The 57,671-nt window shown below is 57.7% G+C and carries 17 protein-coding genes (1 of these 17 cut by a window edge); 14 read left to right on the top strand and 3 right to left on the bottom strand.

All coding sequences use genetic code 11. From position 1 onward, the window contains the following. The 12 genes from BM035_RS01770 to wecA all read left to right on the top strand — a co-directional run. A protein-coding gene (locus BM035_RS01770) for a glycosyltransferase family 4 protein (protein ID WP_254775341.1) crosses the window boundary here: on the top strand, positions 1-722 show its 3' portion. The gene continues 415 nt to the left of window position 1, outside the view; 722 of the gene's 1,137 nt are visible here — the last part of the coding sequence; its start codon lies beyond the left edge, outside the window; the stop codon is at positions 720-722. Positions 723-786: 64 nt separating this feature from the next. Further along, the gene (tviB, locus tag BM035_RS01765; RefSeq protein ID WP_092030001.1) at positions 787-2,052 is read left to right on the top strand and encodes a Vi polysaccharide biosynthesis UDP-N-acetylglucosamine C-6 dehydrogenase TviB; all 1,266 of its coding nucleotides are present in this window, start codon (positions 787-789) and stop codon (positions 2,050-2,052) included. A 40-nt stretch (positions 2,053-2,092) separates the two neighbouring features. Next, positions 2,093-3,259, top strand: a complete 1,167-nt coding sequence (locus BM035_RS01760; RefSeq protein WP_092029999.1) for a nucleotide sugar dehydrogenase — start codon at positions 2,093-2,095, stop codon at positions 3,257-3,259. 119 nt (positions 3,260-3,378) lie between these two features. Next, positions 3,379-3,594, top strand: coding sequence for a hypothetical protein (locus tag BM035_RS01755; protein ID WP_092029997.1), 216 nt, complete (start codon positions 3,379-3,381; stop codon positions 3,592-3,594). Positions 3,595-3,662: 68 nt separating this feature from the next. After that, entirely contained in the window at positions 3,663-4,538 is an 876-nt protein-coding gene (locus BM035_RS01750; RefSeq protein WP_139216007.1) for a hypothetical protein, read from the top strand. A 69-nt stretch (positions 4,539-4,607) separates the two neighbouring features. Beyond that, positions 4,608-5,357 carry a YdcF family protein gene (locus BM035_RS01745; protein WP_254775339.1) on the top strand — a complete coding sequence of 250 codons (750 nt, stop codon included), beginning with the start codon at positions 4,608-4,610 and terminating at the stop codon, positions 5,355-5,357. A gap of 243 nt (positions 5,358-5,600) precedes the next feature. Next, complete coding sequence (locus BM035_RS01735) at positions 5,601-6,137, top strand: acetyltransferase (RefSeq protein WP_217646295.1); 537 nt, start codon at positions 5,601-5,603, stop codon at positions 6,135-6,137. Between the two features lie 209 nt (positions 6,138-6,346). Then, positions 6,347-7,942, top strand: a complete 1,596-nt coding sequence (locus BM035_RS01730) for an alpha-D-glucose phosphate-specific phosphoglucomutase (RefSeq protein WP_092029992.1) — start codon at positions 6,347-6,349, stop codon at positions 7,940-7,942. Positions 7,943-7,957: 15 nt separating this feature from the next. Next, complete coding sequence (gene glmS / locus BM035_RS01725) at positions 7,958-9,799, top strand: glutamine--fructose-6-phosphate transaminase (isomerizing) (protein ID WP_092029990.1); 1,842 nt, start codon at positions 7,958-7,960, stop codon at positions 9,797-9,799. Positions 9,800-10,065: 266 nt separating this feature from the next. Continuing rightward, positions 10,066-11,835 carry an asparagine synthase-related protein gene (locus BM035_RS01720; protein ID WP_092029989.1) on the top strand — a complete coding sequence of 590 codons (1,770 nt, stop codon included), beginning with the start codon at positions 10,066-10,068 and terminating at the stop codon, positions 11,833-11,835. Continuing rightward, positions 11,828-12,853: an SDR family oxidoreductase gene (locus tag BM035_RS01715; RefSeq protein ID WP_092029987.1), complete on the top strand. Its 1,026-nt coding sequence runs from the start codon at positions 11,828-11,830 to the stop codon at positions 12,851-12,853. Before BM035_RS01720 ends, BM035_RS01715 begins: the two co-directional genes overlap by 8 nt. Positions 12,854-13,008: 155 nt before the next feature. Beyond that, entirely contained in the window at positions 13,009-14,055 is a 1,047-nt protein-coding gene (gene wecA / locus BM035_RS01710) for a UDP-N-acetylglucosamine--undecaprenyl-phosphate N-acetylglucosaminephosphotransferase (protein ID WP_092029985.1), read from the top strand. Positions 14,056-14,273: 218 nt separating this feature from the next. On the opposite strand, the gene BM035_RS01705 is transcribed toward wecA, so the two are convergent. Both BM035_RS01705 and BM035_RS22755 read right to left on the bottom strand, forming a co-directional pair. Continuing rightward, entirely contained in the window at positions 14,274-15,089 is an 816-nt protein-coding gene (locus BM035_RS01705; protein ID WP_092029983.1) for a SapC family protein, read from the bottom strand. Further along, positions 15,082-15,537 carry a response regulator transcription factor gene (locus BM035_RS22755; protein WP_092030108.1) on the bottom strand — a complete coding sequence of 152 codons (456 nt, stop codon included), beginning with the start codon at positions 15,535-15,537 and terminating at the stop codon, positions 15,082-15,084. Before BM035_RS22755 ends, BM035_RS01705 begins: the two co-directional genes overlap by 8 nt. Positions 15,538-15,643: 106 nt before the next feature. On the opposite strand from BM035_RS22755, the gene BM035_RS01695 reads away from it, so the two are divergent. Further along, positions 15,644-16,714: an HlyD family type I secretion periplasmic adaptor subunit gene (locus BM035_RS01695; protein ID WP_217646293.1), complete on the top strand. Its 1,071-nt coding sequence runs from the start codon at positions 15,644-15,646 to the stop codon at positions 16,712-16,714. 18 nt (positions 16,715-16,732) lie between these two features. On the opposite strand, the gene BM035_RS01690 is transcribed toward BM035_RS01695, so the two are convergent. Then, on the bottom strand, positions 16,733-17,446 hold the full coding sequence (locus tag BM035_RS01690; RefSeq protein ID WP_092029980.1) for a response regulator transcription factor: 714 nt from the start codon (positions 17,444-17,446) through the stop codon (positions 16,733-16,735). A gap of 203 nt (positions 17,447-17,649) precedes the next feature. Between BM035_RS01690 and BM035_RS01685 the strand changes: the two genes are divergently transcribed. Continuing rightward, positions 17,650-57,671 (top strand): LEPR-XLL domain-containing protein (locus BM035_RS01685; RefSeq protein ID WP_139216006.1); only part of this gene is annotated, 40,022 nt, incomplete at its 3' end.

Below are 57,671 nucleotides of genomic sequence, written 5' to 3'. Positions count from 1 at the left end.
GGGTGTTCTTCCAGAACCGTGAGGACCATAACCTGTTTATGAGTCACGGGTTGCTGCGAAATACGCCAACCCACGTGCTACCCGGTTCCGGCATGGATCTCGCCCGTTTTGTCTTCAGCCCCTTGCCGCAGCCGGTTCCCTTTACCTTTGTGATGGTAGCCCGCCTGCTGGGGGATAAAGGTGTTCAGGAGTATGCCCGGGCGGCTGAACTGGTCCGTGAGAAGTACCCGCGAGCGCGCTGCCTTTTGGTGGGGCCTCTGGGGGTTTCCAACCGCACAGCGATTACCCGGGAAGAACTGGATGCCTGGGTGAAGGCCGGGTATATCGATTACCGGGGCGAGACCGACGATGTTCGCCCGTTGCTGCGCCAGGCACATGTACTGGTGTTGCCCTCATACCGGGAGGGAATGCCCCGCACGGTGCTGGAAGCGGCGGCCATGGGCCGGCCGGCCATTGTCTCGGATGTGCCGGGTTGCCGGCATGCCATTCGCGCCGGTAAGACCGGCTGGCTGTGCCAGGTTCGGGATGCGGATTCCCTGGCTGAACAGATGATTCTGGCCATTGAGCGGTCGTTTGAGCAGCTTCAGGAGGCTGGATTGGCGGCGCGGCGGCTGATGGAAGCGGAGTTTGATGAGGCGATTGTGGTGCGGGCTTATTTGCAGTGTCTCAGTGGCAGCCTGGATGTAGGCGAAGTCTCGCCGAGTAAGAACGGGGTCAGATGAAGGTTTTCATCTGACTCCTTCTACAGTTTTTTTCGTTTTTTCTTGTTTAAACATGGAGTTTTGAATGCAGGAAACCATTGCGGTTATTGGCCTTGGTTATGTGGGTTTGCCTTTGGCGGCTGCCTTTGGCTCGAAGCGCCCGGTGATCGGGTTTGATATTGATTCCGACCGGGTTCAGCAGCTGCAGAGCGGCCACGACAAAACCCGGGAAGTGTCCGGTGAGGAATTGGCAGAGGCGGTGTATCTTTCATTCACGGATCGAGTGGAAGATCTGCAGCAGTGCAGCATTTTCATTGTTACCGTGCCGACACCGATTGACCAATACAACGCTCCAGATCTCACACCACTGGTTCGCGCCAGTGAAACCCTGGGTAAGGTGCTCAAGCCCGAGGATCTGGTGATTTATGAGTCTACCGTCTACCCCGGTGCCACGGAGGAAGTCTGTGTGCCGGTGCTGGAGCGGGTGTCCGGGCTGGTCTACAACAAGGACTTCTTTGCCGGCTACAGCCCTGAGCGGATCAACCCGGGGGATAAGGAACACCGGGTTACGACCATCAAAAAGGTCACCTCCGGTTCCACCCCGGAGATTGCCGATAAAGTGGACCTGTTGTACGCGGGCATTATTACCGCCGGCACCTACATGGCCAGTTCCATCCAGGTGGCGGAAGCCGCCAAGGTGATCGAGAACACCCAGCGGGATGTGAATATCGCGCTGATGAATGAACTGGCGATGATCTTCCACCGTCTTGGCATTGATACCCACGAGGTGCTGGCGGCGGCGGGCACCAAGTGGAACTTCCTGCCGTTCAAGCCCGGCCTGGTGGGTGGCCACTGCATTGGAGTCGACCCCTACTACCTGACCCACAAGGCCCAGGCCATTGGCTACCATCCGGAGATCATTCTGGCCGGGCGGCGCATCAACGACAACATGGGGGCCTACGCCGCATCTGCCCTGATCAAGGCCATGATCCGGGCCGGGCTGACCATCGCCGGTTCCCGGGTGCTGGTGATGGGCCTGACCTTTAAAGAAAACTGCCCGGACCTGCGCAACACCCGGGTGGTGGATCTGATTGCCGAGCTGGAAGAGTTCGGCTGCCGGATTGATGTCACCGACTCCTGGGCGGAACCGGACGAGGCCCGGAAGGAATACGGTATTACCCTGGTAAGTGACCCTGAGCCAGGGCAATACGCTGCTGTGGTGCTGGCCGTCGCCCACAATGAGTATGCCTGCCTCTCCGGTGCCCAATACCGGGCACTGTTACAGGAAAACGGTCTGGTTTTTGACCTTAAAGGTGTTCTGCCCGCCGAGCATTCCGATTTGCGACTGTAAACCTTCTCTTTCTCCCCCCGCTGAAACACGGAAACCTGCTATGAAAATCGCTGTCGCCGGAACCGGCTATGTCGGTCTGTCCAATGCCGTGCTATTGGCACAAAACCACGATGTGTTTGCCCTGGATATTGATGTGGGCAAGGTCGCGATGATCAACCGCGGCGAATCGCCCATTGAGGACGATGAGATCCAGGGCTTTCTCCGGGGTGATGAGTTGTCACTGCGAGCGACAACGGATACGAGACTGGCCTATGAAGGGGCGGATTTCGTGGTGATTGCCACACCCACGGACTATGACCCACAGAGCAACTACTTCAATACCGCTTCGGTTGAAGCGGTCATCCGTGATGTGATGGCAGTGAATTCCCGGGCCACCATGGTGATCAAATCCACGGTACCCGTGGGTTATACCGCGCAGCTGCGCGACACCTTCCAGACCGACAGGATTGTGTTCTCGCCGGAATTCCTGCGTGAGGGCAGGGCGCTGTATGACAATCTGTATCCCTCCCGGATTGTGGTCGGCAGCCAGTGCATCCAGGGCCAGCATTTTGCGGAGCTGCTGCGGGAAGGCTGTCGGAATCCGGATGTGCCGGTATTGCTGACGGATTCCACGGAAGCCGAAGCCATCAAGCTGTTTGCCAATACCTACCTGGCCATGCGCGTGGCGTTTTTCAACGAGCTGGATACCTACGCCTCCTCCCATAACCTGAACACCCGCCAGATTATTGAGGGGGTATGCCTGGATGGGCGCATTGGTGCTCACTACAACAACCCCTCTTTCGGCTATGGTGGCTACTGCCTGCCCAAGGACACCAAGCAACTGCTGGCAAATTACTCCGAAGTGCCCAACAACCTGATCAAGGCAATTGTGGATGCCAACCGCACCCGCAAGGATTTCATCGCCGATGAAATCATTCGCCGCAAGCCGGCTGTGGTGGGCGTGTATCGGCTGATCATGAAAGCCGGCTCGGATAATTTCCGGGCCTCGGCCGTGCAGGGCGTGATGAAGCGCATCAAGGCAAAGGGCATTACTGTGGTGGTCTTTGAGCCGGTTCTTACTGCAAACGAGTTTTTCAAATCCGAAGTGATCCGCGACTTTCAGCAGTTTGTGGAGGTGAGCGATGTGATTATCTCCAATCGGCTGGTGCCGGAGCTGGAGCCATACAAGGATAAGGTTTATACGCGGGATTTGTTTGGGAGTGATTGAATAGCTGATAAGGCTGGTAACCTTGGGTGGTTGCTGGGTCGGTACCCTTAGGTTGGCACGGATGTGGGATCAGGGTTAGACTGGTAAAAAATACTGTTGCGGACAAATGAGGTGTTTTCGTGTTTCTGAAAAAATGGCTGATCCATGCGCTCCGCAAACACTCCGGTGAAAACGGGATCAAACACGCTCCGTTCTATGTTGCAGGTGATGGAATCGCCTATACCAAAGCGGATGAAGTGCTGAGGTCCACTGCTGTCCGGAATCAGCTTGCCGATGTCCGTAAGCTGAGGGAGCTTTCCGCCAAGGATTACCGGGGCAAGTCAGCCCAGGCATAGTCCGGCAGGCCCATATGTCTGTATTCTGCTACCTGCAACCTACATATAGGATCTGATCGGAAACAAGGATGTTTCAAGCTCTCATCGCTTTTCTTACTGTAATGTCGGGTTATGTTTTTGTGTCGACCTGGCATTGGACAAGGTATTTGCTTCTCAGACAACCGCCTCAGCGGATTTACTTTCGAGCTGCCTTTTGGGGTGTCTGGCTGTTTGTGCTTGCCTTTGCCCTTGTACTGCATTTCCGTTCATCGGTTCTCCCTCAAGAAAGCGTCTTGGCAATTTGGCCAGAGATGACATCGTCATTGCCTTGGAGCAGTGGAATCATTTCAGAGATGCTCATCGCCTCTATGATTCTTTGCCTGTCGCTGGGCTTGTTGGGCGGTTACATTTTGAATTGGGCGGAACTTATCAGGCGTTGGCCCGCTGACTGGCAATCGTCGCTGGCGGCGACCCTTGAAGGTGGCAGTTCGATACCGATCGCTCTTTATAGCCTCACCTCGCGCAGACCGTTAAAACATGCCATTGAATATCTGAACGCGGATCTCGAACGCATCCTTCTGAATGCCCTACGCGAGGAAAAACCGATTTGTCTGACGATGACCGATCGGAAGGTTTATGTGGGGTATCTGTCCGGTGCAATTGATCCGTCGGATACGAATGACATGGTCAGAATTTTGCCTTATATGAGCGGTTTCAGGAGCAAGGAGTCGCTTGAGTTGGTGATCACTGATTACTATGACCAGCTCTATGAAAAACACCAGCGCTCTGATTCGACTGGCAAAGGTGAGGAGCCTGAAGATAACCAGCCTTTGGCGACCCAGTCAGACTTCGAGGTTGCGTTGCCGACTCGGGACATTCGTTCCTGCCGTTTATTTGATACACGGCTTTACCTGAAATATCAGCGCGAGCGTTGTACGGCATTTGCCGGTTTTCACGATAGCTAGTATTCGATCAGGGTAGCATCAGTTTCCCTTACCTTTCTTGAGTTTTGTCCTACAGGCATTACCAAAGCTTTGTTCTTCATTTCTAAAGTCGCGGCGGCTTTGATCGCCCCGCTGGGCACCGCCCTGTTCTTCGGCGGCCTGGCGCTTTTTCTGGTTGCCTTTCGTTGCCGCCGGCTGGCGGTTGTGTCCGGCGGGTTTGCCATTGTCTGGCTCTTGGTCTGGGCCCTGCCGGCTGCGAGCCTTCTTCTGCGAAACGCTCTTGAAAGCCCGTACCCGTCGTTGGTCATGGCCGAGGTGCCCCAGGCATCAGCCGCCGTGGTGCTAGGTGGTGGCATTGCCCCTGCCGGGCACGATGATCTGTACCCGGACATGGGTGCCAGTGCCGACCGGGTGTGGCATGCGGCCCGGCTCTACCACGCCGGCAAGGTGCCGTTGCTGATACTGGCCGGTGGCAGTGACGCCCGGTTCAGCCGGATGTCCGAGGCTGAGGCGATGCAGCGCTTTCTTTTGGATATGGGGGTGCCGGCGTCCGCGATGTTGCTCGAGGAAAACAGCCGCACGACCCGGCAGAACGCGCAATTTGCCAGCGACTTATTGGGCAAGCGGGGCATCGGGGAGGTGATTCTGGTGACCTCCGCGCTGCATATGCCCCGTGCCGTTGCCCTGTTCCGGGCCCGGGGCCTGAAGGTGATTCCCGTGGCCGCCGACCATTCGGTAGCTAACCGGCCGGTCTGGCGGCTTTGGCTGCCTTCGGCCGCGGCGTTGGACGACAGCGGCCAGGCGTTGAAGGAATTTCTGGGGCGGTGGCTCGGGCGTTGAGGAGAATTGATTGAGGGTTGGGCATTAATTCTGCTATTCTCATAGGTGAACTTTAATCAGAGAGGTGCCTATGGCTACTGTATCTTTTGATAAAGGCTTTGTAGTCAGGGATAAAGAATCGATCGACCGGATTCACTACGATCTTAAGCACCCCCGCATCGTCAGAATTAAAAAGCGCGACTATAAAGCTGAGAGTAAACGGGGTATCAGGCTATTAAAACAACGATTGTCCAGCTTGGAGACTTGCTGAGAGAGTTCGGAGAAGATGAAACTCTGAAACTCCTCAGCAGCTTTCGTTGCTGTCGTAATCCTGATGTTGAAGACTTCCTCACCCAGCCCTCAAAAGCTATCCGCTTTGAAAAAACTGCGAACGCCAGAACTTATCTGGTGATTGACGATGCAACGGCGAAAATCCTCGGCTACTTTTCAGTGTCTTTTAAGGAACTCTTGCTGGAAGACACTGTACTCAGTAAGAGTCGGATCAAACAATTAGACGGTATAAGCAAGAATGCTGAGCGGATACGAGCATTTTTGATTGGCCAAATAGGCAAAAACACCGGTCTCGAAAAGAATCCGGTGAACCTCCTCAAACTGCTTGATGAAGTATATTCCGTAGTTTCAGCTGCTAAAGCCCTTGTCGGTGGACGTATCATTATCCTCGAGTGCGAGGACTCTCCGAAGCTTATTGAGCTGTATGAAAGGCAGGGTTTTACACTGATTGATTTGGCCGACGATGCCGAATCAACTCTCCGGACTATGTACACTCATATTTCTGAGTAATGAATGAACGGTTGGAAGAGTCGCAGGGCCTGTAGCGACGCTTTCGATACTCTGAATTTCTAAAATCCCACGTAAGCCCCCTGCTATGGTCGCTATAAGTGACCACTCAAAACGCGATTCAGGTTCCTGGCCCCGACAACATTCTTGCTTTGCGCCACTGCCCATACCTGCTTTTCCGCATTATCCGCTATCACAGGTGTCTTTACACGATGATCAATATCTCCGAACTGCTGTCTGCCTATCACCGGCTCAAGCCGGACCCGCAGGTACCAGCCCAGCGTGTTTGCTTTGGCACCTCGGGGCACCGTGGGTCATCACTGGCCCGGTCGTTTAATGAGGATCACTTGCTGGTGATTACCCAGGCGGTGGCAGACTGGCGCCGCGAGCAGGGCATTACCGGGCCCATGTTCGTGGGTCGGGATACCCATGTGCTGTCATCACCGGCACTGGACACGGTGGTGGAGGTGCTGGTGGCCAACGGGGTTGAGGTTCGCCTGGAAGCCTGCGGTGGCTATACGCCGACGCCGCTGGTGTCGTTTGCCATTCTCGACCATAACCAGGGCGCGCCTTATCTGGATTCCGGCCAGGCGGGACTGGCGGACGGGCTGATTATCACGCCTTCCCACAATCCGCCGGAGGACGGTGGCATCAAGTACAACGGCCCGGATGGCGGCCCGGCAGGCACCGGTGTGACAGCCTGGATTGAAACCCGGGCCAATGAACTGCTGGCGGGCGGCCATGGCAGTGTGCAGCGGATGTCTCTGCCGTTGGCGAAGAAACAGGCCACGCCCTGGGATTTTGTGACGCCTTACGTTGAGGCGCTGGAGCAGGTTGTCGACCTGGCCGCGATTCGCACCGCGAATCTTAAACTGGCGGTTGACCCCATGGGCGGCGCGGCGCTCAGGGTATGGGATGCCATTGCCGAGCGGCATGATCTGGGGATTGATGTTGTGAACCGGAACCTGGGCGGGGATTTCTCGTTTATGCCGCCGGACCACGATGGCAAAATCCGCATGGACTGCTCCAGCCCCCATGCCATGGGCAATATTCTGGCCATGACCACAAGCTACGATCTGGCCTTCGGTAATGACCCGGACGCCGACCGCCACGGCATTGCCGATACCCAGGGGCTGATGAACCCGAACCGGTTCCTGGCGGTGTGTGTGAATTATCTGCTCTCGCACCGGCCATCCTGGCCCCGTTCATTAAAGGTAGGCAAGACCCTGGTCTCCTCCGGCCTGATTGACCGGATGGCCGGAGATCATGGCCATGAGGTGTATGAGGTGCCTGTGGGCTTCAAGTGGTTTGTAGAGGGGCTGGCCAGTGGCGAGCTGGCGTTTGCCGGTGAGGAAAGCGCCGGGGCCAGTTTTCTGACGTTTAACGGTGAGCCCTGGAGTACCGACAAGGACGGCATTGTGATGTGCCTGCTGGCGGCGGAAATTCTGGCGGTGACTGGCAAAACGCCTTCGGCCTATTACCAGGCCTTGATGGCCCGTGACCGCCCCTCCCATTATCGCCGCATTGATGTGCCTGCTACAGACCGCCACAAGACCCGCCTGGCCGCCCTGGGGCCGGGCGACATTGATACCGACTACCTGGCGGGTGATCCGATTGAGGCGGTGCTTACCCATGCTCCGGGCAATGGCGCGCCTATCGGAGGGATCAAAGTGTCCACCCGCAACGGCTGGTTTGCCGCGCGCCCCAGTGGCACCGAAGCGTTATTCAAGATTTACGCGGAAAGTTTTGTGGATGAGCTGCACCTGGAAAGCCTGCTGGGTGAAGCCCGGTTGCTCCTGAACACCTGATAGCTGGACATAGTTATGTGCGGAATTGTTGGCGCGGTAAGCGCTTCGAACGTGGTGCCGTTTCTGATTGGTGGCCTGAAAACACTGGAATACCGGGGTTACGATTCCGCCGGGCTGGCCCTGGTCAATGACGAACTGGTGCGCCTGCGGGCGGTGGGCCGGGTATCCCGGCTGGAAGAACGGGTGGCGGAGCAGGGCGTCTCGGGGTCTTTGGGTATCGCCCACACCCGCTGGGCCACCCATGGCGGCCCGGAGGAGCGCAATGCCCACCCCCATGTTTCCGGCGGCCTGGCAGTTGTGCACAACGGCATTATCGAGAACCATGAAGCGTTGCGCGAGCAGCTGCGGGCTCTGGGCTATGCCTTCACCTCGGATACCGACACCGAAACCGTAGCCCACCTGATTCAGGCCTGCCTGGATGGGGAGATCGGCGAAGGCTATGGTGATCTGTTTGCGGCTGTGCGCTATACGGTCACCCGGCTGGAGGGGGCCTACGCACTGGCGGTGGTACGGGTGTGTGAGCCAGGGAGTATGGTGCTGGCGCGGGAGGGCTCGCCGCTGATGATTGGCATGGCTGAGGATGGGTTTTACGCCGCCTCGGATGCCTCTGCACTGGTAACGGTGACCCGCAAGATCATGTATCTGGAGAACGGCGACGTGGCGCGGGTGACCCTGGACGGGGTTGAGATGACCGATGAGCAGGGGCGAAGTATAACCCGGCGGGTGGTTCAGTCGGGTGTGGATGCCGGAGCCGTGGTGCTGGGCGGCTTTGACCACTTCATGAAGAAGGAGATCTTCGAGCAGCCCCGCGCCCTGGGCAATACCCTGGAGATGTTAGGAAACGATAAAGCCTTCGATGCCCGGTGTTTCGGCGTGGGGGCGGTCCGGTTGATTGCGGCGGTGGATTCGGTATTGATCCTGGCCTGCGGCACCTCTTCTTATGCCGGGTTGACGGCCCGTTACTGGCTGGAGGCCATTGCCGGCATCCCCTGCACCGTGGAAGTTGCCAGTGAATACCGATACCGCCAATCGGTAGCCAGGGCCAGTCAGCTGGTTGTGGTGATCTCCCAGTCCGGAGAAACCGCCGATACACTAGCGGCTCTGGAGCACGCGAAAGCCATCGGACATCACCGTACCCTGGCGATCTGTAACGTGCCGGAATCGTCCCTCACCCGCGCGACGGCCCTGAACTTTATTACCCGGGCCGGCCCGGAAATAGGGGTGGCATCCACCAAGGCTTTCACTACGCAGCTGGCGGCCTTGTTTCTTCTTACGTTGTTGCTGGCACGGCACCGTGGTTCGCTGACAGGGGATAACGAGCGGCGGTATCTCAAGGAGCTGCGGCATCTGCCGGTGGCGGTGGAAAAAGTGCTGGCCCTGGAACCACAGATCAAGACCATGGCGCAGCAGTTTGCCGACAAGCATCACGCGCTGTTCCTGGGCCGTGGCCATCACTACCCGATTGCCCTGGAAGGCGCCCTTAAACTGAAGGAGATATCCTACATTCACGCTGAAGCCTATCCTGCCGGTGAGCTCAAGCATGGCCCGCTGGCGTTGGTGGATGCCAATATGCCGGTGGTGGTTGTGGCGCCCAATGATGACCTCCTGGAAAAGCTGAAGGCGAATATGCAGGAGGTGCGTGCCCGGGGCGGAATGCTGTATGTGTTTGCCGACGCAGACAGTCAGGTACAGGATGAGCCGGGTGTATCCGTATTGCGGATGCCGGAGCACTATGGGGTTTTGTCGCCGGTCCTGCATGTAGTTGCACTGCAGTTGCTGGCCTATCACGTGGCGTTGATGAAAGGTACCGATGTCGATAAACCCCGCAATTTAGCCAAAAGCGTGACCGTAGAGTGACCGGGCGCAGCGGTTGCGCTTGATTCGTTTGCGGTGAGTTTTTAATCGATATCTCAACCACGCCGGCCTATGGACGCGGTGTGGTTTTATTTTGTCTACACTGTACTTGATATGCGTATACTATGCGTTGTATCGTATTCGAAATATGTTCGTTTTCTCTGTGCTTCCTGAATCCGCGTGGTATCAAACCCGTGCGGTAGCGTGCCCGTTTACCGGAAATCGGCATCAGGCATCCACTCAATCCTTACCCTCAATCTGCGTACCCAATGAATCTGAACGTCCGCAACCTTGATTACTCGGTTGCTGTATTCGGCCAGGTAGACAACTTGTCTGATGTGAAGGACAAGTTGTATCCGGCCCGTGAGCATCATCCGGGCGCCAAAAAAAGCAGTGTTGGCGAGACCCTGAGCCTGGCATGTTCCGCGTGGGGTATTGATCGCACGCTGGATTTTCTCCGTGGGCCCTTTGTGTTGGTGATCCGCGACAGGCTGCGGGGCACCGTCACCCTGGCCCGGGACCGGTTCGGTGAGCAGCCGTTTTACTACGGTTTCGTGGATGGTGAGCTGGCTTGCGGTACTCACCCTGCTGATTTGTTTGTGGACAGCCAGCATACGCCGGAACTGGATATGGATGTGTTGCCGGCGTTTCTGGAATTCGGTCAGGTTCCGGCAGGCGAATGTCTTCTATCCCGAGTTCACAAGCTGCCGCCCGGTGGTCTTGTTGACTATTCAGCGTTTGATCTATCACAGGGTCGGCATCCTGAGCCCAGGCTGTGGTGGTCGGCGTATCTGGATGTGGAATCCGCCCGGGCCAGGGAGCCCTATGGCGATCTGGCCAGTGCGGTATACCGCTGTACTGACAGGGTGTCGTTGTCAGTTGATGCTTATCTGCGCGGGACAGGCCCTTGTGGCGTCCTGCTGGATGACGGTGTGCCAGGCTCGCTGATTGCCGCGTACATGCAGCGGGATTCCCTGCTTCCGGTGCCGAGTTTCTCCCTGGAACTGGAATCCGGCTCCCGGTCAACCCTACCCGGTCTGGGCCGGGTGACGGCGGATCATCTCGGTACCCGGCACACCACGTTCAGCTTTTCTGATACAGCCGTGTGCGACTGGATTGCCGGTGGGCTGGCCGATGACGGGATTGTGGCGCCGGAGCCGTGCGGGCGGCCGGAACTGCTGCCGGCCCGTTTGTTACGACAGTATGCCGCCCGGGAAGTGCCCCGTTTACTGGCGGGCGAGGGAGCTGCGGCGCTGTTTGGTGGCCGCCCGGATCATGTCCGGCTGCCCCGGATTTGGCAGAGGATTTCCGGAATGTCTCTCTCTGCACGTCGGCTGATAAGCCAGACGCTGGCCCTGTGGCCCTCTCGGGGGCCGGCAGGTTTAGCCGCCAGCTCGTTCCGGGAGTTCTGTGAGGCGCGCAGAGCGGTCAATCCTGCCATAAGGCCCTTCCTGTCTCCGGATATCGACTCCTTGCCCCGATCACAACTTCCCCGTGGATTGAGTGAATTAACCGATCAGGAATGGTTGCTGTTGTCGGACCTGATCGGGAATTTGCCCGGGGAGCTGGACAGCCTTTCGGTGATGAAAACGGAGCAATCCGCGCCTTTGGTGCGTTACCCCTTCCTGGATCCGCGGATTCTATACCTTGCCTGGCGTATCCCGGTGTCTGTGCGAATGCGCGATGGTGAGCCGGCCTGGCCGCTGAAAGAGGCGCTGTTCTGGGAGGTGCCCCGTGCTGCGGTGGAGGGGTGTGGCGGAGCGGCGAGAGTGGATATTGGCCGCCTGCTGCTGGGTCCGCTTCGGGACTGGGCAGAGGAGCTTCTCAGCCCGGGTAGTCTGGCCGATGTGCCCGCGTTGGAACCTGGTGCCGTTCGCCGTTTATGGAAAAACCACCTTCGCCGAAACGGCAATTATTCACAGGCACTGTGGCCGATGCTGCAGTTGGTCGCCTGGCAACGAAACCTGAAACAGTTACAAAGGGCACGCTTTTCGGCTGGCTGCCTGACGATTGGCGATGAGGTAAGGATGTATGAGTAAAGCGTTCAACAAATGCCAGACGCAGTTGCGGGAGTCGCCAAAAGCCTGGCTGGTGACCGGCGTTGCAGGGTTTATCGGCTCCAACCTTCTGGAGTGGTTGCTGGAGAATAAGCAGCGGGTAGTGGGGCTGGACAACTACGCCACCGGGCATCCGGAGAATCTGGCGGAAGTCCGGGATGCGGTCGGCGCGTCCAACTGGAAGAACTTTTTGTTTATTGAAGGGGACATCCGGGATCTGCAGACCTGCCGGGACGCGGTGCGGGGCGTGGATTACGTGTTGCATCAGGCGGCGTTGGGTTCGGTACCCCGTTCCCTGGATGATCCGTTGACCAGTCATGACGCCAATATCAACGGCTTTCTGAACATGTTGGTAGCGGCCCGGGATGAGGGGGTCGAAAGTTTCACTTACGCAGCGTCCAGCTCTACCTACGGGGATCATCCCGCGTTGCCGAAAGTGGAAGATCGTATCGGCGAGCCGCTGTCGCCCTACGCGGTGACCAAGCTGGTCAATGAGCTGTATGCCAGCGTGTTCGCGCGCAACTACGGGTTCAGGGCGATAGGGTTGCGTTACTTCAATGTATTTGGTCCGCGCCAGGACCCCGACGGCCCTTATGCGGCTGTTATTCCCCGATGGGTGGACGCCATGCTCGCGGACAAGCGCTTGACCATCAATGGCGATGGCGAAACCAGCCGGGATTTCTGCTACGTGGCCAATGCCGTGCAGGCCAATATCCTGGCGGCCATGGCCAGCGAGGAAGCCAGGGATCAGGTTTATAACGTGGCGGTGGGGGACCGGACCAGCCTGAATGAATTGTTTGATTCCCTGGCGTGCGAAATGGCCGCCCTAAAGCGCGACTACAGCCGTTCACCGCTTTACGGCGATTTCCGGCCGGGGGATGTTCGTCATTCCCAGGCCGATATCAGCAAGATCCGGGAATACCTTGGCTTCCAGCCTACCCACGATATACGAGCCGGTCTCGCTGCTGCATTGCCCTGGTATCTCAGCCACACGAGCTGAGCGCCTGCCACGTTGTTCCTCGTTTTCCGGTGCTCTCCCTTTTAGCGCCGCCTTTTGACCAACAGACCATCAAACCAACCTTTCTCGGGTGAACCGGAAGCTGCCTATGCAGGCAGTTTCCGGCTTGCCATGGACAGCTTGCGCCTGGAGATTTTATGTTTTCTGCCCTCGAACTCGGCTTTCTTGCCGCAACGCTCGCCTGCGGCTCACTGCTGGCCCTTAAGCCATTGGCACCTGTTGTGGGGCTTATTGACCGGCCCGGCGAACGGAAGCATCACAATGGACTGGTTCCATTGATCGGCGGGGTCAGCGCCTTTCTGGGACTGATTCTGGCGTGGTTCCTGTTGATGCCACTCACGGACGGCTACGGAGTGTTCTGGCTGTGTTCTCTGGCCCTGGTGATGGTGGGGGCCGCAGATGACGCCCTGGATATTCCGGCGAGGATACGGCTTGTCGTTCAAGTTGTGCTGGGCGGTTTACTGGTGATGTATTCCGGCGTTTATATCACCCACCTGGGTGATCTGGTGGGTCACGGTGTGGTTGAGCTGGGATGGCTTGGGCCCCTTGTTACTATCGCCGCCATTATCGGAGCCACCAATGCCTACAACATGGTGGACGGCATCGATGGCCTGGCCGGCAGCCTTTCCCTGGTTACCCTGGCAGCCCTGGTGTTGCTTTACATGCCTGCCGGATTGGAGATGGAAGTAGCTTTGGCCGCCGGTCTGGCCCTGGCACTGGTGCCTTATATGATGGCGAACCTGAAAATACGCCCCTGGCGCAGAAAGGTGTTTATGGGTGATGCCGGTTCGATGTTTATCGGGTTTGCTGTGGTTTGGCTGCTGGCGAAAGGTGTTAATCCGGAGGCGGGTGCGATGCGACCAGTGACGGCATTATGGCTGGTGGCTGTGCCGCTGATGGATATGGTGGCGATCATGCTTCGACGGCTATCCCGTGGCCAGTCTGTCATGATCGCGGACCGGGAGCATCTGCATCATATTTTTATGAGAGCCGGGTTTACCGATCGCGAGACGCTTGGGCTCATAACCGGCAGTGCAGCGTTGTTGGCAGGGGTCGGCCTCCTGGGTGAATATTTTCAGGTACCTGAGGTGGCGATGCTAGCCTTGTTCTTGGCGCTGTTCCTGCTATATGAGCGTGTCTTGAGGAATGGCTGGCGTATTCGAATGCGCTACCGCAGGCATTAGACTCTGTAACCATTCAGCCGGCACACAAAGGTATACTAAAAATGTTTACAAATGATCAGGGGTGAGTAATAATGATTTTGCCTTTAAGTTGAAATCCCGTTCGTTTACACGCAGCGGTCGGGATCACTCACTTACCCTTGGCAACCCCTTGAAAGCCCTCCCCAACCCGCCAAACCCTTCTCCGGGGAGGGTCCTTTTTGGAGTTGATTGGTGTTACCTTATTTCAGGTCACGCATCTCCTTACTGATCAGTGCTATTAGTTCATTTTCGGCGCTCGTTCCGCCTTGCATTGCATCGCTGTACCGCGCGTCGGTATTGCTTTCGTGGTTGTGGCGTAACTGGGTCAGTCGGGTCAGGTTCGGAAGTCGTCGCTGGGAATAAAGTTGCGCATAGATCAGTGTGATCGCGTTGGCCCGACGCAGACGCAGATAGTCCCGGTCAGGTAGCTCTCTGAATCGTTTCTCATCGACGCGCAGCAGATCCGGTCCTGTTCCTGGCAAGCTGAGTTGCGCAGAAAAACTCTCCCAGGGTGCCAGCAGTCCATGTCGGTCCAGCTCACGGATGGCCGCAGATAGTTTTCGTCGCCCTTCCTGAACCTTGACCAGGAATGCGCGTGTTTTGGTGAGTAGGGGTGAGAGGTTTCCGGAGGCATCGAAGAAGGGCTGTCCTTCATAGTTATCAAGGACCAGGCCTGAGTTCTCCCTTATGGCAAGCATTGCTTGTTGGTCAGCAGTAATGTCGAAGGGGTAACCTCTCAATATCGCCGGAATATAGCCTGATTGCCACTGGCCATCCGATGTGACACAGGCGTTACCGGTGTGTGGATTGCCGATCATGCCGAGTGCCTGCCAGCTGTTCTCAGTAAACTGGAAAGCGAAGGGTAGGTGATCTGCGAAGGTAATGATTTCAGCATCTGTGAGTTTGACGAGGTACTCATCATTGGCGAAGTGGAACCCTTGTGGTGCTCTCCAGGTTTTTCCGCCATGACGCGCCTGGGTAATGACCTCAGCGCCAGGTTCGAGAGTATTACGCATCAGTCCGGCCCCCTGCTATCATCTGCGCGTCTTGGCGGGCTCTCCGGTAGCTTTTTTGGGTATGCATCGAGGCCTGTGAAAGGCGAAAACTCAGTTGCCTGACGATCAGGCGGACTTCATGAATGTTTAAGGGATTGGCGACAACTACATCCGCCCCCCAGCGCCAGGCTCTGAGCCTTTCAGCTAGCCGGTTGCTCCGCATTGCCATGATGATAGCAACCGATTGCGCATAGCGGTCCCGTATATGTCGGGTACAGATATGGGCTCCTTCCCCTGGCAGAGCGCAGTCGATGAGGGCAAGGTGCCACTCTCTCGTGTCCAGCAACTCAGCCATTTGCTTTGGTGTGTCCACCTGGCAGATTCTGAATGTTTGCGCCACCAGATGTTTTGCAAGTGCCTCACTCCGGCCTCCGAGTTCGCCAACGATAATCACTCCGGTTTTTTTCATTTTTTCTACCCCTGAACGATTGGCATGGCTTGCCTTTCTTACTGAGAAGCCTGCAAAAAGAGTACTAAAAAACAAATATATACTCAATTGTAGTGTTGCTTGTTTCTTGGCTTATGTAGAAGAGATTCTTACGCTTACGACCCTTGCTACTGAGTTTGGCACGGGACCCCTGGCAGTTGGCGACGTAGAGCGCACCGACGCAGAGTTGAGTGCGGCCCGCCAATTCGCGAGTGATTACGCAAAAGATCTTGCTGTTGGTGAGGGCGGTGCACTTTCCGGTGTGAGTGTCGATGGTGACACCTTGACGTTCTATGGCCAGGCCGGTGAAACACCGGAGGTATCGGCCGGTGGTGATCAGGCAGCCGCTATTGTGAATAGCGGCCTGGTTACCGTTGTGGATGTTGTTTTCCCGAGTGATGCAGACGGATTCCTCGAAGAGGAAATCGCGGTGGTACGGCCTATGGTGCGCGATAATCTGTCACCCAGGACACGCCTGTTGGAGCTTCAGCGGCAAGTTGAAAGTGCCCGTGGCGACCGGGACCAGGCAATCTCTGCCATCGATCAGGCGTCATCCGGCATTGAGGAGCTACAGACTGAAATTGAAAATGCCCGTGCGGCCTACGAACTGCGGGCCATGGAAGAGCTCAATACTGTGGTGGCCGAGCAAAGTGAACTGCTTGAATCGCTTCCCCGACTGCGAGAGCGGGTGAGCCGTACCGTGATTCGTGCCCCCATGGAAGGTATTGTCAGCCGCTTGAACTTCCGGACTCCAGGGGGGTATGTGAATACTGGCGATACCATCCTTGAGTTGGTTCCTACCGGGGAGGATCTGATGGTTCAGGCCCGGATCATGCCCAAGGATATATCCCGCATTCGCATGGACGATGCCGTTCGTATCCGCCTGTCTGCTTACGATTCGGCCAAATACGGTTCTGTGGATGGCCGCGTTATTCGCATTAGCCCGGATGCGGTGGTGGGTGAAAAGAGAGAAGGTCAGAGCTACTATCTGGTTGACGTGGCTATCGAGGGCGAACTGATACTGGAAGAAACAGGTAAAGCGGTGACCTTTATTCCTGGCATGACGGCAACGGTCGATGTGCTTTCCGGAAAACGGACCGTGCTGGAGTATTTCTGGGAGCCTATCGCCAAGGTTCAGGAACTGGCTTTACGGGACTGAGATAATGGCGCAATCGGGCTATGCAATCACCTGGATGTCTGACAGCGCATAGCCCATGTTCCTGAACGTCTTGATCGACAGTTCATTCCCCGATTTGGATTTGACTTTAGCCCTGAGGCGACTGACGACCACGTCCAGTCGGCGGGTGTCCTCCGGGGCACCACCCGGAGCCATTATGTCGATTAACGTTTGTCTGTTTACGACGCGTCCGCAGTTCTCAGCCAGCGCCGAGATCACCCGGGATTCAGAACCTGTCAGGTTGATGCGTTGCCCGTTGGGGCTTGCCAGTACCCCACTACCCGGGTAAAAGGCCCAGGCTCCGGTATCGTCAATTGTCGAATTGCTCAGCCTCAGGCGTTGATAGATTTGCCATGCCACCGCTTCCAGCTCCTCTAAATCTACCGGCCTTTCAAGGCACGCATCCGCTCCAACATTCATAGCGCGAATCCGCGATTTTGGCCCCCCGTCTCTCAAGAGCACGATGACGCCTGCCTGATAACCATATATTCGGCGTACTTGCGTAACAATTCCCTCACCGCTACCACCAAGGTACTCCGAGTCAAGGACGACGACATGGTAGGCGGGAGCTTTCAGCTCTTGCATCATCACATCTGAGGTCGTGACCGTTGTCGACTGAAACCCACGGAAACGAAAAAAATCTACCAGATTGGTCATCTCTCCGCCCGGAGCTTCTGCCACCAGCACGCGAAGAATTTGTTGGGGTTTGAACATGAGCCTTACCGATCTCCCTGAACTGCATTTCCGTTGAGGCGCATGACGCCTTCAGTCTTTTGTAAGGTTACAACCGACAGGACCGTCCTGTCTGTAAGTTTTTGCAACAAAATTAGTATTGATACTCAAATTGTTGATGTCTTTAATTGTAGGTTGAGGATTTCTCTGAAACCCGTGTGCCTGCTGACTGAGACAAAGCCACCATGTTCAAGCGTAAAAAGATCGCCCAAGCGGTAAAAAACTCCTTCAAACTTGAAGCCCTGGAACAACGTATTCTGCTGTCTGCCGACCCGGTGTTCGGTGCGGTGCAGGCCATGCTTCAGAGGGATGACAGCCAGGATATTCTGGTTGATACGCGCGATGTTTATGTTTTGGACGAGGTTTCCGAGAATCAGCGAAACCTGGATGTGCAGGTTGAAGTGTACGATCGTCATACGCCGGCGGACAGTGAGTTGGTGGTGGCGCCCGGTGCATTCGATCTTGGTCATCTGGAATCATTTTCGGAAATTCTGGGTGACGGCTCCATCGTTGTGGGGGGAGACGACACGCTGGCAGGCAGTGGCGTTGCTCCGTTCAATGTGGTGGTCCAGGGCAAGCACAGCCCCGGCTATTCGCCGGGCGTTCAGGATATTGATGGCGATCTGGGTTACCAGAATGATGCGCTGGTTACCATTGAATTGGGCGGCACCAGTGCAGGCACGGGCGACAGTTTTCATGACCAGATCAACGTCAGTGGTGGGGTGAGCTTTGGCGGTACGCTCGAAATTGATCTCTGGCAGGACTTTACGCCTGAAGCCGGAGATGAATTTGTTATTTATACCTTTGGCAGTGCTTCCGGTCAGTTCGATAACGCAACTGGTCTATTCGGTTCAGCTGGCGATCTGTATTTCGATCTGGAACAGACCGACACAGAACTGAAACTTGTGGCCCGGGAATTCCTGCCTGGCATCAGCGCCGGCTTTTCTGTAATTGATGATGCTGTCGATACCGGCACCATCGCCGATGATATCGGCGCCTTCCTGAATATCGATTATTTCAATTCGCTCGGCTCGCCCGGTGATTTGTCATTCTCCGGTGAGTTTGACGCCGGGCTGATGGCCTTGTCCGGCGATTTCCTGCTGCAGTATTCAGAAACCGACCAGAGCCTCATTGTCGGTCTGGATGGCGATATCCGTGTCGGAAATAACCTGAGCATAAGCGGCGAATTCGGTTTGCAGCGTGATGAAACCGGTGATCAATTGCTGCTTGTTTCCAGGGACGCCACGGCGGTTATGTCGGCCGGTGCCTACGGCGTTGGGCTTACAGGTTCCAGCTTTGGTCTGGTCGCGGGTCCGGATGGTCTGGCACTGGAAGCTTCTGGCGGTTTGTTCGCCAATCTTGGCGATCAGTTGATGATGGCCGCTGAAGGTGCTGCGCTTTACTTCAATGATACCGGTGCGAACTGGGCAGGCACGACCGTCGAAGCTGGTGGCGTCGGTTATACCTTTAATTCTCTGGCGGCGACGGATCGCCAGGGTGTGTCCGTAACTGGCGCGGCCCTTCAGGTCAGCGATTTTATCCGCGCCGAGGGCAGCTTCTCGATCACCAGTGGGGAAGAGAGCCTGACGCTGGCCGACGGCCAGGCCGTATCGGCCGATGTTCTGGCCTTTGGCGGTCGGGGTCTCTCAGGTTTTGCCGGCCTTGACGGTGACAGTGCAGCCAGCACGGGTTTCTCTCTCACGAATCTCGATCTGGGGCTGGCGCTGCTGACTGACCAGGCCGCGACCGGTTACAGCTGGCTGGCACTTCAGGGGCTCGCGGGGGGTATCGGATTAGAGGGTGTTCCCGCTGATATCGTCATCACAGCCGAACAGCTGAAACTGGAGATCAACGAGGCCTTCGGCGGCGCTCCGATCATCGACTTCAAGGCGACACCTCTGGCCGTGGCCACGGGAGACGATGCGGACATTGTGTTGGCGTTTGATGCGGCAGCGGGCCCGCTGCTGCGGGCTTTCGGTGATCTGAATCTGGCGCTGGCAGGTTTCTTCTCGGTGTCCGGCAGTTTTGCCTTTGAGCGGTCCAGCGCCGAGGTCCGGTTGTCGGACGGCAGCGACCGCGCGGTGAATCTGATGACCCTGGGCGCTGAGAATGTCTCGGCATTTGCCGGCGTCAATGGCCAGACTCCGGAAGCCCTTGGTCTGTCGCTGGAGGATCTGGAGTTTGGCCTGGCGCTGATGAGCGACAAGGCCAACGCGGCCCAGAAGTGGCTGGCATTGGAGGGTAATGTTGCCAGCGTGGGTCTGGTTGGCATTGATGGCCTCACCCTGAGTGCGGAGGCGCTGGATCTGGCCGTCAACCGCAACGTTAGCAGCCAGGGTGAGCCTGTGGCCCAGGAAGACGAACAGGTTGCCACGGAACTGTTGTTGGAGACATCTTCCGTTACCGGTTCGGTGACGCTGGATTTTCTGGGCGAAGCGGCTCTGGTTGGTTTGCTGAAAGGCCGCTCCGACAGCAGTGCCCGACACAAACTGACCCAGGCAGCAGAGGAATTACTGAAGGCCGCGGCAACCGCTCATGGCGGCTACTCAGCCAACGATGTCGATGGGCAGGTGGTGGTCCTCGGTAATGAGACCGACGGTTTCAGTCTGACGTTTGGCGGCGCTCTGGCGGGGATCGACTTCAGTGATCTCGGGGTAACTGCGTCCGAAGGGCCTGCGCCATCGCTGACCGTGGTTCAGGTCGGCGAAACCGTTGCCCGGCCGGACCTGGTGGCAAATCTCGACGAGAATCTGGTGGTGGATTTCAGTGCCAGGGCACTGTCGGTCGCTACCGGCACCGGTAGCACTCTTGATCTAGATATGGACGGGGCGCGGGGCAGCCTGCTGGAAGTGTCCGGTAATATCAGTCTCGGCCTTGGCGATGCGGTGAGTCTGAGCGGTAACTTCGGCTTTTCCAGCAGCCTGGTTGGGACAGACCAGCAAGTGTTGAATGCCATTGCCACGGATGCCAGTGCAACGCTCGAAGTCGGTGATTTTGGCCTGGGCGCCACCGGCGCCAGTCTTGGCCTTGTTGTTGCCAGTGAGGGAATAGCGCTGGAGGCCAGGGGCGGCGTGTTTGCTGATCTGGGTGAATTTGCCGGATTAAGCGCCGCTGAAGCTTCGTTTTTCTACAACAACACCGGCCAGGATTGGACCGGTGAGTCGCTGTCGGTGGGTGAGCTGGGTTACACCTTTGGCCAGCTGGCTGCCACCGATCTCAGTGGTGTGGCTCTGACCGGGGCGGTGCTGGAGGTAGGCGACTTTGCCCGCTTCGGCGGCGATCTGGCGGTGCGGGATACGCTGGAGACGGTGACCGTTCTGGACGAGGCGGGCAACCGCAGCGAGCTTGAGGTGTCGGTGCTGAGCATCGGTGGTCAGAACCTGTCGGCCTTTGCCGGGCTGAATGCCGACAGTGAGGACCGGACCGGTCTGGCACTGACCGATGTGGCCTTCGGAGCGGCCTTTATGGCCAGCCGGGCGGCGGAGTCGTCCGAGTCGTTTGTGGCGGTTCAGGCCAGTGCCGGTATGGCGGGCCTGGTGGGTGTGGATGACCTGACGCTGTCCGGTTCGTCCCTGAGTGTTGAGATCAACCGGGCTTCCGGGGACGGCCGTCTGGTGGATTTCGCTGCCCGCAACCTGGCGGTGAACACCAGCGCCGGCACCGAGCCGTCGAGTGTGAACCTGGCCCTGGATGCCACCGAAGGGGAGTTGCTGCGGGCCCGGGGTGAGCTTGCGCTGGATGCGTTTGGCTTTTTGCAGACCTCGGGTGCCTTTGCCATTGAGAAGAAGCTTGGCGATCTGACCCTGGCCGATAATCCGGCGACGGACACCGATGAATCGGCCGATGTGGTTGCGGTGGATCAGCTGCTGATCGGCGCCTCGGGACTGAATGCCTTTGCTGGTATCAATGGCGGTAAGGCCAATGCCATAGGCCTGGCGCTGGAGGATGTGAACTTGGCGCTGGCGCTGCAGACTGAGCGGTCGGGTGCTGCACGCAGCTGGACAACACTGGAGGCCAGTGTCGGAAGCGCTGGTTTCGTCGGGGTAGAGGGATTGGCTCTTGGGGTTGATTCCTTAGCGGTCGGTATCAACCGTTCGGCAGCCGACGGCAGCACCGCGGACTTCAGCGATGGTGCCACCGAACTGGCTGTCCTCACCGGTCCGGCCAGCAGTCAGGCGCTGAGTCTGGACGGCAGCCGGGGTGAGGTGCTGGAAGTGGCCGGCAACCTGAGCCTGGACGTGTTCGGGTTTGTGCAGGTGGCCGGTGGCTTTGCCCTGACCAAACAGAGTGCGCCGCTGGATCTGACCCTGGCCGGCGGTGACGAGGTTCAGGCTGAGGTGCTGCTGCTAGGGGCCTCGGATGTGCGGGCGTTTGCCGGTATCGACGGCGGCAGTGATGAGGCCGTGGGCCTGGAACTGGCCGGTGTTGATCTGGCACTGGGGCTGTTCAGTGACACCCTGGATGCGACGCGCAGCTGGACCAGCCTGCAGGCCAGCGCGGCCAGTGCCGGACTGATCGGCATTGACGGTCTGACGCTGGGCGGCGACAGCCTGAGTGTCGAGATCAACCGGGCCGGCAAGACCGGTGATGCGGTGATTGATTACGGGCTGATTGATCCCGCCGACGCGGACAGCGGCCGGGCCACGGCGCTGACCGTGGCCACCGGCCCGTCCGATTCGGTGGAGCTGACCATGGACGGCGCCGAGGGCGAGCTACTGCGGGCCAGCGGCAATCTGGCCCTGGACGCCTTCGGTTTCTTCCAGGTGCGCGGTGGCTTTGCCATTGAGCAGAAGAACGCCAGTTTCTACCTGAACGACGGAGTGATTGTCGAAGAGGGCAGTGGCGAGACGGCGCAGGCGCCCACTGAGATCGACGCCCGGGTACTAACCATTGGCGGCAGTGGTCTGGAGGCGTTTGCCGGTGTGAACGGTGGCACCGCCGAGGCCATGGGCTTTGCCCTGGAAGCAGTGGATTTTGGTCTGGCCCTGATCAATGAACAGGTGGCGCCCGGGGCGACGGCGCGCCAGTTCACCACGTTGGCCGCGGACGCCGGCCGGGTGGGTTTTGTGGGTCTGGACGGCCTGTCGGTCAGTGCCGAACAGTTGCGGGTGGAGATCAACCGGGGCGTGGCCGGTGAAGCCGGCGCGGCGGATGTGGTGATCGACCACAGTTTCCGGCAACTGGAGGTGCTGGCCGGGGCTGGCACCACGGTGACCCTGGACAGTGACGGTGCCCTGGGTCAGCTGACCCGGGCCTCGGGCGATCTGAGCCTGAACCTGTTTGATTTTGTGACGCTGGACGGCATTCTGGCGTTTGAGCAATCCACCCGGACGGTGACCCTGGCCGAGCGCGACGGCGCTGCCGAACAGGTGGCGGTGGATGCGTTGCTGGTGGGCGGCAGCGAGCTGGAAGCCTTTTTGGGCATTAACGGCTCGGATCCGGCCTCACGGATCGGGCTGGGCCTGAGCGAGACCGATTTCGGTCTGGCCCTGCTGGCCGACCGGGAAACCGGCCAGCGCAAGTGGACCAGCCTGCAGGCCAGTGCGGCGCAGCTGGGCTTTGAAGGCATTGACGGACTGACCGCCGAGGCGACCGAGCTGAGTGTCTCGATCAACCAGGCCAATGATGACAACGCGGTGGTGGATTACGCCGCAGGCGCCACAGAACTTGCGGTCCCCATCGAAAGTGCCGGCGGCAGTATCGCCTTTGCAATGGAGGGTTCCGAAGGTGAGACCCTGAAGGCCGCGGGCAATCTGGCGCTGGACGTGTTCGGTTTCTTCAGCGTTACCGGCGGCTTCGCCATTGAGCAGCGGGCTCAGGAAGTAGGTCTGATTGATAGCCAAGGCAATCGCTCGGCCATTGATCAGGCGCAACTGATTACCATCGGCGGCAGCGACGTGGATGCCTTTGCTGGTATTAATGGCGGTAGCCCGGACCAGGTTGGCCTGTCACTGGGTAACCTCGACTTCGGTCTGGCGCTGATCAGCGACCCGGACGATGCCGCCCGCAGCTTTACCACCCTGCAGGCCACGGCCGGCAGCGCCGGCCTGGCTGGCATTGACGCGTTGACGGTAAAGGCCGAGCAGGTGCTGGTGAACATCAACCAGGGCATCCAGCTGGACGCCATTCCCGAGATTGTCACCAAAGTGAATACCCGCCTGGGACTGAGCGTTCCGGTTGAGACTGCGGGTACCTTAACGGTCAGCCGAGGCACGACCAGTGCAGAGGTGGCCTTCACGGGTGACAGCACTAACGCCGATATCCTTTCGGATCTGACAGCTGCCCTCGAATCCCTGTCCGGCATCGGCGCGGGCAACGTAGTGGTCAGTGGCAACCGCTACGACGGCTACGAGATCGAGTTCGTCGGCGATCTGGCCGGCACGCGGATTGATGACCTCACGGCGGGCTTCACGGCAGCGCCGGCCACCGCGACGGTGACCGAAGCCGGGGTCGCCAACCCGGGGGTCAACGAGATCAAGGAGCTGGTGCTCCAGGCCCTGCGGGACGAGCCGGCGCCGGTGACGGTGCGGGTGGACAAACTGGACGCCGGTAACCCGGGCGTCAATGAGCTGCAGCGTCTGATTCTGCTGGGCGACACCACCGCCCGGGCGTCCAGCTTCAGCGCCACGGTCACTACCCTGGCCGACGGCATTGGTGTGGCCCAGAACGAAACCTACGGGGTGGTGTTCAAGAAGGCCTTCGGCGAGCAGCGCTTCCGGCTGTTCTTTACCAGCAACCCGACTCTGCCGGCGACGCCGTTCTACTTCAACTGGGCGAAGGATCCGGCAAAAACGATCCAGGATCTGACCAGTGAGTTTTTGCGCTTGCTGAATACCGCCGATGCCGGTCTGGATTTTACCGTGACCGCGGACGATGTGCAGGTGCGCCAAGATAGCGCTTTCACCGGCATCGGCAACCGTTACCTGATTGAGTTTACCGGCCAGCTGGCTGGGGTGAGCCTGGGCAACATCGGCATGAGCTCCGAGAAGGGCAGCTTCAGCTTCGGTCGTCAGCAGGTCGCGGGCGAGAGCAGCCCGGAAGTGCAGCAGCTGGAGCTGGTAACCAGTGGTTCGGGCAGTTACACCCTGAGCCTGGAGCACAACGGCAAGACTTACACCACCACGGGGCTGGAATACATTGCCAACGCGGCGACGCTGCGTTACGCCCTGAACACCGCCTTGGGCCGGGATGGCGAGGTTTCGGTGACCAGCAGCGCCAAGGGTAACTTCGTGATCACCTTCGAGGGCGATTTGGCCGGCGAAGATCTGGCGCCCTTGAAGGTTACCGCCACCGACAGCAGTGCGGTGCCGGGCGGTCGGTTTGCGCTGGTATTCGATGGTCAACAGACCAGTTTAATTGAGTACACCACCGATGGTGCCACCCTGGCCAGCCGGGTGCAGGGTGCCCTGGCCGAGGCGGGGTTGACCGATATTGCGGTGAGTTACAACGCGGCGCAGTCCACCAGTGGCCAGGTGGGGCTGGACCTGCGGTTCACGGGCGATCTGGCCAGCAGCGACCAGCCGCCGCTGTCGGTGGTGGCGACTGACCTGGAGAATGCCAGCGCCGAGGTGCGCACGGTGGTGGACGGGGAAGGCCCCGTGGCGCCGGTGCAGCGGGTGTTGGTAGACCGCGAGTTTGAGACAGACGGTGAGTTCCGTCTCAGTGTCCGCATCGACGGAACGACTTACACCACTGGGCTCCTGGCTTTTGGTCTGGATATCGAAGAGTTTGCCAATGCTCTGTCAACGGCAACCTCCGCCGATAATCTCATCCTGGGCGACCGGGGCACCGTCTCGGTTAATGGTGAGATTGACCGTTACGAAGTGGCGTTCGGCGCAGGTTTCAATGGTGCCGAAGTCAGCACGTTGCAGGTGCGGTCGCTGGATGTCGACCAGGATCTGCCTGAGGGCGATTTCGAGCTCTCGGTCGTTAATGCAGACGGCGAACGCCAATTCAGTGCGCCAATTGCCTACAGCGACGATACCGGCACGCTGCGTACGAACATCCAGAACGCGCTGGATGGCCTGTTCGGCGCAGGCAATGTAGTTGTGACCCTGGCGGAGGACAGCGACAGCCGCAGCAGCGAATTTGAACTGAGCTTCACCGGCGATCTGGCCACCACCGATGTGGCCAACATCACCAGCCACTTCGGCAATCTGGACCTGGCGGTGGTCAAGCCGTTCAACCAGGTGCAAGGCGAAGCCCGGGTGGGTGAAGTCCAGCAGGTAAAGATCGACGCCGAGACTGCGGTAGTGCGTTATACCCTGGCCCTCAACCATGGTGGCCAGAGTGTCACCACCGGTGAGCTGGCCACCAACATGAGTCGGAGCGAGGTCCAGTCGGTGCTGGAGGCGGCCATGGCGGAGCTGGGCACCGAGGTGGGTGAGGCCGTCTCGGCGGAGGTGGACCTGTGGAGTGGCCAGCTTCTGCAAATCCGCTTTGGCGGTGCACTGCTGGGCCAGGATGTGGCGCCGGCAGTGGCCACTGTGGTGGCGCCGGATGCGACGGTGGATCTGTCGGTGCTGCAGGCCGGCTTCACCAACGTCCAGGAGGCGGTGCTGGAGCGTACGCTGGTGGTGGATTACAGCGTGATCGATGAGGCCACCGGCGAGCGGGCGACGCAGCTGGATGTGCGCAACGGCGCGGTTGAAAGCGATGTCTTTACCCTGGACATGGACGGCAGTCGCGGCGAAGTGATGGAAGCGGTCGGCGATCTGACCATCGACGTGGCGGGCTTTGTGGGGCTGACGGGTCGCTTCGGGTTCAGCAGCGAAACCCGGGGCACGGAGCAGTACCTGGTAGCAGCCGGTGCCGAGATCACCGCGCGCCTGGCGGCGGGTGAGGCGGCTTATGTGGAACTGAAGGATGCGGACTTCGGGTTCCTGAGCAACAGCACGGGTGAGCTGGCGTTCGAGCTGAGCAACGGCACCTTCGATGCGGCGATCGAAGGCCTGACGGGTGTGAGTGCCGGTGAAGTGATTGTTCAGTACACCAATGCCACGACGACGATAGACGCTGGTACCAGCGTTGAAATCATGGATTTGAGTTACACCTTCGGCGAGCGCATCGAGGCCAATACGATCGCTTTCGGCGTCAAAGACTTCAGTGCGAGTGTCGGCGGATTTGTGACCCTGGATGGAGATCTCGGGTTCAAAAAAGTTGCCAGTGATATTGTCGCGGTAGGCAACAACGTTAGTGCTGGCCTGGGCGTAGAAGAGGTCATCGAGCTGAGCCTGACTGGTGCGTCCTTCGGTCTGATGGCCGGTGCCGGGAAAACCGCCTTCGAACTGAGCAAAGGCAGCTTCTCTGCCAGCATCGCAGGTTTTGAAGCGATTTCCGCCCGTGAGGTTATCGTCCAGTATACCAATTCGAAAACCACGGTAGATTCCGGAACCGAGTTGTCAGTGGGGGATATCCAGTATCGGTTCGATCAGGCCATCAGTGCGAGTACCGTGGCTTTTGGCGTCAAGGGTTTCAAGACCAGCCTTGCTGATTTCGTAACCCTTGAGGGTGATCTGGCTTTCAAGCAGCAGGGAAAGGATGAGAACCGGGAGATCATCGCGGTCGGCAACAATATGGGTGCGTCCCTGAGTGCCGGATCTGCCGCCGGCCTGAGTCTTGCCAACGCCGACTTCGGGCTGAAGTCCAGTGCCGCCGGCGGTGTGGTATTTGAGCTGGCCAATGGCGAATTCAACGCCAATATCGTCAACCTTGCCAATTTGTCTGCCGGTAGCGTGTTTGTCCGTTACAGCAACAGCACCGGTACCGTCCTCGCGGGTGAGACTCTCTCGGTCGGTTCCATCGCCTACACCTTTGAACAGTCGGTATCCGCCAACAGTAAAGCGTTCGCGCTCGAAGACTTCAGTGCCAATGTCGCTGATTTTGTCCGAATCAGCGGTGATATCGGCTTTGCCCTCGATACAGGTGCCGGCGCCGGGGACGAGCGTCGTCTGGTCGCCGTAGGTAACGATTTTGCCGCCTCCCTGGAGGCGGGATCAGCCGGTTATGTCCGACTGTCGAAAGCGGATTTCGGGTTGGTCGCCGAAGGTGGCGAGATGGCGTTCGAGCTCGATAATGGCCGCTTTGATGTCAGCCTCGCCGGTCTGGCTGGCGTGTCCGCCGATAGCATTTCTGTACGCTATTCGACGGATGAGGCAACTGCTATTGCCAAGGGAACGACAATCAACGTTGGGGCCGTCTCCTATACCTTTGACCGCGCATTGAACGCCGATACGGCCGCGTTCGCGGCTCAGGGTCTGAAAGCCAGTCTGGCGGACCTTGTGACCCTCGAGGCGGATGTTTTCTTCCAGCGAGTTGAGAATACGGATCTGGTGGTGCGGGACGGCAATGATGCGGAAACGGTGAGTGCCTCTGGCCTCAGTTTCGGCGCGGCAAACGCCAGTTTCTTTGTGGGTGTTGAAGCGGAGAAACCGGCCGACCGTACCGGCTTTACATTAGAGAATGTCGGCTTCGCTTTTGCGGCTCTCAGCAGTGGCAACCGTTCCTGGACCTCGCTGGAAGCCTCCGCCGATGCCATCGGCTTAACCGGAATCGATAACGACGTATTCCGGATCGACGCTTTCCGGGATGTTGACGTCGCCATCAACCTGGCCGCTGATGATGGCAGTGTCATCGATTACACCGCCAGCCGGCAGGAGCTGGGCACAGTGGTTGGTGAGGAAGCCATATACGCTCTTGATCTGGACGGCAGACAGGGCGAAACCATCGCTGCTTACCTCGATGTGGATCTGGCGATTACCAGCTTCTTCCGGGTTTCGGGCACTGTTGGCGTTGAGTCATTGACTCGCAACGCTATTTTGTCCACCGGCGATACCGTTGGCGTAGAAGGCCTTGTGCTCAGTGCCGCAGGTCTGGATGCCTACGCGGGCATTGCAGGTGCCGCCGAGCTCGTTCTGGATGATGTGGGTTTTGCTCTCGCGCTGCTTGATGAAACCGGCGGTAGCCGGAGCTGGACAAGCCTTCAGGGAACCGCCGGCAACGTGAATTTTGATGGTCTCGGGGATCTGGTGCAGATCAGTGGGTCCGATCTGGATGTGGCCATCAATCTCGCTGCTGAAGATGGCTCGACTGTGGATTTCGCGGCCTCGGCCGGTGCTGGCTATCAATTCGGTTCTGACCGTACCCGTTTGCTGGATATGACCGGGGGCGAAGCCATTCGGGCTTCCGGCTTTATCAGTCTGACTGCGTTTGATTTCCTGCATGCCGAAGCGACTCTGGTGTTTGAACAGCAGCAGACTGAACTGGCCCTGAATACCGGCGAGCGTGTTGATGTCGACCTGCTGACCATTGGCGCCCTGGATGTGACCGCCTTTGTGGGTGTGAATCCCGGAACCGCCGGGGCTATCGGGTTCGGTATCGAGAATGTCGACTTCCTGATGTTGACTATGGCTGAGTTGGCGCCGGTGGACGGCAGTGCGGCACGGCAGTGGTCAACCATCACCGGTTCTGCGGCGAGTGCCGGCTTCAAGGGTGCCGACCTGCTGTCAATTACCGGTACCAATATCGACCTGTCCCTCAACCGGGCGGCGACTGATGATTCGTTGATTGATTTCAGCGCGACGCCTCTGGACATCGGCAGCTTCCGGGTGGAACTGCCGAAGATGGACTTGCCGACTGCAGCGATCTCCGGCTCGTTTAATCTTAAAGCGTTGAACTTTATCGACGTATCAGTCGATCTGGCCATCACCCAGAACTTTATCACGGTGGATCTGGACGATGGGTCCCAGGCGGATGTCGCGATGCTGACGTTTGCCGAGACTGATCTGGATTTCTTCGCCGGAGCCAATGGTGTGGGCTTTGGTCTTCAGGAGGCCGCGTTTGGTTTCGCCATTTCCGTTGATCTGCTGAATCCGACCCGTTACTGGATTTCTGCAAAGGCCAATACCAGTCAGGTCGGTTTCACTGGCCTGGACATTCTGACGGTGGAAGCCAGGGACATGGACCTGGTCCTGAACACGGCCTCGGCTGATGGCCGTTCCATCGACTTTTCACAGCGCTCGGTAGAACTGGATGACGGATTTGGCGTGCGCCTGGCTCCGGGGCCGGGCTCAGGGTCTGCCAGCGGAATTGTGCTCGACATGGCTGGTGAACAATTGGGCGTTTCGGGCGATTTGTCCCTGAATCTGCTCGGTGTCGTGCAGGTAGATGGTTTCTTTGCCTTCTCCCAGTCGGTTCAGTCGGCGGTGTTGACCGATGGCCAGACCACCCAGGTTGATGCGTTGACGTTTACTGCTGTAGACGCCAACGGCTTTGTCGGTGTTGACCTTGGCGGCAGCAGTCGGTTCGGGTTCGAAATAAGCGACCTGGATTTTGGTCTCGGCATTCTTACCGACCGTCAGAACCCCAATCGTCAGTGGACCATGATGCAGACCGATATTGGTCGGCTTGGTTTTGTTGGCCTGCCCGGTATCGGTCTCTCAGCCACAGATATTGATCTTTCTTACCTGAAAAACCCCTTGGATGGGATCGGGATCGATCTGGCCGAGACGCCGATTTCCTTCGGCGACCTCGATCTGGCGTTCACTCTTGATGATATCGGGCCTGAGGTTGGTAGTCTGCTGGGCTTCAATGGCGGGTTCGAAGTGGATCTGTTCGGCCTGGTGAAGTTCACGGATGAGCTCGACATTGTTCTTGAATTTGAAACCCTGGTACTGAGTGACGGCAGTCTTGAGGACGTTGTCTATTTCACCCTGGGTGCCGCCAATCAGGATATCTTTGCCGGTTTTGGAGACCGTAACGACGGGGGAGTCGGGCTTGCCATAGACGATCTGGACCTTGCTGCCGCAGTGGTTCTGGGGCTGGGCGGTGATGCCTGGGTATCCGCCAAGGCGAGCACTCAGTTTGCGGGACTGGTGGGACTGCCGTTTATGGACTTGAAGGTCGACCAGGCCAATCTCGCCATAAATACAGCCAGCGATGGTCGGGTAATTGATTACAGTGCCAAGGCACTGCCAATCCCTCTCGGGGTTGGCGGCAATGTCGGAGGTATCGGAGGAAGTACCGGTGGCGACAGCGAACTGGTTCTGGATCTGGACGGCAGCCGGGGAGAGATTTTTGCGGTGGATCTGGCGGGCGCAACGCTGGCCATAGAGAATTTTGTTCATCTGAGTGGCGATATTTCCTTCAGTCTGGGCCGGGAGGAAGGCGTTATCCTCGGAACCGATGCCCTTGATGATGGCCAGAGTTTCGACACTATCAATATGGCAGGCACTGACATCAATGCTTTTGTGGGTATCGGTGACCCGTATTTCGGGATTGGTGACCCGGACGGTGCTATCGGTATCTATGCCGGTGGCGTGGACTTTGCGTTCAGTCAGTACAAGAACGACGAATACAGCCTCAATGCACTGGGACTTCAGATCGACCAGGCCGGCGTGGTGGGTCTGGATCCTGTGCTTACGGCACGGCTCGAGAATGTACAGGTGGCGCTGAACAGCGCCTCGCGGGCACCGAAAACAGACGCTCTGGCCTGGATCGATTTCCAGAGAACCTATGGAGAACAGGGACGCGAAATGCCTACCCTGGGCGGCTCGGTGTTCCTTGATCACGACCGTCGTATTCAGATTGCCGCCAGTGTTGAGAACGCCCAGATTTCGGTTGCAGAGTTCCTGCATCTCGAAGGCTCGCTGGCGTTCAGCAAGGGCGAGACCCGCCAACTGGTCAAAGTGGAAACCGGCATTCTTGGCGAGGTCGGACTGGATACCCTTTATCATGATGTCGAAATCATGACGCTCGGGGCATCCAATCTCAGCGGTTATGCCGGGATCGGGGATCCGGGCTCGGATGATTTTATTGGTCTTGCGGTCGAAGATGTTGATTTGGGTTTGTCGTTGATGACGGCCACCGGCTTCGCTGGTGTAAAGATTGATCGCATCGAACGGGCTTTGCCCAAGTATATTTCTGGCAAAGCCAGTGTGGGCTCTGCCGGTCTTGTGGGCATGGAAGAGGTGCTGGATGCCCGCCTTGAAGGTATTGAGGTCAACATCAATACCGGTCTGATAAAGGGGCTTGAAAAAGCGGCTCTGATCCTGCCAATGCCCCATATTGATCTGATGCAGGGTGGGGTTGATCCGGAAAACTTTTTTGATGAGCTCAATCTGCCTTCCCCGGATCTGGAGTTTCTGCCAGATCTGCCGCCCGGACTTCCTCTTGGCAGTGTCGGTGACATCTTTAATGCCGTGGGCGAGATCAAGGATATCCTGGACGGTGATCTCAGTTCACTGATTGAGGGGCTGGCATTGCCAGCACCGGGAGAACCGGTGTTCGGTGATCAGGGCCTGCGGGTTGAAACGGGCAATCCAGACAGCCCCGTGTTTCTGGATTTCGACTCCGAAATCATTCAGGCGAAGGTTGAGTATTTCCAGGGTGACCTGGCGGGTATTCTACAGGTTGCCGGTTCTATCGCGTTTACCAAGCGTGGCGGTGAAGTCGTTACTTTGTCCAATGACACTACAAGAGAGGTCACGTCTCTGGCCATTGGTATGTCGAATGTCTATGGGTTCGCAGGGATTGGCGGATACTGGCAAACCAACAGCGAAGGGCGAATCGACGGATCAAGTCGCGACGAAAGCGCCATTGGTCTGGCGGTGGAAGACCTGGACATCGGGGCGGTCTTCATGCTGGACACCAATTTAAGCAATCCGGCGGCCTATTTCGCTGCCCAGGCCAATCTTGAAATGGCGGGGCTTGTGGGGATCGACGGCGTCACGGCCGAAGTCAATGATCTGATGCTGGATCTCAATCAGGCCCTGAGCGGTGATATGGCTGTGGTGGACTTCAGCCAGTCGAGCTACGAACTACCCGACGGCAGTGTGGCTGCCGGTTACCGGATTGAAACCGGGGATGACGCCTCACCGATTGTCCTTGAATTCGACGAGCGCCTGATCCGATTGCAGGGCGAGGCTGCGTTTGACCTCTTCGGTATGGCGACCCTGGATGGTGTGGTTGAGGTCAAACTGACGGACGAAGAGTTCACACTGTTTATTGATGCAGCCGCGTCTGTGGGCGGATTCCTCGAGGGCAAGGGCCGGGCCTTGCTGGTGGCCGACAACAGCGGTCTCGCCGCCAGCTTTGGCTTGTCGGAAATCAATCTCGACCTTGGTGCGGTTGAGCTCAACGTCGATAGTCTACAGTTCGTCATGAACACCACCGGCAAGGTGGTCAGGTACGATGTACCGGTGGAGTTTCAGGAGAGCCGGGGGCTTCCGGCCGTGCTCGAGATCAGCAACATTCCTCCGCAGAAAGAGACGCCTGCGGACTTCTACCTTGGCCTGTCCGGTTCCGGTGATCTCTCCCTGCTTGGCGCTCTGAACCTCGATGGCAACTTTTCTATCCTTCTGAGTGACACGAATGGCGAGGTTCTGACCGAGCTGACGCTCGATATGAAGCTCGATTTGCCGGTCTTCGAAGAACTCCGTGCAACCGGTACTCTCGGGCTGGTGGCGGGTAGTGATGCCGGCATCTACGGAGCGCTGTCGCTCGGCGGCTCCGGTGAGGATTCGGTGCTGATCCAGGCCGGTGGCGTCTTTACCCTTGCCGGTGCCTTCAACCTGCGCCTGAATACCACCGGATCAGAGCGGACGGTGACCGTGATTGATAAAAACGGCACCGGGTTTACCCAGGAAGCGGTCTCTGCCGAGTCATTGTTCATTCAGGGTAACGCGTCGCTGGACCTGGCCGGCGTGTTGTCCATGTCCGGCGGTGCTCGCCTGCAGATCGACAGGGATGGGGTTGAAGCTGCCCTGGATATGAATATTGATCTGGGCGTTCTCGGCGACATTGAGTTTGTCGGGGCCGCACGGTTCACCGTGGAAAACGGAACGCCGGCTTTCGCGCTGTACTCCAAAGCCGGCTTTGACTTTGGCCTTGCCGTTCTGCAGGCAGAGACCACGGTTGAGATTCAGATAAACACCGGGTCACAGGCGTATATTGCTACGGATAGCGCTGGTAACGAGCTGGCAACCATCGCAGGTGATTCTTTCCGCTTTGGCCTGGATGGCAAGCTGTTCATGCTGCCGTTCCAGGGTGAATTTGACGGTGAAATATCCTTTGAAGACAACGTCTTCGAACTTCGGGTAGACAAAGCCTCGTTCGATTTCTTTGGCGTGATTGGCGTCGATGTCAGCGGTTACATCAACAGCAAAGGCGAATTTCTGATTCAGGGCGGGGTCAGCTTCGGCGTGAGCCTTGGTCCCCTGCAAATCGAGGGCGGTCTGGAGCTTACGCTGGCCCACAATGGCTTTGGCGGCCGCCTCTACGGGTCCGTAGGGCTGGAAATCGACCTCGGTTTCTTCTCCAAGACCGTCACCCTTGCGGGTATCGATGCCAGCATCGGCATTTTCTCATCGGTGGCCCATGCCAGCTTGTCGGTTACCGCGCTGGGTATCACATTCTCTGGCAGTAAGACCTGGAGGCTGGGACCGGATCCAGTGCTGGCCGAAATGTCAGGAGGCACTCTCTACCTCAACGTGGGTGACCGGGCTGAGCGCCGCGGTGAACTCTACGACGATATTAACACCGAGAGCTATAACCTCATCGATAATGGTGGCGGGTCGGTCACTGTTGAAGGGATTGGCTTCAGTCAGACGTTCAGTGGTGTAGACACGATTGTCGGTAATTTTGGTGATGGCAACGACAGTTTAATGGTCGACCCGAACCTGACTGCCGGCCTGAACGTCAACATGGGTAAAGGGGATGATTTTGTTCAGATCGAGACCGGTGCCACCGGACGACTCGACATAGATCTGGGCGATGGCGACGACACTCTCAATGTATACGGCGGCGCGGGCAACAGTGTGTTCCGTTCCGGCTCCGGCAATAACAACATCATTAACAAATCGGCCCAGCCTTTCTACGATGAGGATCTCAACTACGTTGACTTCGATCCTGTGGCAGTGTTCCTTGGCGACGGAAACAACCGTTACCTTGGTGGCGCCGCGGATGAGATCATCCGGGTCGGGTCGGGTAATGACGAAATCATCACGTTTGACGGTGATGATCGCATCATCGTGGCTTCGTCCGGTAACAAGAAAATCGATGCCGGTGACGGTGATAACCAGGTTACCGTAAACGCCGGCGGGGTTCACAACATCACTCTGGGCCGCGGTGACAGTGTGGTGGAACTCAACGGCGATGGCTTGAACACGGTTTATGCCGGTGATGGCGAAACCAATGTGTTCATTAATAATGCCGCCGGTACTCATACGCTGGTCGGTAATGATGGTTTCGACCAGGCCTGGCTTGACATCGACAGCGCCGGTGAGGCGGTGGAAATTGGTGCCGGCTCCTTCGCCCTCGGCGACCTGACGGTCAACCTCGAAAACAACTTCGACATGCTTAATGTGGAAGACCTCTCTTCCAATGCCACCGTATTGCGTAACGCCTCAACGCTCGACAATACCTGGGGCGGTAGTGGCCTCTCGCTGATCAACGATCAGAGCGCCATTGATGTTACTGACCTGACCTTCACTGCTCCGGAGGGGCGGCTGGCCCTATACGGCCGGGGCCTGATCGGCACGCTGAACACCGATGTGGCAGTTCTGACCGTTGTGAACAGCAGCACATCTGACCATGCCGATGTCATTGTCCGTGAAGCGGATGATCTGGCCATTGCGGATTACTTCGGCTTTGATGACCGGGAAGGGGGACTGATCGCTGCCAGCGGCGTGCTTGATCTGCGCCTGGCTGCCGAGGGCAGTACTCTGACCCATCGCAGCGGGGTCATCAGGACCTCTGGCCTGAGTGCCATTGTTCTGCATGCTGATGATATCGATCTGAGAGCCGGCACGGATTCCGTGCAGGGTTCGGGCGAACTGATCATCCGGAGCAACAGCGAATCCGGAAGTTACCGGATCGGCTCCGCCGCGCAGACCCGGTTTGGTATGGATTATTCCACCCGGGACTATGAGGGCTTTCTCAACCTGTCCATGCGGGATGTGGACGCCCTTCGCTCCGGCTTCGCCGTGGTGAAGATTGGCCATCAGACTGCGGACAACCGGATGACCATCGGCGACCTTGAGCAGTCGACGTTCGACGCCTACATGGTGCTGCAGACGGATGGTGACGGGGCGGGCATCCGCAACTTCGAAGGCCAACGCCAGTTTGCCGTAGCGCCGACGACGTTTGATGCCCGACTGCGGGACAAAGCCGTCCTGAAAGGTGGCTTTGTGCAGGTTGTCGGCGATGTCCGGGCTACCGGTGATATCCATGTAGAGGGTGAATCGCTGCAGATTCGTCGGACCAACGTCCACGGGCCGGCAGGTGCTTCGGATTCGGGCATTACCGCTGATCGGGTCTATCTGACTGTGTCGGAACAGATGCTTCACGGTGGCTGGATCAAAGCCGATCGGCTGGTTGATATTGTCATTGACCAGACCGATGGTGGTGGTGCCCTGCAAACCTACAGTGAAGGCCCGGTAAGCCTGGTGGCTGACCGCGGCAGCGTGATCGAGACCTACGAAGACAGCAGCAGACTGCGGATAGATGCAAACCAGGCGGTTCGGATCGGCACCGAGGTTATTCTCGAAGCCGATGGCGCGACCATTGATATCCGTGCCGGAACCGGCCTGACTGTGCTTGATGCTGCAGTGCTGGCGACCCGGGGAGATAACAGCACCATCAATCTGAATTCGCAAACGTTCCTTCACATGGATGTTGGCTCAGCCGTAACCTCCGGTGCCGAGTTTGTGGATGTAAACGGTACCCAGACGCCCCGGATCTCCGGAACCGGTGCAACCCTGACTATCGACACAGATGGTGAGTTGCTGATTGGTGGCGCGCTTACCTCGGCTGGCAACATGAACCTGAACTACGGCGATTCGCTGCGGGGTCACGAGGAGTATTTTGACCAGATCCTCGGTCGGACGCTTTCAGAAACCACACTTTCAATCAACGACAACCTGATCAATGGTCTGAACAGTGGTGAACTCCCGGCAGAGATTCTCGCGTTAATTCGCGCGGAGAACCTGTCTCTGGATTCCGACTCGGCCGATTTCAGTGTCGAGACCGTTGGGGTGTTTACCGAATTTGCCGATCTCTCCGAAGCTGATAAGGCCAGGGTTGCCGAGTCTCTGGGCTATCAGGTGGTTGAAGGTGCCCCTGTGATTCTGCCGGATGGCACACAGGAAACCGGCCCGGTGTTTTACAACCCGGAAACCGGTGAGCTGGTGACCGGCTTTACGCAGGGCCCCATGCCCACTGAGGGCGACTACACCCTGGTGAGCGGACCCGTGTATGTGAACTGGGGAGCGCCTGAAGGTAAGCAGGTTGTCACGGATTTCCGGACGGGAATCGCTCCCCAGTACCAGAATGAAAACATTGCCTGGGGTAGTGAGCCAGCCCCAGCAGACGGTGCCCCTTTCGACGCTCTGACAGCATCCCAGCAAACGATTGTTCTCGAGCAGACCGGGTACCAGTGGGATCCGGCGGTGGAAGTGTACTTCAACGACCAGAAACCCGAGAGTGAGCGGTATCTGGAAACGCTGACAGAGGGTGCGCCGCTGGACTATACCATCGCCGATATTTTCTGGGGCGAGGTAGCGGTACCGGCCGAGGGTACCCCTTTTGCGGAGCTTTCGGCCGAACAGAAAGCGGCGGTTGCCATAAGCCTTCGTTATGACCTGCTGGAAGGCGACTGGTACTACAATCCGGACGCGTCGGGAGATCAGCGTCTGGTTCGTGAACTGGTCACAGGACCGGCGCCGGATTATTCCAATGCGACCCTTTGGGTCGGAGCATCGGAGCCCGGGGAGGAAGTTCCATGGACTGCCCTTGATGATGCCCAAAAGGAGGCCGTGGTAAGACACCTCGGATACAGTGAATTCACCCGTACGGTGTACTTCAACCCGGGTGCTGACGCAGCGGAACAGTGGCGTGAGGCCTTCATTGAGGGTACAGGCACTAACGCGGATTACGCGTTTGAAGACATAGACTGGGGACTGAACGCACCGGATCCGGACGCAGCGTTCGAAAATCTTGACGACCAGCAGAAACGACGGGTGGCCTTGCACCTGGGCTACGACGAATACCGGGGCGTGGTCTACTTCAAGGCCGATGAGCCCGCATCCAGCCGCTTTGCGCTGTCATTCACCGAAGGCGAGGACTACCAGAACGACCAGGTTACCTGGAGCGAGCTGGTGGCTGTGCCAGCGGCCGACGCTGCGTTTGAGGATCTGAGCCTGGCTCAGAAGCGCTATGTGGCTGAGCAGCTCGGCTTTGAAACCTATGAAAACACCGTTTATTTCAATGCGGACGATCAGGATCGTCCGTTGGCTACGGCGTTTACCCTGGGCGTGGATTACACCAATGCCACGGTGCCCGGCCTTGAGGGCTCAACGCCCAACCGCTGGGTGGTCAGCGACGGCAGCAATCGTTACATGGTGTACGGGGCCGATCCGGACGGCGATGGCATTATTGACAGCATCGAGCTGCGCGAAGTCCATCAGCTGTTCGGACAACGTGGTTTCGGTTTCCTGCTCACCGGAACCCTGACCACGCTTGCCGACAACGTGGATTTTGTGGTGCAGGGGGCTGAAGACACTATTGTCCGTGGCGATATCAATCTGTTGGGCGCGAGCTCGGACCTGACCCTGCAGTCAGACCGTTTCACCTATGTTGCAAGCGCCATGAACGTTACCGGCAATGTGACTTTGCTGGGTGGTGTGGCGCTGGATGGCACCCAGTTGGGTGGCGCGAATGCTGATCACCTGAGTGTCTGGGTGGACGAGACCACCAGGATCGAGACCCTGGAAGCGGGTACGTCCATTGTGGTCAGGGGCGGTAAAGACGTTTATATGGGGGCCGGTGCGGTCGCCGGTGGTCAGAGCAATACAGAGGGTGTCGTCTGGGCAGGCCCGGGCTCGGAGATTGACCTGGAGGCGGGTTGGCAGCTGATGCTGACCAACAGTGTGCTGGCGTCGGGCGATATTACCGTTCGCAGTGGCACCGTAGCCGGGTTTGATAGCAACAGGCCGACACTGGTGCTGAGCACTGCGGCCGGGATAGTGTCTCGCGCGGTGACGCCAGACGGCGGTGGCTCATCGATCACCCTGGAGACCGGCGGTGATGCCCAGTTGATGGGTGAAATTCTGGCCGGTGGTACCAGCCGTAATGATGTGGTCACTTGGAGCGATGAGTCAGGAACGTTAAGCGTTCAGGCAGATGGCCAGCTTTGGCTGGGTGGGCGTACGGTTAACATTGATAACGAGCCGGTTGAGGTGGGCGGCACGCTCCGGGCTCGAGACCGCATTGACATTGGTGGTGGAGCCCACGAATCGGGGATTGGGGTTCGCTTGCCAGGATCGGCCCTTGTGGCGACCTACGGCGCGGCCAGCGTGATCGATATCCGCTCGGCCAGTAATGCCACCGCCAGTGCAGTCATTGCGGCAGGTGCGAATGTGACCCGTGTTCGTGATGCAGACGGCTTCACGCTCGGTCGACTGGTTGATTTCCGTGAGGGTAATTCACAGCTGTTGATTTCGGCCCAGGGCCAGCTCAAGGTCGGGCGCGACCTGACCGCCGGCAGCCTGCTGGATTTGCGTGGTGGGCTTGGGGATGCCAGCGGTACCAATGAGGATCCCGGGCTTCAGTTGCTGAGTTCAGCGCAGCTGAAGACGCTGCGCCCGAACAGCCAGATCAACCTGCGTGGTACCGGCGATGTTGAACTGATGACACCGGCCTGGAATCAGCAGGTACTGGCGAATGGCTTTGCCCAGTATGCCAGTGGAACCGTGAGCGAGACTGTACGCCTGGCCATGACCATCGATCTGGGCACGGAAACCCTGACTGGTGTGGTGGAGTTGGCGGCAAAACAGCGCACTGGCGGGCTGATTGAGTTGGCAGCCGATCTGGAAGCTGCGATTGCAGAAACCGAGTTCAAGGTCGAGGGTTCCGACAGTACCGCTAAAACCGATGCCATCGATGTCCGTTTGAATGACAGTCGCCTGCTGTTCACCAGTGAGGTCAACTTCAAACTGGCTCAGGTGGCCTCCGGTGGCACCAGTGCCAACGTAACAGAGATGCTGGGTCTGGGGCAGTTGCAGTCCCGGGATCTGTCCTCGTATACCTTCTATGCGGTTGATGCCAGTGCAGCCGGCTCCCGGGTGAACTTTGTATCCGAAGGTAGTGAAGGCGGCCAGATAACCGTGGCCGGTTGGGTGCGTGCCCACGATTCAGTCAATTTCTCCAGCGGCGGCCAGACCGTGGCCCCGCAGGACCTGGAACTGACTGCGTCAGGGCGACTGGAAACCCTGACGGGTAATGTGGACTTTAACCTCGGCGCCTCCGGTACATTGAGAGGGGATCTGGTTGCGCGGGGTGACGATGCGGTGATTACGATCAGGGCGGCTGAACGCCTTGATATTCATGGATCGTTGATCGCGCGCAGCGGCATTGTGATCGAGGCAGGCAGCCTCGAGAAAGCTGGCGCTACCAGCCTGGTAACGCACGGAACCGCTGAATTTACGGTACTCAGCAGCGATGGTTTTATCGACATCCGTGGCGTTAACGACGTTCAGATCAACAATGTTGTCGGTGAAATCATCCAGAACGATGAGCCGGATGCCAGTGTGCCTTACCGTCTGGATGTGGTCTCTGACTACGGAACCTTGGCTCTGGATGCCCAGTCCGGCCGGCTTTTCAGTTCGGTGCTTCTGAACCTTTCGGGAAGGAACCTTGATCTTGCGGGTGTGATGGGCACGCAAAGTGGGTCCGGAAGCAGTTTCCGGAGTGACGTGACCATGACGGCGGAGGCATCGGTAGAACTGAGCGGTACCAATCGCTTCGGCGGTTCTGTTGGCATTACCGCCGGATCCGACATTGCGGTGTTCGATGCCCAGTTACTGACCGCGACAGGCCAGCGTATGAGCATGCTTGCCCAAGGTGCGGTGACCATGGGCTCGGTCGGAACTCGAAGCGGTGCCGTGGTTGTTCAGTCCGGATCGGACGTGGTGATTGAATCTGGCCAGGGTGTGGTGTTGGCGGACGACTCTCAGCTTGGGGTGTCTGACCACAACTCGCGCCTGTTGATCGAGGCTCCGGAGTTGTTCCTGGCTGGTGCCCTGCTGGCGGGTGCCGAATTTGATGCAGATGACCGGAGTATCAGCTGGACTGGCAGCGCCAGTCGCATTGATCTTCGTTCAGAGCGTTCTGTGACCATGGGTAGCGAAAACTCCGGTGCCGATGTACGGGCGACGGGCGATATCCGTGTAAGTGCTGGCCGGTCAGCGACCGACCTGGGTATGTGGCAGCGTGAAAACAGTACTCTGGCAGTCAATGCGGCCGGCTTTGATGATGTCGGTCTGACACCGATACCAGGTCAGGCACCCGGTACGATTACGATTCAGTCGGAAGGTCGGGTTCAGTTGCATTCTGCGGTCGAAGCTCTGGACACCGGATCAACGATCAGCATTCAGTCCCAATCCCAGGTGATCATTGACGGATTGGTGACGGCCGATAGTGATGTGACCGTGTCGGCTGGCAGTCACAGCAGTGGTGTTGCCATTCTCGTGGATACCCTGGTGCTGGATGACAACAACGAGTATGAATCCGGTGGCACCCTGGATACTGCCAGTGGTGGCGCCATGACGTTGACCGCGACCGGTGACATCGTGGTTCGGGGCGTTGTCGGGCAGCAGGAGCTTGGCCAGGGCAAGATCAGTGATCTGACCATCACCTCCACAACCGGTGATATCCAACTGTTCCGGGATGTGGATTTCCGGGATTCGGTGGCGATGTCGGGCCGCAATATTGATGTTCTGGCAGGCAGCCGGGTGTGGGCAACCGGAGAGGACTCTTCGATTTACCTTCAGGCCCGTGAAGCCATGAATGTGGCAGCCAAGTCCGGTGACGAGTTGGCTGCCATCATTCAGGCCGATGCGCTGGTCCACCTGTTTGCACAGGACATGACAGTCGATGGTCGTATCAATGCCGGTCTGACCGGCGATGATGACAATCCTGTCGGCAACCAGAATGGCCGGATTCTGATTAATGCTGTCAAGACCTTACGCACCCAGGGTTTCATGACGTCCGATGACCGGATCGAATTGAATGCCGGCGTTGACAGCCGTTGGTCTCGTGAAAGGCTCGAAGGTGATATTGCCGAGTCTCAGCTGAGCGGCGGCGATGTGTTTGTTACCGGCCAGGCTATTCTCTCAGCGGTCAATGATCTGGTGGTCAAAGCAGGAGGCAACGTGACGCTGGATGCGGATCCGGTCATCTCCGAACCGGATTCTATTCAAGTGCCGGTATACACGACCCGGACCGAAACCTATGAAGAAATTGTCGGGTACCAGTTGGTGGCAGTGGATACTGTTCAGGTCCCGGTGATTACCTGGGAAACGATCACCCTCGAAGAGCAGACAGGTACCGAGCTGGTTCAGGTCGGAAATGACGTATACAAAATGAATGTCGATCTTCGTCAGATTGGCTACTGGAATCCAAATGCCGACGCTGATGCTCGGTTCCGGGAATTCCTGATCGAGGGCGTGGATTACTTCAATTCGTCTGATGCCCTGGCGATTCATGGCACAACGTTCGACAACGATAAGGTGATCGACTGGTCCGCTTATGGCATCAACGTGACCATGACCAGCGACTACACCGATGACGATTATCAGGATTTCTCGGATCTGACTGCGGACGCCAAGGCCGCTGTCCTGAATCATTTGGGTTATAAAAATCTTTACGACTTCAGTTACAACAATGCCCAAGTTGAAAGGACCCGCGGCATTGAGGTGAAAACCGAAGCGTGGACCCCCGACTGGGCAGATGCGTACAATGCTGGAAAATCAGCCGGTAAGGGCTATTCCGATCGTTTGGAACTGGATAGCTGGACGGTTTATGCCGTAGATGTTGCCGGCTGGCGTGACCGCTATGTTCTTATGCCCGAAGGGGCCAACAATGACGTCGAGCGGGTCAGCTCTTTTGGCGAATCGTTCACCTACGATAGCTACGTGGGTCAGTATCGTGATCTGGCGACCATCAAATACGAACAGGATCGGTCCGCTTACATCGAGACTGGAAAGGGAACCACTCAGTATTCGTCCGAAGATCCGGACGACAGTTATCGGTACAAACTCAACTCGGAGCCCAATTACGGTGATGCATCGGTTTACGGTAACGACTGGGAGGGGCCGAACCCCCAAAGTCAATGGAATGATTTTGACGATAGCCCAGCGCGCTGGGAGGTAAAATATGCCGAGGGCGGACAGCGGGAGTTCGAGATTATTGATTCTCGCACCGGTGAGAGTGCCGTGTTCATGGGCAGGATGCCGGACTGGCACTGGGACAGCAGCGGTAAGGCAAGTTATGGCGTAAGCGGTCAGAATGCCCAATACAAAGCCATTGAAGGCGGCGGCTATCGTTTCATTATTGATGACGATGGTAATGCCCGTGTCACCTACGATTCGGTTAACTTTGATTTCGACCGTTTCATTACGGCGGATCAGCAGTTCCTGGAAACGACGGCTGATCTGTCGATTCGTGGTGGGGGCAGTCCTGTCTCCACGAGTTATGAGTTGGTGGCCTATGAACGGGATGGCTATAACCAGCGGGACTATTTCCGTCGCGAGACCAACGACAGCTATTACGGCCACGTCAACTTTGCGTACAACTACCAGCAGTTTTTGCGGCTTGTGTCTAACCCGGACATCATAGTGCACTTGGCGTGGCCAACGACTGGTGTTCAGAATGCTGCCATCGAGCGTTTGACGGGCAAGTATGAATGGATTGGCATCCAGCGGACATCCAAGGGCGGGGATTTCGCCTATTACGCAAAAGGCCTGGGTTTTGCCTATGCAGAGAACGGCTCCGGAGCCAAAAAATCGGGCAACCTGGCCTATACCCGCTGGAATGGTGGAGAACCCAATAATAGTGGTGGCGATGAGCGTGCTGTTGAAATGTACGGCGGCGGTAAATGGAACGATGAAAGCACTGGTTCCAAGCGATTCGCAATCTTCGAAATCCGGCCTTATTGGGATGTTGACAGGAACGTTTACGAGACCTTCAAGGATTACCTTTACGACTGGGAATCGGGCTGGAACCCCATTTTTGATCTGAGAACCAATCAGAGCTTCAGTTGGACCAGCTTTGCTGACCCTGTGTTCGACAACGTCGATATATTTGAAGAAGTTACCTACGAACGAGAAGTGCGGGATGAAGAGACCCGCACGGTTTGGGAAAAACAGGCGCAAACCAAAACGCAGACCCGCCTGGTCACCGAGGTTACCTATGAAACCCTGGCTGCCCTGGGAAGCGGATTCAATGGCGAGACCCTGAATGCGGCCAATATCGAGATTCGTTCGGGCGGCAATACGTCCATTAATGGCGTGGTTTCTGCCGATGACACCCTTGCGGTCAGCGCCGGACAGAACCTTGTGGTCTCCGGCATGGCGGCGGCAGGAGCAGAACTGCCATCGCTGGCACAACTGTCCGCCGGTGATCGGCTGACCCTGCACGCGGGGGTTAATCTGACCGTCAGTGATGCGGCGGATATTCGGGTGACTGACGCTGGTGGCGAATTCTCCGTGAGTGCGGGCAGAGTGGTCAACCTTGGCAGTGCACTCTCCCAGGCGCCTGGCGGCTCTGGCGACGGTGATCGGGCCAGCGCGAGTGATATGATTGCCGCATTTACCTCGGCGGGCTCAATGACGGTCGAGGCTGGCAGCGAACTGCAGTTGAGTGGCGCCTTTGAAGCCAGGTCGGCACTGAACCTGAGGGCAGGTGTTTTGGCACTTGCTCCCGGCGGCAGCGGTTCGATCAATTCCGACTTTGAGACCCGTCTCATCGCCGAGGACATTGTTCTGACCGGTGGTCAGTATGGCGGCAATATCACCCTGGTTGAAAATGCGCTCACCGCTACTTCAAGTCTGGGCGTTTCGGCGGTGGCTGGTCGAGTTACCTTTGACAGCGGCAGTGTGCAGACCGGAACTCTGACAGTTACCGCGGAACGGGATATTGCGATTGCCGGAAGTGAGTCGGGGGATAACTCCATCAACCTGGAGGTGGGCACAGTCAACATCGCCTCCACCGGTCGTGGTGACATTGATCTGATCATCGCTTCGGACGCAGATCTTGCCGACATCCGGGCCAACGATGGCGCTATTACGGTGCAGGCTGCAGGGGCGTTGACGCTGAGCCAGGTGAAGACGCTCAGCGTCAGCAATCGCAACAGTATCGATATCCGCACCATTGGCGCCGCTAACGCGCTTACTGTGGGAGAGGTCAGCACGGCCGGCCGAGGGGATGTCACCCTGCGAACCCAGAGTACAGTCACGATGAGGACAGCGGCAGAGTCCGGTGATGCAGTGCAGGCCAACACTCTGGACGTGCGAGCCGGCGGTGAGATCCGTTTGATCACACAAGCCAACAACCTGCGTCTGGAAACCACCGAAGCCGGAGATGTTGTTCTTGACCAACGTCAGCGGGAAGCCCTGACGCTGGAGCAGGTGGATGTGCGTGACGGGCATCTGACGGTTACTTCAGACAGCCGGGTTGTTCTGGACCAGGTGCGTCTGGCGTCCGCGGAACGGGACATTGATGGCCGCGCGGTCGCCAATGAATTGAATGTAACCACCACCGATGGCGATATCGTTGTCGGCCGGGTTGAGTTTGGCCGCTACTATGAAAATGAAGACGGTACTCTGTCCGTCGAGAAGCTGGATGCGGAATCCGGAGAACTTGTCCGGGTCAACATCCGCGAGCTTGAGGGTGCCGAGTCCCGATTTATTGCAGAAGGCCGTGTGGTTCTGGATGCGGCAGATGCCATCGTTGGTGGCAATGATGCCAGCCGGCTGAATCTGATTGCTGATCACCTCACGGCAAAAGCAGGGAACGGTGTGACTGGACTGGTGACCAGTCTCAATCGGATTGAGAGTATCAGAACGGATGCCGGTGGCGTGGAAATCATGGACCGGGATCGCCTTGAAGCCGCATCGCCGGGTCTGGTGATTGAATCGGTCGGTGCCGAAACCCTTGTGGATATTGAATCCCAGGGCACCTTACAGGTACTGGCCGACTCGGTGATTGAGTCTGATCAGATTCGCCTCGGCAGCCTCGAAGGCAACATCCGCGTGGAAGCCCCGACCGGATTTACAGAATTCACTGGTATTACCGGGTCTGACGGTACTGACAGTCTGCGTTTTACCAGCGGAATCGGGTTCTCAGCCGGCAATGCACTGACGTCCTATCGATTCTTTAATGCGCCGGAGTTTATCGAGTACCGGATCGGCACCAATTTCGACTATGACAATTACGACGTCGAAACGGATACGCCGCCGATTCCTGGCTTCCGGTTCGGCATACCGGATCCTGACTTTGTGTCAACGGATGAAACGCCTGCCGATCCAGCGTTGACGACGCTTCTGCCCGGTAATCTGGAATCCGATACCATCATTATCCAGATGCCCCGGACCATTGCGATTACCGGATCGCTGACGGCTTCCGAGCGTGTTGAACTGATTTCGGGTACCAACATCCGGATTGATGGCGACATCGCTCACCGGGATGGACCCAATAAATCGATCGGCAGCGTTGTGATGGTGGCCGAGGGACAACTTGAGGCTATCCAGCGCCTGGACCGTCCGGGGCGGACCGAAACGCTGGCCCGTCAGCCCGGCGGTGATCTGACCATTCAGACCGAGGGGCTGCTGGCAGACCGGTTCGAGCTGAGAGCGAAGCAGAATATTGCCATCGATCTGAACGAAGATCTCAATCTTACTGGCTTTATTGGCGGCGTAACCGGTTTCGACCAGGCGGAGAATGTCTCCATTACGACCCGAGGTGATCTGATTGCCGAGGGGGCACTGGTTGCAGCGAATCAGGCGCCGGTATCCGACAGCGGTAATGGTCTGTTGACGATTCGGGCTGGTTCCATCTCGGGAGACTCGAGCTCGGTCTTTATTGGCGACGGGTTGAATGTTCGGTCAGCCAGTGGCATCCAGCTGAATACCCTGGTAGCAGATGTTCTGCTGGCGGAAACCAGCGCTGATATGGAGGCAGACGGCTTCGCCAGTGCGACCGCCGGTCAACTGGTTCTGAATGAATCCGATGCCCTTAATTTGCAGCGTGTAGTTGCGCGCGACGGCGGCATTGAGGTGACAGCCGGTGGTGACCTTCTGGCAAGGGATGTTCGGTCGTTCGTTCGTGGCACAGTTGCCACCGACAGTCAGGATATTTTCCTGGGAAGTCTGGGGAATCTGACGGTTGATCGTGTCGAAACGGCAGTGAATCTTGGATCTCTTAAACAGGCTGGTGATATTACTCTGGCAGCGGATGAGAAGATCGACGTTTACCGCTACTCCACGGGCGACGTTAACACCGGTGACGCGACAACCACGAACCTTTACGGCTACTCGGTGGAGATTCGGGGCAAGCTGGAGCAGTCGCTGTTGGTGCTGGAAAATAACACCACGATCGAAAACGCGACGGCCCCATACGATCGTATCAAGGTTGACTTCACGAAAGAGACGGCTACCGGTACCAAACAGCTTGCCGATATCGCTAGATCAAGTGATTCCGGACTTGAGCGGGACGTGTTCGAAAGCTCGACAGCGGTAGCGGGCGCCGATGTTGAAATGCTACAGGAGGCCCGTTCCGGAAGTTTGCAGCAGGATCTGATCCGGTTCGCTGATACGGTGCTTGAGGCAGAGATGCGCTTCACTGCCGTAATCACCGAGACTGGAAAGGCGCCGACTGAGGTGGCTATCACTGTTGGTGAAAATGGCATAACGGCGGATTGGGCCTCGGTTCTTGGCGGCCTCAAATCTGCTGTTGAATCCGGTACTGACAACCTATCAGTCACCGTTAACGTGGCTGACCGCTCTCTAACACTGGAAAGCACCGAGGGCAACGCTTATGCCATCAGTGGCTTGTCAGTTGGCCGAGAGGTGGTCACGGAAATCAGTTCGGCGGTTTTGAATGACGGATCTGTGCCTGTGTCCATTGCTGAGGCGCCCTCTGCCCAGGTCTCGCAGGTGTTGTTTGATACTTCAGCGGGTCCTGAGGTCGGCGTAACCTACCGCATTGAGATTGGTGACTACGCCACTCGCACTGAAGACGGGATCGTTCTTTACGAAACTGATGAAGATCCGGTTTCGGTGAGAAGTTATGAGGTCCTTGGTGCTGACTACACATCCGGTTCGGTTGCCAGCCGCTGGCAATCGCTTCTGGCCGATCTGGGCGCGGCTGTGTCGGCCGGAGAGCCCGGGTTGCTGGTAACGGCACTGTCCTCGTCGGAAGGCGCCGGACTGACTCTGACTGCGAAGACGGAAAATCTCCCGTTCAGCGTACTAACTGAGGCTGCCAGGGACCTGACCGTTTTGTCCGGGCCTTTGCCGACTCAGAACGCCACGAGTGCGCAGCCGCAGGTTACCATCATCGACCTGCCAGGAAGTGCTCCTGAAAATGGCATCTATCAATTCAGTATTGATGGGGAGCGCTTCAGGGCTGATGGAAGCAAACTCTGGCAGTTCCTGGCCGCGGATCTGGAAGATCAACTGGCAACAGCGTTTGATAATAGCGACTTCAGCATTGAAGCGGACATAGATAACAGAGAGTTTGTAATTACCGGACCTGATGGCGTCGATTTCAACCTGGTACTGACCGGTGAGGGATCGATTCGAACGGAGCAGGCAGCCGGTCGCTTGGTGGCCACGCCTGGAGCGCTCGATCTGAGCAACGTGCAGGTTGTGGAAGGCACCACATATGAGTTAACTCTCGAGGACACGAGCTTTACCTACACAGCTTCGCGGGGCGATGGTGTCAAAGATCTTGCGAGTGGGTTGGCGGAGAAGGTCGATCGGAATGCTGGCTATCAAGCCTCTGTGGATGGCAGCACTTTGAACGTCCGGACGGTTGAAATTGTTGAAGTTGAGGTTGAAACGGATGATGGTACGACCACCGAGGAAAAGGAGGAAATCAGTCCGTTCGACGCTTTTGCTTCGCTGAGTCCCGTTGGCTCCAAGGTAAGTGTAATCCAGCTCGACGACTCCGGATCTGCCCCCTCAGGTAGCTACAGAATTACTCTGAATGGAGCAACAATTGCCGAGGTGGATGGAGATCCATGGGCTCTGTTGCTCAACGAGCTGAGCCGCAAGGTGAATGACAGTTCAGCCGTAGATGTCAGGGCGACGATCGATAAGTCGGGCAAATCGCTCATCCTGACCGGTGAGGAGAACGACCAGGCCTTTGAGGTGAGCGATGTGTCGCCTGACGTCGCATCGGTCCAGTTTGGGGAGGCTGATGTCATGCCCACCGGCCAGCATACGCTGGTTCTGGGGGATACTGTTATCGAAGTACCCTTGGTGAATGATGCGATTGTCAATTCACCCTGGGCACTGGTAATGGATGAGTTTGAGCGCCAAGTTGACGAGGTTCTGGGAGAAGACAGTGATGTGTTCCTGCGTGCACAGTATGTCGAGATTGATGGCCGCTTTGAGAGTGTGCTGCAGATTGTCAGTGATTCTGCGAGCCCGGTCCGCTTCAACGGCGAATTGATCGATAACGTACAGAACGCAGAAGGTGGCGCACCCCAGATCACTGATATTGTGCTGACTGATCGTGAGCCGGCGCTGTTTGTCCTGGACATAGCCACCGATGATGGCGTCTATAAGTTTGTTGTTGATGGTTCGGATCCGTGGGCAATGTTGCTGGAGCAATTCAAGGAGCGGTTGCTGGAATTCCGGACTGATCTGGGCGTTACGGTAGATACCGACAACGCCGGCCTGGTGATCAGAACAAACTCGCTGGAGGCATCTTTACCGTCTGTTGCGGCCTCGGTGAATGATACCAATGTGGTTGTTGACAGTGGTCAGGGTGAACTTGAGCGAGCGGGTATTAATGCCCGCCAGGTCAGCCAGATTGATTTCAGCCTGGCCGATACCGATGGGCCTCGCGCCGGGATGCGGTACAGCGTAACAATTGCAGGAGAGCAGTTTACCTCGGAGGTAGACGCTATCCGCTCCGACGGCGGTTCAACGACCGTTGTAGTTGACGGTGTACCGTATGAATTGGCTTCAGGGGAGCCCGAAAACCATGAACTGCTGAGACCGATCGTTGAGGCGCTGGCAGTCAAGATCAATTCGTCTTCTCTCCCATTAACGGCGCAAGCGGTCAGCTCGGATACCCTGACTGATGCAGATGGCAACGAACAGTCCTCCTTGCTGGCAAGGCTGCAGCTGACGGCGGATGAGTTGAATGCGCCGTTTACGGTTTCCGAAGGTGCAGCTGAGGTGTCGCTGACCGAGATACGTGATCAGGCGGCAGCTGTTGCCTCAGTGCAGTTGCAGGAAGGTTCAACTGCGCTGAAACAGCAGACATCGGTGGAATTCAGTGGATCGGTGTCCTCGGACCTTGAATACATTGTCCGTATCGACGGTACGAATTTCTCCGTTCGGCCCGGGGTTACCGTTGGGCTATCGGAGGACGCCGGGCTAACGGATGTACTGAATGCACTTGCCTCGACAATCACTGCCGGAAGCAGTGTTAGTGCCGAGCGAAGTGGCGATTCGCTGACGCTCAGTTCGAAGGTCGCCGGGGAGGGGGTCACGGTGACTGCCCGGACGGAAAACAAGGCGGTCGTCGTACCGACAATCGAAGGTGACTACGTTCTCAATGTGCCGACACCTCAGGCTAACTTTGGCCTGAACGTGGAGGGCAACCTCACGGTGGTTTCTCTGCCGATCGATGGTGACAGCACTGTCACGCTTTCTTCAGATCAGAACCTGGTAATCGTTGACCCACTTGATGCCGGCACCGGTACCGTTACGCTGTCGGCGGGTAAATCTCTGGCGCTGGGCGGAACTGTCAGTGCCGGCAAGCTGGAACTGACTTCAGGGGGCGAGCTCTCACTGAACTCCAGTGTCGATGAACTGATCATCAACCTGTCCAAAGCCGATGCCAATGTTCAGATCATTCAGGAAGGTGATCTCGATCTCTCCAGTTTGAACCTGAATGGTGGCGACGTGACGATCAATGTGGAGGGCAACGTCTCCATTGGCGAGTTTATCGGCAATGCCGGAAACGTCACCATTAACGCCACAGGCTCTGTTTCATTCAGCGCAGACGCCGGCTATACACCGGCTATGGTTGAACGGCTGCAGATTTTGGCCGGCGGAGAGGTGGGCGGCCAGATCCATACCGGCAACCTGAGTGTCCAGACCGAAGGAAGCATTTCGCTCAGTAACCTGGGTTCCGGGCAGATGGTTGTATCACGACTTGACAATGGCGGGGCTGACATTGCCCTGACCAGTGAGGGTGATATCCGTTTTGATGCTTTGATGTCGCTTGATGGCAGCTCAGAGCTGAATCTTGAGAGTGACACCGGATCGTTGATACTGAACCAGGATGTTGCGAGTGGTTCTGGTGCCATCAACCTGACAGCGGGCGGCAATCTGATTCTGAACAATAGCGCCAGCATCCGTTCCGCCAGTGGTGCCTTTAACCTTACCAGTGGCAGTGATCTGATCCTTGGGGATGCGACGCTATTGGATGCGGGTTCCGGTGCATTCAAGCTGGTCTCCGGTGGAGATATGGCGCTTGCCCAGCTGGTGACCGAAAGCAATGTCGATCTGCGCATCAGCGCTGTCGGTGCGATTGCCAACGTGCTTGAACGTGGAACGGCGATCACGGCGGGCGCTGAGGCGACACTGATCATTGATGCCGGCGCAGGTATTGGATCAGAACTTGCCCCGTTGACCACGGAGCTTGGGCGACTGCAATTGCTCAATAGCGGTTCTGGCGCTGTCAGCCTTCTGAATACAGGAGGCATGATCATCGAATCGATCGACCAGAAAGACGGTGATGTCAGTCTTGAAACCGTTGGCGGTGCTGTGGTGATTGAAGGAGATGTCTCGCTTGAGAGGGGCGATTTTGTTCTCTACGCCGGTGCGCCAAATTCGGCCATTCTGGTTGAGGGAAATATCCTCACCCAGGGGGGCGACGTTACCCTTACTACGGAAGATGGTGACGTTACCTTCTCGGGCCGTGTTTTCGTTAACGGTGAAGGCGATATTTCACTGCAGGCACCTCAGGGCAGGATACTTGTGGATCCTGCTCAGTCCGGCTGGTTGCGTGAGGATGGTTCATTTGGCGAACTGTCTGATGGCAGTGTCTCGACCGAACCTTTTGATAGCCGGATTGATTGGGTTATTCGCGAAGGCAAGTTGACAACGGAGATTGCCGGAGTCAGTCAGGTTGTCGTGAGTGAACCTGGCGCGTTGGCCACTGATGAACGGATTATCGATCTGTCGTCACTGGCTCCTGAGCCTGAAGATCGTGGCGCGACGTACCGGGTGGCCGTCACAATTGGGGATAGCCGTCAGGTATTTGATTACCAGGCTAACTATTCGGCCGCCCTCACTGGTGACGAAGTGCTGGCCGACATTGCCAGCGGCCTGGCACAAGCCATTAACAGCGGTGCTCCGGGCTATATGGCCGCTTCTGATGGCGCAGTGATCCGCCTCTCAGGCGGTGCGGGACTGGCCGCCATTGCTGTAACAGGCAAAGGCGCACTCCGCTCTGATATCGCGGCTACAGACATTAACGCCCAGATTCGGAATGTTCCGGACGGTCTGGTTCTTCGTGTGGCTTCAGCGCCGCTTTTGTACACAACAACCGGCGAAGTTGTGATCAAGTCACAGGGTGAAATTGGCCGTAAACTGGCGACCGATGGTGGGGTGTTGAATGATGGCGACTTCGATACCTATTTCATGCGGGAAACCGGTGACAACTCGGTAGGTTTCCTTGCCAGCCCCCTGGCATTGGTTATTGATACCAGTCTGGTAAACGTTGAGAGTGCATCCCGAGCGAATATTTCCCTGATTACGCTGCGAGGAACCGAACTGGCCAATTCTGGTACTCGAGGTGGTTCTACTGATCTTACGAATCTGGACTTTGGTGGTGCGGCACAGACCATATCTGCGCCAATCGACGCAGCCGGTCAGGATATTGTGCTGGTCGGTAACTCGCTGACCATCAATAATGACATCCGGAGTGCTGATGCGGACCTCTCGATCCGGCCCGGAGACAGCTCACAGAGCATTTCCATCGGTGGCGATGAGGATCATGAAGGAACACTGTCCCTGAAGTCCGGCGAGCTGAACAAGCTTCAGGATGGATTCCGGAATATTGTTATAGGCAGCGAGAGCGGTGGTCACAGCATATCCATCAACCGGGACACTGAGTTCAAGGATAACCTGACCGTCAGCACGCCGGGTGCCGGCGGCGAGATTATGGTCAATAACAATCTCGCTGCGCCTTCGGTGACCATTCGTGGATCCGGCAATACAACCTACCTGAACGACAAGGGCGTGACAGCCACCAATGGGCCTCTGCTCATTGAAGACTCGATTGTGGTTACCGGCGATGCCCATCTGCGATCCGCGGGCAGTATTGCCGTCCGTCCGGGTTCAGAGGGCAACGGCTCGATCAATGCTAATGCCACCAGTACAGACATTAACCGACTGGAACTGGAGGCAGCCGGGTCGGTCACGTTTGAGGGCAACATCGGAGGCGAGGGTGATGTCAATGTGGACGTCAAGCCTCTGGATCAGCTGGCTATTCTGGATGCGACGAACGTTCTTTTCGAGAAGTCGGTGGTTCTCAGCGGTGATCTGATCATCAATGCCAGTGGCGAGGTCCGATTCAAGGAAAGCATTACCCTGAACGAGGGCGGCAGCCTGATTATCCGGGGCGCGGAATCGGTCGTATTCGAGAGTGGTGAGGTGAACCTGAACGGCCAGCGCGACGGGCGCGGTGGCGATATTCTGCTGGAGACGGACACCCTGGCGGTGAGTCTGCTCTCGGATAATGCGATTCAGGCCAATGAGGCGGGCTCGCAGTTCATCGTGCGCCCGACCAGTGATAACCGGCCCGTACTTTTGGGCAGCACCGTTCAGGGAACGGCTTCCACGCTCAATCTTTCGAACTCCGTGCTCTCGCGTATCAATAATGCATCCTTTGACCGTTTCGTGGTGGGACATCATCAACGAGTGGTGGACTTCTCTGGTCTTGCGGTGGATGGCGATGGCTATCTGGCGAAAGCAGGAGATTACACCCTGACCCTCGATGGTGTGGGTTACACGGTTTCTGTGACTGAGGATTCACATAGCCTAGAAGATCTCGCCACCCAACTGGCGGCCCAGATCACTGCCAGCGTGTCTTATGCCTTTGATTCGCAGACTGAGGGGCTTGTATATGAAGCTTCAGCGGATGGCGGAAAACTTATCCTGAGTCAGGGCCCGAGACTGGATGTCGTGGAGTTCACTGCGCCGACGGGTGCCGGAAGCGCGGATTTTGAGGACGCGCGGGCGGTTAATCGACCGGGCAATAGTATTACGGTCGGAGTAAACGGCTCTGACAGTTCCAGCGATTTCCTGGTGGATACGGACCTGGAGGTTTATGGCGCCAGTATTGTGGTCGAGGACAGCGAGTTCAAGGACCGGTGGTTCAAGGTCCGTGGCGATCTGAAGCTGGATGCCATTGGCAACATCAGCATTGGTAACCGCATTGATGCGCTGGATGCCCAGTTGTATTCACTCAATGGGCGGATTGCCCAGGAGAACCCGAGCGATGCGTCGCTGGCTCTGGGTGATGGTCAGGCCGATGAACCAATCCGGGTGAAGAATCTGGAGGCCCGTGCCTGGCAGGGTGTGATCCTGCCGTACCTGGAGATTGACACCGTGGCGGTGGTCAATGCCGGTACCACGGGCAACATTGTGATCCACAATTTTGAGGGTCGTGAATCGCTGGTGGATGACCGCCTTGAGTCGGGCAGCAGCCCCCGGGTGAGCGGTGATCTGACGGTGCTCAATGCCAGGCAGCTGAGTGAGACCGGTGGCGATATCACCATCACCACCGAGCGTGGCAACCTCGACATTGCCGCAGCCGGTGAGGGTGTGGTGAGTGCCTCGATCGAGGGTGATATCACCATTGAGGCAAAAGCAGATACCGAGGCGGATGATGATGCCTATGGCATCACGGTGGCGCAGCGGATTCAGGCGGTGTCCGGTGAGATATCCCTGGCCGCTGGCCAGCGCATTGAGACGCTGGGTACCGGCACCATCGAGACGTTATCGGCGGGCACTCTGTCTTTGACCTCCCGTAATGAGGACATTGTTCAGGGTACCGCTCTGCAGACCCGGGGCGGGGTGATCGCTCTGACCGCCGGAGGCGATATCCGGATGTCGGGTGACAGTCTGCTGGATGCCAGCGCCGGTGGAGCGGTTACGGGGCAGATTGAACTGTCGGCGGACCGGCATCTTGATCTGGCGGCATTGCATGCGACGACCAGCATGACGTTGACGGCCGATGCTGATGATGATGGATCGGGCGGAATCCGGGTGGTTAGTGACTTTGCCGGTGCCTATACCCTGGACGGCGGTTCGACGGACGTGGTGCTGTCGGCCAGTGAGGGTATCGGGGCGGCGGACGGTTATCTCAAGACCCGCATTGCCGGGATTCAGGCGAGCAATACGACGACAGCGGGCGAGGGTGCGAGCGGTGGTCTGTTTGTCCGGGAAGCGGATGATCTGATCACCCTGGGGGCTTCACAGATTGCCGGTAGTTCCGGTGATGTGGTGCTTGAGCTTGTTGACGGGAATCTGACGCTGGATCACGCGGTCGCTACGACCGGTGGCAGTGGTAATGTCCGGCTGGACGTTTCCGGTGATCTTTATGTCAACCACTCGCTTAGCACGAGTTCGGGCAATGTGAGCGCATTTGCCACGGGCTTGATTACCATGACTGGCAGTGCTTCGGAAGTACGCACCGATGGCGTGAACGCCTCTCTTGAACTGCAGGCGCTGGGTGGCGTCGTGACTACAACGCGCCTTCAGAGTAACGAGGGCAACATCCGCGTTGAGGCTCTAAGGGATATTGTTCAGCAAGGCATAATCGATGCTCGGTCGGAGTCGGATCGCGGTGCAGGAAGCCTGGCTGGCCAGGTCCAATGGGGACAAGTCTCATTGGCCGCACAAGGTGGAAGCATCATTGATCAGAGCGCAGCAACCTCGCCGGCAATCTTCGCAAGCGAGCTGAGCCTATACGCATCCGAAGATATTGGTGTCAGCGATGCCGCCATCGGTATAGAAAGCGCAACTCTTTCAGCACTGACCGACACGGGCGGTATCTTTATTGATGAAATGTCGGATCTGACCGCGGGCGAAATTGCGGACATCACCGTTAACCGGGTTCAGACAGATGGCTCTACAGAAACTGAATCTGTTCTGGAGCCTCGCGATTTGCCGGGTCTGACCATCGAGAAAGGTTCCAGTGCACTGATATTACGCAGCATATCGGGCGATCTGACCCTGGATGCTTCGGTTACGTCTGGTGATATGGACAATATTCGGCTGGAGAGCGTAACCGGAAATCTGAGTGTCAATGGATTAGTCGATACGGCCGGGCATATCAGTCTGTTGGCCGGTGCCGATCTGACTTACGGTCAGAACGCAGTCGTAACCACGAACCTTGGTGATATCAATGCTGTGGCCAGTGGTGACTTCATCATGGACGATGGCTCCCTGAATCAGGCAATCAACGGGAATATTCGCCTCGAATCGGCTGGAAATCTGAGCCTGGGTTCGTTGAGTGCTGCCGGCGCGATCAGTCTCGTGGCGGGCAGTATCACGGACAGTGGTCCTGACAATAACGCAGAAACCGATGTGTCTGCCCAGTCGCTGAGGGTTGAGGTGACGGCGACGGACGGTGGTTTTGGTGAGAGTAAAAACCACATCCATACCTCGGTGGAGACCCTGAGCGGTCGTATTGGTTCTGGCGGTGGTTTTGTCAATGAACTTGATACGGTTGTCGTTTCACAGGTGCCGGATATTGTTACCAGCCTTGTTCTTGGTGATGGGACGGTAAGCAGCAGTAACGATTCGGCTCAAAGTGATTTTGTAAGCACTGGCGACCTGGTTTTCCAGACTTCGACAGGAACCATTACTGTCAGTGATGGTGACAACAATGACCGTGGTATTGAGGCGGGAGGCAATCTGCTGCTGAAGGCAGGTGGCACGGAGTCTGATCTGGTGCTGAATGCCGCGGTATCGAGCACCGGCGGCCACATCAGTCTGAATGCCGGACGGGATCTGTTGCAGAACGCGGGTATCACAGCCGGTGGTGCGGGCAAGAGCGTGGATCTGCTGGCCGGCGGCGATGTCACCATGGCCGCAGGTACCGGTATCACCAGTACCGATGGCAATACCCGTGTGGAAGCCGGTGATTCGGTGGCGCTGCGCAGCATCAGTGCCGGCAGCGGCCATGTTGCTGTGCTGGCGACAACGGGCTCGATTGTTGATGCCGACGATAACGACAGCGTGAATGTCACGGCAGCCGACCTGATCCTGCAGGCCGGTGCCGGCGTGGGTAGTGGCTCAAACGCCCTTGAGACTGAGGTGAGCAGGTTGGCGGCCGGTGCGGGCACCGGTGGGGTGTTCGTCACCGAGCTCGATGCCCTGATGGTGGATACGGTGGACTTCAATGTCAGCCGTGTGAATACCCAGGCGGGCACTGCTGATCAGAACAGCGCTCTGGAAGACGTGCGGACCACCACGGACTCGGAGGGTGCGATCGTGCTCGTGACTGGTGGTGACCTGACCCTCAATGCGGGTTCAGACAGCCGTGCAGCCGTGGTGGCCGAGGGTAGTGGTAACGTTCGGTTGCATGTTACCGGTGCGTTGACGCTGAATGCGGAGCTGGATGCCGGCAGCGGTCATCTCAGCCTGCTGGCTACGGGTACGCTGACCCAGGCGAACTCGGGTGATCTGACCACCTCGGGCACGGGCACCATTGATGTGCAGGCAAACGCCATTGCGATGGCCGGGGAAGCGGTCACTTCTGCGGGCAACGGTAACGTCCGTTATGTGGCGACCGAGACGCTGGCGCTGGGTGCGCTGAGCACAGGTGGCAGTGTGAGCCTGATGGCGGGCAGCATCAGCGACGCCAACGGTGCGGCCGTGAATGTGACAGCGGACGAGCTGCGCCTGGTCACGACCGGCAATGGCGCTGACGAAGGCGCTGGTACCGGGGCCGATGCTCTGGAAACCACGGTGAACCGACTGGCAGCGGAAGTTGCCGGGGCGAAAGGTCTGTACCTGGCCGAAACCGACAGCCTGATTCTGGGCAGTCTGGATGCAATCAACGTCCATCAGGTGGCTGCGGACGGGGTGACCCTGACACAAACGACAGACGTGGC

Origin of the sequence: Marinobacter sp. DSM 26671 (assembly GCF_900112835.1) — a bacterium.
Classification (GTDB): domain Bacteria; phylum Pseudomonadota; class Gammaproteobacteria; order Pseudomonadales; family Oleiphilaceae; genus Marinobacter; species Marinobacter flavimaris.
The sequence above is the reverse complement of the archived record's forward strand: the minus strand, read 5'-3'. Positions and strand labels throughout refer to the sequence as shown.

Excerpts from the sequence above, each read along its gene's own strand:
- tviB (WP_092030001.1), top strand. The coding sequence starts at position 787 with ATGCAGGAAACCATTGCGGTTATTGGCCTTGGTTATGTGGGTTTGCCT.
- BM035_RS01760 (WP_092029999.1), top strand. The coding sequence starts at position 2,093 with ATGAAAATCGCTGTCGCCGGAACCGGCTATGTCGGTCTGTCCAATGCC.
- BM035_RS01750 (WP_139216007.1), top strand. The coding sequence starts at position 3,663 with ATGTTTCAAGCTCTCATCGCTTTTCTTACTGTAATGTCGGGTTATGTT.
- BM035_RS01730 (WP_092029992.1), top strand. The coding sequence starts at position 6,347 with ATGATCAATATCTCCGAACTGCTGTCTGCCTATCACCGGCTCAAGCCG.
- glmS (WP_092029990.1), top strand. The coding sequence starts at position 7,958 with ATGTGCGGAATTGTTGGCGCGGTAAGCGCTTCGAACGTGGTGCCGTTT.
- BM035_RS01720 (WP_092029989.1), top strand. The coding sequence starts at position 10,066 with ATGAATCTGAACGTCCGCAACCTTGATTACTCGGTTGCTGTATTCGGC.
- BM035_RS01715 (WP_092029987.1), top strand. The coding sequence starts at position 11,828 with ATGAGTAAAGCGTTCAACAAATGCCAGACGCAGTTGCGGGAGTCGCCA.
- wecA (WP_092029985.1), top strand. The coding sequence starts at position 13,009 with ATGTTTTCTGCCCTCGAACTCGGCTTTCTTGCCGCAACGCTCGCCTGC.
- BM035_RS01705 (WP_092029983.1), bottom strand. The coding sequence starts at position 15,089 with ATGCGTAATACTCTCGAACCTGGCGCTGAGGTCATTACCCAGGCGCGT.
- BM035_RS22755 (WP_092030108.1), bottom strand. The coding sequence starts at position 15,537 with ATGAAAAAAACCGGAGTGATTATCGTTGGCGAACTCGGAGGCCGGAGT.
- BM035_RS01690 (WP_092029980.1), bottom strand. The coding sequence starts at position 17,446 with ATGTTCAAACCCCAACAAATTCTTCGCGTGCTGGTGGCAGAAGCTCCG.